Source organism: Armatimonadota bacterium (genome assembly GCA_039679645.1).
Taxonomy (GTDB): domain Bacteria; phylum Armatimonadota; class UBA5829; order UBA5829; family UBA5829; genus UBA5829.
In genome coordinates, this window is sequence record JBDKUO010000067.1 from 56,976 (window position 1) to 114,646 (window position 57,671).

General features: G+C 49.5%; 56 protein-coding genes and 1 pseudogene (2 of these 57 cut by a window edge). 47 read left to right on the plus strand and 10 right to left on the minus strand.

The features are described 5' to 3' along the window. The 17 genes in view from ABFD83_14425 to ABFD83_14505 are tightly spaced (at most 23 nt apart) and all read left to right on the plus strand, a layout consistent with a single transcriptional unit that may run on beyond the window. Window positions 1-4: the final stretch of a DNA adenine methylase gene (locus tag ABFD83_14425; GenBank protein MEN6358265.1), read on the plus strand. Its footprint begins 3,830 nt before the window's first position; 4 of the gene's 3,834 nt are visible here — the last part of the coding sequence; its start codon lies off the left edge, out of view; it ends in the stop codon at window positions 2-4. 19 nt (window positions 5-23) lie between these two features. Then, window positions 24-386, plus strand: coding sequence for a hypothetical protein (locus ABFD83_14430; GenBank protein MEN6358266.1), 363 nt, complete (start codon window positions 24-26; stop codon window positions 384-386). 14 nt (window positions 387-400) lie between these two features. Further along, on the plus strand, window positions 401-1,261 hold the full coding sequence (locus ABFD83_14435; GenBank protein ID MEN6358267.1) for an HK97-fold major capsid protein: 861 nt from the start codon (window positions 401-403) through the stop codon (window positions 1,259-1,261). 23 nt (window positions 1,262-1,284) lie between these two features. Next, on the plus strand, window positions 1,285-1,626 hold the full coding sequence (locus ABFD83_14440; GenBank protein MEN6358268.1) for a hypothetical protein: 342 nt from the start codon (window positions 1,285-1,287) through the stop codon (window positions 1,624-1,626). Continuing rightward, complete coding sequence (locus ABFD83_14445) at window positions 1,623-2,069, plus strand: hypothetical protein (protein ID MEN6358269.1); 447 nt, start codon at window positions 1,623-1,625, stop codon at window positions 2,067-2,069. Before ABFD83_14440 ends, ABFD83_14445 begins: the two co-directional genes overlap by 4 nt. Next, on the plus strand, window positions 2,069-2,422 hold the full coding sequence (locus ABFD83_14450) for a hypothetical protein (protein MEN6358270.1): 354 nt from the start codon (window positions 2,069-2,071) through the stop codon (window positions 2,420-2,422). The genes ABFD83_14445 and ABFD83_14450 overlap by 1 nt, the downstream gene beginning before the upstream one ends. Next, entirely contained in the window at window positions 2,412-2,900 is a 489-nt protein-coding gene (locus tag ABFD83_14455; GenBank protein ID MEN6358271.1) for a hypothetical protein, read from the plus strand. The genes ABFD83_14450 and ABFD83_14455 overlap by 11 nt, the downstream gene beginning before the upstream one ends. Window positions 2,901-2,915: 15 nt before the next feature. After that, window positions 2,916-3,350: a hypothetical protein gene (locus tag ABFD83_14460; protein ID MEN6358272.1), complete on the plus strand. Its 435-nt coding sequence runs from the start codon at window positions 2,916-2,918 to the stop codon at window positions 3,348-3,350. Continuing rightward, window positions 3,350-3,883, plus strand: coding sequence for a hypothetical protein (locus tag ABFD83_14465; protein MEN6358273.1), 534 nt, complete (start codon window positions 3,350-3,352; stop codon window positions 3,881-3,883). The genes ABFD83_14460 and ABFD83_14465 overlap by 1 nt, the downstream gene beginning before the upstream one ends. Further along, entirely contained in the window at window positions 3,880-4,152 is a 273-nt protein-coding gene (locus ABFD83_14470; protein ID MEN6358274.1) for a hypothetical protein, read from the plus strand. Before ABFD83_14465 ends, ABFD83_14470 begins: the two co-directional genes overlap by 4 nt. Further along, entirely contained in the window at window positions 4,149-5,984 is a 1,836-nt protein-coding gene (locus ABFD83_14475; GenBank protein ID MEN6358275.1) for a phage tail sheath C-terminal domain-containing protein, read from the plus strand. The genes ABFD83_14470 and ABFD83_14475 overlap by 4 nt, the downstream gene beginning before the upstream one ends. Continuing rightward, complete coding sequence (locus ABFD83_14480; protein ID MEN6358276.1) at window positions 5,984-6,442, plus strand: phage tail protein; 459 nt, start codon at window positions 5,984-5,986, stop codon at window positions 6,440-6,442. The genes ABFD83_14475 and ABFD83_14480 overlap by 1 nt, the downstream gene beginning before the upstream one ends. Before the next feature lie 4 nt (window positions 6,443-6,446). Then, the gene (locus tag ABFD83_14485; GenBank protein ID MEN6358277.1) at window positions 6,447-7,124 is read left to right on the plus strand and encodes a hypothetical protein; all 678 of its coding nucleotides are present in this window, start codon (window positions 6,447-6,449) and stop codon (window positions 7,122-7,124) included. Then, window positions 7,121-7,264, plus strand: a complete 144-nt coding sequence (locus ABFD83_14490) for a hypothetical protein (GenBank protein MEN6358278.1) — start codon at window positions 7,121-7,123, stop codon at window positions 7,262-7,264. Before ABFD83_14485 ends, ABFD83_14490 begins: the two co-directional genes overlap by 4 nt. Then, window positions 7,261-10,191, plus strand: coding sequence for a phage tail tape measure protein (locus ABFD83_14495; GenBank protein MEN6358279.1), 2,931 nt, complete (start codon window positions 7,261-7,263; stop codon window positions 10,189-10,191). Before ABFD83_14490 ends, ABFD83_14495 begins: the two co-directional genes overlap by 4 nt. A gap of 21 nt (window positions 10,192-10,212) precedes the next feature. Further along, window positions 10,213-10,668, plus strand: a complete 456-nt coding sequence (locus ABFD83_14500) for a hypothetical protein (GenBank protein MEN6358280.1) — start codon at window positions 10,213-10,215, stop codon at window positions 10,666-10,668. Next, entirely contained in the window at window positions 10,665-10,958 is a 294-nt protein-coding gene (locus ABFD83_14505) for a hypothetical protein (GenBank protein MEN6358281.1), read from the plus strand. Before ABFD83_14500 ends, ABFD83_14505 begins: the two co-directional genes overlap by 4 nt. On the opposite strand, the gene ABFD83_14510 is transcribed toward ABFD83_14505, so the two are convergent. After that, window positions 10,955-11,224, minus strand: coding sequence for a type II toxin-antitoxin system RelE/ParE family toxin (locus tag ABFD83_14510; GenBank protein MEN6358282.1), 270 nt, complete (start codon window positions 11,222-11,224; stop codon window positions 10,955-10,957). The genes ABFD83_14505 and ABFD83_14510 overlap by 4 nt on opposite strands. Beyond that, window positions 11,208-11,399, minus strand: coding sequence for a hypothetical protein (locus tag ABFD83_14515; protein ID MEN6358283.1), 192 nt, complete (start codon window positions 11,397-11,399; stop codon window positions 11,208-11,210). The genes ABFD83_14510 and ABFD83_14515 overlap by 17 nt, the downstream gene beginning before the upstream one ends. A 59-nt stretch (window positions 11,400-11,458) precedes the next feature. Here ABFD83_14515 and ABFD83_14520 point away from each other — a divergent pair, with 59 nt between their 5' ends. The 22 genes and pseudogenes from ABFD83_14520 to ABFD83_14625 all read left to right on the plus strand — a co-directional run bounded on the left by ABFD83_14520 (window position 11,459) and on the right by ABFD83_14625 (window position 29,720). Further along, the gene (locus tag ABFD83_14520; GenBank protein MEN6358284.1) at window positions 11,459-12,784 is read left to right on the plus strand and encodes a hypothetical protein; all 1,326 of its coding nucleotides are present in this window, start codon (window positions 11,459-11,461) and stop codon (window positions 12,782-12,784) included. A 20-nt stretch (window positions 12,785-12,804) separates the two neighbouring features. Beyond that, window positions 12,805-13,107 (plus strand): hypothetical protein, encoded by a 303-nt coding sequence (locus ABFD83_14525; protein MEN6358285.1) that lies wholly within the window; start codon window positions 12,805-12,807, stop codon window positions 13,105-13,107. Between the two features lie 3 nt (window positions 13,108-13,110). Continuing rightward, window positions 13,111-13,788, plus strand: a complete 678-nt coding sequence (locus ABFD83_14530; protein ID MEN6358286.1) for a phage baseplate assembly protein V — start codon at window positions 13,111-13,113, stop codon at window positions 13,786-13,788. A gap of 9 nt (window positions 13,789-13,797) precedes the next feature. Next, entirely contained in the window at window positions 13,798-14,172 is a 375-nt protein-coding gene (locus ABFD83_14535; GenBank protein MEN6358287.1) for a hypothetical protein, read from the plus strand. A 2-nt stretch (window positions 14,173-14,174) separates the two neighbouring features. Beyond that, window positions 14,175-14,435 (plus strand): PAAR domain-containing protein, encoded by a 261-nt coding sequence (locus tag ABFD83_14540; GenBank protein MEN6358288.1) that lies wholly within the window; start codon window positions 14,175-14,177, stop codon window positions 14,433-14,435. 17 nt (window positions 14,436-14,452) lie between these two features. Then, entirely contained in the window at window positions 14,453-15,043 is a 591-nt protein-coding gene (locus ABFD83_14545; GenBank protein MEN6358289.1) for a hypothetical protein, read from the plus strand. Between the two features lie 15 nt (window positions 15,044-15,058). Next, the gene (locus tag ABFD83_14550; protein ID MEN6358290.1) at window positions 15,059-16,045 is read left to right on the plus strand and encodes a hypothetical protein; all 987 of its coding nucleotides are present in this window, start codon (window positions 15,059-15,061) and stop codon (window positions 16,043-16,045) included. Between the two features lie 122 nt (window positions 16,046-16,167). Next, window positions 16,168-16,956 (plus strand): GPW/gp25 family protein, encoded by a 789-nt coding sequence (locus tag ABFD83_14555; protein MEN6358291.1) that lies wholly within the window; start codon window positions 16,168-16,170, stop codon window positions 16,954-16,956. Window positions 16,957-16,959: 3 nt separating this feature from the next. Further along, window positions 16,960-18,378: a baseplate J/gp47 family protein gene (locus tag ABFD83_14560; GenBank protein MEN6358292.1), complete on the plus strand. Its 1,419-nt coding sequence runs from the start codon at window positions 16,960-16,962 to the stop codon at window positions 18,376-18,378. Further along, window positions 18,378-18,917 carry a phage tail protein gene (locus ABFD83_14565; GenBank protein ID MEN6358293.1) on the plus strand — a complete coding sequence of 180 codons (540 nt, stop codon included), beginning with the start codon at window positions 18,378-18,380 and terminating at the stop codon, window positions 18,915-18,917. The genes ABFD83_14560 and ABFD83_14565 overlap by 1 nt, the downstream gene beginning before the upstream one ends. Next, entirely contained in the window at window positions 18,914-20,629 is a 1,716-nt protein-coding gene (locus ABFD83_14570; protein MEN6358294.1) for a DUF4815 domain-containing protein, read from the plus strand. Before ABFD83_14565 ends, ABFD83_14570 begins: the two co-directional genes overlap by 4 nt. Before the next feature lie 143 nt (window positions 20,630-20,772). Further along, window positions 20,773-21,111, plus strand: a complete 339-nt coding sequence (locus tag ABFD83_14575; GenBank protein ID MEN6358295.1) for an amidoligase family protein — start codon at window positions 20,773-20,775, stop codon at window positions 21,109-21,111. Beyond that, window positions 21,096-21,449, plus strand: coding sequence for an amidoligase family protein (locus tag ABFD83_14580; protein MEN6358296.1), 354 nt, complete (start codon window positions 21,096-21,098; stop codon window positions 21,447-21,449). Before ABFD83_14575 ends, ABFD83_14580 begins: the two co-directional genes overlap by 16 nt. 49 nt (window positions 21,450-21,498) lie before the next feature. After that, window positions 21,499-22,755, plus strand: a complete 1,257-nt coding sequence (locus ABFD83_14585; GenBank protein ID MEN6358297.1) for a tyrosine-type recombinase/integrase — start codon at window positions 21,499-21,501, stop codon at window positions 22,753-22,755. After that, window positions 22,752-23,717 (plus strand): tyrosine-type recombinase/integrase, encoded by a 966-nt coding sequence (locus ABFD83_14590; protein MEN6358298.1) that lies wholly within the window; start codon window positions 22,752-22,754, stop codon window positions 23,715-23,717. The genes ABFD83_14585 and ABFD83_14590 overlap by 4 nt, the downstream gene beginning before the upstream one ends. Then, window positions 23,714-24,724 carry a tyrosine-type recombinase/integrase gene (locus tag ABFD83_14595; protein MEN6358299.1) on the plus strand — a complete coding sequence of 337 codons (1,011 nt, stop codon included), beginning with the start codon at window positions 23,714-23,716 and terminating at the stop codon, window positions 24,722-24,724. Before ABFD83_14590 ends, ABFD83_14595 begins: the two co-directional genes overlap by 4 nt. Before the next feature lie 109 nt (window positions 24,725-24,833). Next, window positions 24,834-25,190 (plus strand): annotated as a pseudogene (locus ABFD83_14600) (hypothetical protein). Between the two features lie 154 nt (window positions 25,191-25,344). Next, entirely contained in the window at window positions 25,345-26,589 is a 1,245-nt protein-coding gene (locus ABFD83_14605; protein MEN6358300.1) for a tyrosine-type recombinase/integrase, read from the plus strand. Beyond that, window positions 26,586-27,551 (plus strand): tyrosine-type recombinase/integrase, encoded by a 966-nt coding sequence (locus tag ABFD83_14610; protein ID MEN6358301.1) that lies wholly within the window; start codon window positions 26,586-26,588, stop codon window positions 27,549-27,551. The genes ABFD83_14605 and ABFD83_14610 overlap by 4 nt, the downstream gene beginning before the upstream one ends. Further along, a complete protein-coding gene (locus tag ABFD83_14615; GenBank protein MEN6358302.1) occupies window positions 27,548-28,555 on the plus strand; it encodes a tyrosine-type recombinase/integrase in 1,008 nt (335 codons plus the stop codon). Before ABFD83_14610 ends, ABFD83_14615 begins: the two co-directional genes overlap by 4 nt. A 155-nt stretch (window positions 28,556-28,710) precedes the next feature. Beyond that, window positions 28,711-28,926, plus strand: a complete 216-nt coding sequence (locus ABFD83_14620; GenBank protein ID MEN6358303.1) for a DUF5049 domain-containing protein — start codon at window positions 28,711-28,713, stop codon at window positions 28,924-28,926. Beyond that, window positions 28,926-29,720 carry a glucosamine 6-phosphate synthetase gene (locus tag ABFD83_14625; GenBank protein MEN6358304.1) on the plus strand — a complete coding sequence of 265 codons (795 nt, stop codon included), beginning with the start codon at window positions 28,926-28,928 and terminating at the stop codon, window positions 29,718-29,720. Before ABFD83_14620 ends, ABFD83_14625 begins: the two co-directional genes overlap by 1 nt. Window positions 29,721-29,818: 98 nt before the next feature. Here the strand turns inward: ABFD83_14625 and ABFD83_14630 are convergent, their stop codons facing one another. Continuing rightward, window positions 29,819-30,817, minus strand: a complete 999-nt coding sequence (locus tag ABFD83_14630) for a site-specific integrase (protein MEN6358305.1) — start codon at window positions 30,815-30,817, stop codon at window positions 29,819-29,821. A 212-nt stretch (window positions 30,818-31,029) separates the two neighbouring features. Here ABFD83_14630 and ABFD83_14635 point away from each other — a divergent pair, with 212 nt between their 5' ends. The 6 genes from ABFD83_14635 to ABFD83_14660 all read left to right on the plus strand — a co-directional run bounded on the left by ABFD83_14635 (window position 31,030) and on the right by ABFD83_14660 (window position 48,810). Beyond that, complete coding sequence (locus tag ABFD83_14635) at window positions 31,030-31,275, plus strand: Ada metal-binding domain-containing protein (protein ID MEN6358306.1); 246 nt, start codon at window positions 31,030-31,032, stop codon at window positions 31,273-31,275. A 496-nt stretch (window positions 31,276-31,771) separates the two neighbouring features. Continuing rightward, window positions 31,772-32,446 carry a hypothetical protein gene (locus ABFD83_14640; GenBank protein MEN6358307.1) on the plus strand — a complete coding sequence of 225 codons (675 nt, stop codon included), beginning with the start codon at window positions 31,772-31,774 and terminating at the stop codon, window positions 32,444-32,446. A gap of 196 nt (window positions 32,447-32,642) precedes the next feature. Next, window positions 32,643-33,317: a hypothetical protein gene (locus tag ABFD83_14645; GenBank protein MEN6358308.1), complete on the plus strand. Its 675-nt coding sequence runs from the start codon at window positions 32,643-32,645 to the stop codon at window positions 33,315-33,317. Window positions 33,318-33,799: 482 nt separating this feature from the next. Then, window positions 33,800-40,084 (plus strand): right-handed parallel beta-helix repeat-containing protein, encoded by a 6,285-nt coding sequence (locus ABFD83_14650; GenBank protein ID MEN6358309.1) that lies wholly within the window; start codon window positions 33,800-33,802, stop codon window positions 40,082-40,084. Between the two features lie 136 nt (window positions 40,085-40,220). Then, window positions 40,221-40,853, plus strand: a complete 633-nt coding sequence (locus ABFD83_14655; protein MEN6358310.1) for a PEP-CTERM sorting domain-containing protein — start codon at window positions 40,221-40,223, stop codon at window positions 40,851-40,853. A gap of 472 nt (window positions 40,854-41,325) precedes the next feature. Next, entirely contained in the window at window positions 41,326-48,810 is a 7,485-nt protein-coding gene (locus ABFD83_14660; protein ID MEN6358311.1) for an Ig-like domain-containing protein, read from the plus strand. 122 nt (window positions 48,811-48,932) lie between these two features. Here the strand turns inward: ABFD83_14660 and ABFD83_14665 are convergent, their stop codons facing one another. Further along, window positions 48,933-49,874: a hypothetical protein gene (locus ABFD83_14665; GenBank protein MEN6358312.1), complete on the minus strand. Its 942-nt coding sequence runs from the start codon at window positions 49,872-49,874 to the stop codon at window positions 48,933-48,935. A gap of 385 nt (window positions 49,875-50,259) precedes the next feature. Beyond that, entirely contained in the window at window positions 50,260-51,477 is a 1,218-nt protein-coding gene (locus ABFD83_14670) for an integrase core domain-containing protein (GenBank protein ID MEN6358313.1), read from the minus strand. 80 nt (window positions 51,478-51,557) lie between these two features. On the opposite strand from ABFD83_14670, the gene ABFD83_14675 reads away from it, so the two are divergent. Continuing rightward, window positions 51,558-51,944, plus strand: a complete 387-nt coding sequence (locus ABFD83_14675) for a type II toxin-antitoxin system RelE/ParE family toxin (GenBank protein ID MEN6358314.1) — start codon at window positions 51,558-51,560, stop codon at window positions 51,942-51,944. Then, entirely contained in the window at window positions 51,934-52,263 is a 330-nt protein-coding gene (locus ABFD83_14680) for a helix-turn-helix transcriptional regulator (protein MEN6358315.1), read from the plus strand. The genes ABFD83_14675 and ABFD83_14680 overlap by 11 nt, the downstream gene beginning before the upstream one ends. Before the next feature lie 370 nt (window positions 52,264-52,633). Here the strand turns inward: ABFD83_14680 and ABFD83_14685 are convergent, their stop codons facing one another. The 5 genes from ABFD83_14685 to ABFD83_14705 form a co-directional block, all read right to left on the minus strand. Beyond that, window positions 52,634-53,701 (minus strand): site-specific integrase, encoded by a 1,068-nt coding sequence (locus ABFD83_14685; GenBank protein ID MEN6358316.1) that lies wholly within the window; start codon window positions 53,699-53,701, stop codon window positions 52,634-52,636. Window positions 53,702-53,962: 261 nt separating this feature from the next. After that, window positions 53,963-55,030 (minus strand): integrase core domain-containing protein, encoded by a 1,068-nt coding sequence (locus ABFD83_14690; protein MEN6358317.1) that lies wholly within the window; start codon window positions 55,028-55,030, stop codon window positions 53,963-53,965. Between the two features lie 534 nt (window positions 55,031-55,564). Further along, window positions 55,565-55,780 carry a hypothetical protein gene (locus ABFD83_14695; protein ID MEN6358318.1) on the minus strand — a complete coding sequence of 72 codons (216 nt, stop codon included), beginning with the start codon at window positions 55,778-55,780 and terminating at the stop codon, window positions 55,565-55,567. Window positions 55,781-55,987: 207 nt separating this feature from the next. Beyond that, the gene (locus ABFD83_14700; protein MEN6358319.1) at window positions 55,988-56,620 is read right to left on the minus strand and encodes a flavodoxin family protein; all 633 of its coding nucleotides are present in this window, start codon (window positions 56,618-56,620) and stop codon (window positions 55,988-55,990) included. 47 nt (window positions 56,621-56,667) lie between these two features. Continuing rightward, window positions 56,668-57,671: the 3' portion of an aldo/keto reductase gene (locus ABFD83_14705; GenBank protein MEN6358320.1), read on the minus strand. It continues 106 nt past the right edge of the window; 1,004 of the gene's 1,110 nt are visible here — the last part of the coding sequence; the start codon falls outside the window, past its right edge; it ends in the stop codon at window positions 56,668-56,670.

Here is a 57,671-nt window from a genome sequence, read left to right on the forward strand (position 1 = left end):
ATAAACACTGGAGGTGTTGTAAAGTGTCGTTTCTTAATCCAAATCATCGTGGTCTCGCGTATGGCGATGGCTATTTGCAGGGCGTGGGTTCGTGCGGCCAGTTCGTGAAACTGGTCGGGAACGACTTGTTCGCCGTCAATACAGACCCGCAGGCCAAAAGCTTTGGCACGCTGGCGAAGGATTATAAAGCGGGCGATATGCCCGGCATTTTCTGCATGGGTGGCGTGTACGAAACCGACGTCTACGAAGGCACCATCAATGCAAATGACGATCTTAAGGTTTCGGCGAACGGCAAGCTCACCTCGGGTGTCGCAGAGGGCGATGAGGTCGTGGCCAGGGCGATATCAATGTCGGCGGGGACACTGAAGTTCCGCCTGCTTATCTAGGAAGAGGAGAAGACGTGGAAACGAAAATAGATGTGCATAGCCAGCAATATATGGAGGCCATGGCTCGCCTCATGAGCGAGGCATTGGAGTCTCCTGATGGGATGCGTGCTCTTGCAGCGGCAATTGCCGATCCAATCGAGCAGGAAATAAAGCGTAAGGAGATTACGTCGCTCCTCCTCACTCAGCACACTTTGCCTAAGGGCGAACGGCCAATCTATCAGAAAAAGCCCAAGGTTAAGGCTTATTGGATAAGCACAGAAGGTGAGGCGCGAGAGCAGGAGCTTGGGCTTGAGGAAGTCGAGTTCCCTACAAATCGACTTCATTCTACGCCTATGGTTGACATTGGCGTGCTCAAGAATGGCAACATCGGCACGCTTATGGACATCCAGACATCTGCAGCCGACCAGATTCGAAAAGAGCTGGACAGGCGCACGCTCACCGTGCTTTCGGCTGCGGTTCCTGCCGCAAACACCATTGAGGTCACGGGCGGCAAGCTCACCGATGATGCCTTGAACGAAGCCATTTCGATAATCGAGGACCTTGAGCTCTCGGTTAAATACATCGTCATGCGAGGACGGCTGTTCAACGATATGCGCGACTGGGACCTCGACCCGGAGACCCGTGCAGAACTGCGGACCAAGGGTGTCATTAAGAACTACGGCACCGGTGGCATTATGCTTACCGCGTCGGCTGAGATGGACGAGATTCTGCTTGTGCCGGATGAGGAGATCGGAAAGATGCCTGTGCGTGAGTCACTTAAGACTGAGGCAATCGAGCAGAAGACGCGCTTTAAGACCGGGTGGCTCGTATGGTCTGAAATCGGTCAGGGAGTAACTCGGCCCGACATTCTCGCCAAAATCAAGATTCTTGCGTAAGTATGGTTGCTTGGGAGGTAGCCGTGATTAAAGTTAAAAATGTGAGACCAGGGACACTTATACTCGCTGACGCAAAGCTCAAGCTCGCGCCAGGCGAGACTGCTGAAGTGGAGAACCTTACTGCTCAGATGCAGAGGTGCATCGATGATGGTCTGCTTGCACGGATAGACCCTGAGCCGGAGGCCAAATCTAAGCCCAAGCCAAGTTCGCGTAGTTCAGCGGCAAAGACCGAGGCTAAGGAGCGTGCGCCCAGGACCAGTGGCAACGACGGCAGCGGTATTGCTGATTCAAATGCCGGGACCAATGGCGATAAGGCGACAACTGCGAGTGGAAGTTCATCAGAACTTCCGGGAGCCAATGAATGACAATAGCGGATCTCGCCGTCCTGCTGCGCACGGATCTGGCCGACCCGAATGCTGAGAGGTTCAGCGATGAAGTGCTTACTCGATGTGTTCTGAGAAGCATTTATCCTGTTGGTTGGGACCTTGAAGTGAAGATGGTTGTGGTGGAAGGAGTAATCGACCCCACGCCGGACGACATCACTCAGGAGATGATTCTCCTTCAGGCCAGGATCGAAGCGTGCCGATTTATGCGGGCGGCCACGGCTAACGCGTTCTCGTTCTCCTCCGGCGATAAAAAGGTCGACAAGACAAGCCGGCCCGAGCATTGGGCGAAGCTTGAGGAGGACTTGAACGCGGCATACCGTGAGCGGCTAAACGATATCCGACCGGGTGCAGGCGATGATGATATTCTCACTCCCGACCTCACGCCGGTCATCTATGGGCACAGGCATAGACATTGTCACTGATGTCGGACTCTGAAAAGATATCTGCCGCAGCGGATGTTCGTGAGCTTATTGAGTCGTGTGGCCAGGAAGCAATTCTCCTGCGTAAGCAGGCTGGCGAGCAGCTTTATGGCTCTGACGACGAATCCTTTTCGGAGTTGTGCGCTTTCAAGCTGGAGTTCGTGCGCACACCCCCTGAGGATATCGCAAACAGAATAGACGCTGTATCCAGTGTTCTTCCGGACCTGGATGTGAGATCAGGGGATCGTGTTCAGATAGGCAGCGGCAATTTCCGGGTGCAGACAGTTGTTGAGCAGTTACTGTTTGGTGTCGTTACGCACAAGACCTTGAAACTGGTGAGACTGCATGGGAGTTAAGCGATTCGGTGATTGGGAGAAAGCAAAGGCTAGACTCGCCGGTAATCCGGGAATGCGTCTCACTCTGGCCATCCGGCAGGCTACTATCAAAAATGCCTTGCTTCTTGTTCGGGAGATTAAGCGAGGGATACGCGACCAGGCACCGGGCGGCAAGCAGTTCACTCCGCTTGCACAGGTTACTATCGAGCGCAAGGGGTCTTCGAAGGCTTTGATAGATACTGGATTTCTAATTAATAGCATCACTCAGAAGATTATGGCCGACCAGGCGTTTATCGGCCTGCTGCGGACCAGTGCTTACAAGAACGGAGAAAGTCTGGCCAATGTTGCAGCGGTGATGGAATATGGAGCGACGATCCAGCAGCCCAATGGTGCGGTAATAGTGATTCCTCCAAGGCCGTTTCTGCACCCGACGATGGAGAAGTATCGGGATGATGTGATCGAGAACTACCGGCAGGTGCTGGCTTCAGTTTTCAACTGAAAGGAAGATTAAGCAATGAAATACATACTCTCAATAATCCTGATCATTACATTGACCGGGATCGGGCAAGCAGATTCGCTGCAGGTACGGACTACATCGGCACCGGTGGTCGTAAAGCGCGGCGAGGTTATCGCGATGAGCGTGAACCTGAAGAACATCCTCACCCCGCGCGAACCTGTCACCATTAATGCCCAAATCGAGTGGGAAGACGAATATGGAGCCGCACAGACATCTTCGGATAGCGCGACCATAAACATAGTGCAGCCTGTGAATGTCACGAGATACAAGGTGGCTATCCCCGCTCTTTTTGATTTTGTGGCTGGCAGTGCGGTAGTAGACGGCCAGTCGATCACTCCTACATACAGTAGTGGTTCTTTGGTTTTGGAAGTAGGTCGAACACTGCTCGAAGGTGAATCGATGATACTCGGATACGCAGTAAAGGCTCAATAGTGGATATTCTGCGCGAAGTGGTGGAAGCGCTCATTCGGCTCGCAAAGTCAGAGGTCGACCCCAGCGTGGTGCTGATCTCCGCTGATGATATGTTCGAGGTGACAAAGACACCCAGCGTGGTATTGCAGGGTCCGACACTTACAGAAGACAGCGACCGTCGAACACAAACGTCGTTGGTCAATCGCAATGAAACGGACCTGACCTTTGAGCAGTGCAGGTATCCGAGGTTATATCATCTCGACTTTGACATTATCGTTACGACGGCCAGGGAAAGCGAGCTGTTGGATCTGACTGAGAAGATTGCCAGGTTCTATCAGCTTCATCCATTACTTTCAGTTGGGGATCACTGGACTGTGAACCTGACAGAGCTTACTGCGCTTGGCGGTCTCAAGCGAGTAAACCTGTCGAACCTGCGGCAGGCATCGGGTAGGTGCCGGATCGAGGACTTCCCTGTGTATGACAGCCGCGTCCAGTCCGGCAAGCTCGTGGCCGAAGTCACGATAGAGACTATTCCAATGGAGGACGAACAGTGATTGAAATACGTAACCTGACATTCCAGCCTCTTGCGCTTCATCTGGCTGGTGACGCCGGTGGCATTCATTTGAGATCGCGGGAGATAAAGGCTATCGCAGCCGAACAGTTTTCGGACGAGATACGCATGGCTGCGGAGCGTGGGTTCGTGTCGATTTCTGATGTCCCTGTAAGAACACAACCCGATCCACGCGTGGAAACGGCGAATAACGAACACATAGCTGAACCAATGGTCGACCAGGCCAAGCCCAGAAAGCGGAGGGAACGATGACATCATACCTTTCACCCGGGGTTTACACTCGGGAAACGGATTTCAGCTTCTACGTGAAGCAAATCTCGACATCCTCGTGTGGGATGGTCGGTATCGCTCAGAAAGGTCCCATCAACCAGCCTATACTGGTCACAAGTTGGGAGCAGTTCGTGCGCAGCTTTGGTTCATACATTCAGGATGGATACCTCGCCTATGCTGCGCGGCTCTTCTTCGATAACGGTGGGCAGGTTCTTTACGTGAACCGTGTGGCTCATTACGAGAGCGGCAGTCTGGCTGCGAAGAAGTCGTTGGTCACGCTCAAGAATAGACGATCCGTCGCCGGAACACTTTCTACCGGCGCACTCGGAATTGACAGAATTGTCTGGACTGCGAAAACGGCTGGCGCAGCGGGGAACAACATAACCATTGCGCTGGTCGCAACCGGCAATGATACACCGCTTTCGGTCGAGGTAACCGGCCAGGCAATCACAGTTCATCTTGCCACGGATAGTTCCGGGGATGTTACAAGCACAGCCGCAGACGTAATCACGGCTGTCACCGAACATATCGGCGCTTCGGCTCTGGCTGGAGCGGTGTCGACAGATAGTGGGATTGTTACCCCGGCCGCCGTCTCCAATCTCACTGGCGGACAGGATTCACAGGATACTCTGACAATCAGTGCGATAAACGAGGGTGCCTGGGGCGATGATATAAGCATCGAGGTTCTGGATGGAACGGTCGACCCAGCCGCAGAGTTCGACATCATAGTTCGATACAAGGGCGAGGCTGTCGAAATGTTCAGAAACCTTGGCGTGGATGAGTCAAAGTCCAATCACATTGAACTTATCGTGAATGAACGCTCCGATTACATCACTGTGGAGGACCTTGCACCGGCATCCAATGGCGCGATGGATCGTCCTGCGGTAGGCTCGTCAGTTCTTACTGGTGGTGATGACGGTCTCACTGGTATCAGCGATACCGACTACATCGGTGAATCGTCCAGGCATACCGGGGTCTATGCTTTTGATGAAATAGATGCTCTCAATATTCTGGCAATCCCCGGTGTCACAACCGCACCTGTGATAGCAGGTGGAATCTCCTACGCCGAGTCTAGAAAAGACCTGCTGTTTATAGCAGAAACTCCAATACATCTCGAACCTGCCGAAGCAGTGGAGTTTCGCAAGGGCGAGGGAACTTACACTCACGCGGCGTTCGACTCTTCGTACGCCGCGCTTTATTATCCCTGGCTGGAAATAACTGACCCACTCACAAGTAAGAGTAAGGTCATACCTCCGACCGGCGCTGTCGCAGGATGCATCGCCCGCTCTGACCAAAAGAGCGACGTATGGAATGCACCGGCTGGAATAGACCGTGGCCGGATATATGGAGTGGTTTCTCTCTCGTATAACACCAGCCGTGCCGAACGCGACGTGCTGTATCCAGAGGGAATCAATGTCATAGCATCCTTCCCAGATACCGGAATCGACATCTGGGGACAAAAGACTCTGCAGTCTCAATCGTCGGCAACAGATCGTATCAACGTTCGCCGCCTGATGATGTATATCGAAGAGGCTATCTCGCAGTCTGCACGATTCGTAGTCTTTGAACCCAACAACTCCTTCACGTGGCGGGCGCTGGTCAGGTTCATTACTCCATTCCTGCAGAATATCAAGAGCAGGGGTGGATTCTACGATTTTCGTGTTCAGTGCGATGGTGAGACCAACACTGCCGCGATGATTGACCAGAACCAACTGGTCTGCCGGATATTTGTGAAGCCAACCAGGACTGCCGAGTTCGTGGAACTCAGTTTCGTTCTTACCGCCACCGGCGCGAACTTCACGGAGGTGCTCTAGTGGATGTGACTATGCCTCAAAGCCTTTACCAGAACTGGCAGTTTGCAATTGAGATAAACGGCTTTGATGTCGCTCTTTTTCGAAAAGGCCAGGAACCCAAGACTGAGTTCGAGGAAGTTGCATTTTCACCCGCTGGCTCGATGTTCGACCAGAAAGTCGCGGGCCGAGTGAAGTTCGACGATATTACCCTCGAAAAGGGCGTGCTTGCAAACGGCTCAGACGAAGCTGCGCGCGACTGGGTGAAGCTTCAGACCAATGTGAACCTCAATACCGGTGCGCTGCCGGATCAGTATATGAGGGATATCGACATCGTTCGCTACGACCGGTCCGGAAACGAGACCCGCCGCTGGACTCTGCATGGTGCGTGGATTAAGACTCTCGAATATGACGAACTCGAGGGCGGCAGTTCTGACAACACTATCGAGAAGATCAGCATAACCTATCAATATTGGAGTTAGCGATATGTATACATTTACTATACCAAGCAGGTCAGATATTGATATTCGAGAGATGACCGGCGTCGAAGAAGAACTACTGACGAACCAAAAGCTCATTCGATCCGGTGACGCCGTAAACCAGGTACTTGCTAATTGTATATTACGCATCGGTGAAAGTGACGACGTTTCGACCAAACAGGTGCTGGATATGCTCTCGGGCGACAGGCTGTTCGTGTTGGTGAAGCTCCGGCAGATATCACTCGGCGACGAAGTCGAGCTGGAACTCACTTGTCCCAATCCTGCGTGCCGCGCAAAGAATCGGGCTGTGGTCAATCTGGACGATTTGACCGTCAATCCTTATCCGGACGAGAGAGAGTTTGTGTTCACACTCCCGTCGTCTGGAGCAAAGGTGCGTTTCTGCTATCTCGATGGCCATAAAGAAAAGCGCCTGTCTCAAATGCAGGAGCCATCTATTACTGCTGCTATGCTTATCCGTATTTTGGATGTCGACGGCAACCCGCCATCCAAAAAGGTTCTGGCCGAGATGTCTATGCGCGACCGCAGTGCGCTCAGGGCTGAAATGCTTCGTGTAGACGCTGGTATAGACACATCCATTGAGTGCGACTGTGATTCGTGTGGCGCTCGAATCCGGAGTCGCCTGGAGGCTGAACCCTCTTTTTTATTCCCAGGAGTTCGGTTGTGAGAGATGCGTTCTTCCTTGCTTACGGCGGTCTGCACTGGGAATACGCGCAGGTCGCGGGGCTGCCATTGCGTATCCGGCATGAATTTGTCGAGGCTCTGGAAAAGCAGTTGGATTTTGAAAGGCAGGAACTGCGCAAATGATGGGTGATCTGGGCCTGGGGATAATTGTCACCTTGAAGGATGCATTCAGCCGTAATGCTGCACGGGTGCAGTCATCGATGCAGTCTCTGGATGCATCCGTCGAAGCTGCAAGTGAGAATATGACACGCAATATGGGCTTCATCGAAAAGGGAACTATGATGATCGGGGCGGGTCTTGCGCTGCTCGCACTTCCCGCTGGTCTTGTTGCATCGACCGCAGCAACTCAAAAGGCTCTGGGTGAACTTGCATCCGTTGGCGTCAGAGATTTCAGAGCGATGGAAGATGCAGCCGAATCGTTTACTAACAAGTGGTCAGGGACTCAGAAAGCCGAGTTCATATCGGCGGCATATGATGTGAAGTCAGCGCTGTCGAACTTGAGTGATGAAGCAGTAGGCATATTTGCGTCAATGGCTGCGCTGACTGCCAAAGCGACCAAAGCCACAACCCAGGAGATGGTCGGGACATTCACCACGGCATACGGCATCTTTAAGCCTATGATGGCCGACATGTCCGATATGGACTGGGCGAAAATGTTTTCCGGTGCTCTTTCCCAGACTGTAGCATCATTCAAGACCACCGGCCCCCAGATGGCGGAGGCAATAAAGAACATCGGTGCGATTGCGGCAGCATCCAATGTGCCTTTGCAGGAACAGCTTGCAATACTCGGACAGCTTCAGACTACTATGCCTGGTTCTGAGGCAGGAACACTATACAAAGCGTTTATGATGAAAGTCGCCGAGGCAGGGGACGAACTGGGCCTCAGCTTTGTAGATGCAAGTGGCACACTCAAGGGGATTGTGCCGATACTTCAGGAACTCAAGACCAGGTTCCCAGACCTGTCGCAGGCTGCAGCACAGGTAAAGCTCAAGAAAGCATTCGGGTCCGATGAGGCTGTGCGGTTCCTGCTGCAGATGTCGGCAGGTATGGGCCAACTCGAAAGCAATATCCACACTGTCGAGGAGGCGATGGAATCCGGCACCGTGGTGACCGAGAAAATGGCGCAGGCAATGAATATAGATATCGGTTCGCAGTACGGACTCATACGCCAGCAGTTCACGAATCTTCTGGAGATTCTCGGACGCACATTTCTGCCGGTAGTGCTGCCGATTATGCATGGAGTTTCAATGTTTATTTTGTATCTTCAGAACCTGGCGAGGTCCGCTCCAGGCGTGACACGCGTAATGCTGACACTATGCGCCGTGCTGGGTCTGCTGCTGGTGGCAGTTGGAAGTGTTGTATCCGTGATAGGGACAGTTGGATTACTGCTTCCGGCTGTCCAGGCTGGAATTGCCGCGATAGGGCCGGTTTTCGCCGGAGTCTGTGCGGCGATATCCGCGTCGTTCTGGCCGGTGGTTGCCGTAATAGCAGCCGTTGTACTTGCAATCGTGTTGTTGAAGCGTGCATGGGAGACCAACTTCGCCGGTATCAGGACTGTGGTTCTCGGTACGTGGAGCAAAGTAAGTCTTGTATTTCAAGGCGTTCTGGCTCTAATCGGCTCACTTCGGAATGGTGCAGGTCAGATGTCTGCGGATCTTGCCCAAAAGCTTCAAGCCGAAGGATTGATGGGGTTCGTGACCACTGTTTTCCAGGTCTATTTCCGCGTGCGGCAGTTTCTTACTGGACTGTGGCAGGCGTTCTCATCGGCGTTTAGCAAGGTTCGCGCGATTCTTGAGCCTGCGGTACGCGTCCTGATCGGTGCCTTTTCCGAACTTGGAAAGGCTCTGTTTTCTGTCTTTGGCGCTTTTGGAAAAGCCGGAACTGCTGTGAATGCATCGTCGTTCCAGAATGTTGGAGTCGTACTCGGCAGGATTCTCGGAGTGATAGTGCAGATTACAGCCTATGTTTTGAAGTTCGTTATTTCCCCGCTTGTGTTCATCATCAGGACTGTGGCCCTGGTTGTGCGGGCTGTCGTGTGGCTTGGTCGAACCATTGTTAGTGCATTTATTGCCGCTGCGCCGGTGGTCTACAAGTTCTATCTGCCGCTTCGGATGCTGGTGCAGGGACTCCTGATGGTCGGCCGGGTTGCATGGTCGGTATGGCAAATACTTACTGGTCAAATATCAGTGGTCGATGGCCTGAAATCCATCGGCAGCGCAATTTATCAGTTTCTCACGACTCCATTTCTATGGGTTCGGGACGTGGCATCATCTTTGTGGACGGCGATTCAAAGCGGGGCGGCAACGACAATGGGTGCACTCAGGACATTCTTTGGTGGCATTGTCGGCTCAGCATCCACAGCATGGATATCTATTCGTGGCGCGGCCGTGAGCGCTTTTGCCAATATAGTCAGTGGTCTGCGCAGCTTGGTTACGAACGCATTCCAAAGCGGACGGTCCATTATGACCGCTGTAGCTTCAGGAATCCGCAGTGCGATCACCGCGCCGTATGAAGCTGCGAAATCGGCACTTGCGAAAATAAGAAGACTGCTGCCGCACTCGGATGCTTTGGAAGGGCCTCTTTCCACACTTACGAGAAGTGGATCGGCGATGTTGGAAGCATTCAGCTCAGGGATCTCAAAGGCATCCAGTTTGCCATCGCAGGCTTTGCAGCAGGCATTTGAGTTTGCAAGGTCGGCTGCACTGCCAACGGCAATTGCTGGAACTATGGCTCTCACACCGTCTATTGCTGGTGCTGTGCCCGAATCGCACATGCCAGTGGCTGTTACTCACAGAGAAAGTGGAGCGATGAACACCAGGCAGGCGACGTTACTTTCCGGCGTGCGTGGAACATCCGGCTTTGGTCGGAATGCGGATTACGACGCTCAGAACCTGCAGCCATTACTTCAGGCTATCCTGGCAAAGTTGGATGCTTTGGGTGACAGGCCAATAGATGTCTCGGTGACTACGAATCTTGACGGCCGAAAGATAGCTCAGGCTGTTTACAACGACATTCGCGATAGAAAGGTCAGGAATTATGAGCAAGCCTGAACTTAAGCCGTGAGTTCCGAGTTGAGGAAGATAACGGGCTATCTGGTTGATGTGGTAACCCGGGAGTCTCTGGAGTTTCAGTATAACCCGGACGATATCACTGACGAGAAGAGCACGGATTTCGCAACGATAAAGATTCCTGGGATGAGCCACCCGAGGTACCAGTTTGTTTCCGGCGAGGCAAGGAAGATTGCATTCACTGTTGTGTTTTTCAAAGGTTCGGTGAAACAGAAAGTCGCCTGGCTGCAGTCACTTTTGTATCCGCAGCACGACAAGACGATACTCAAAAGCGCGCCGCATAAGGTGCTGTTCTTTCTGGGTGACTTGTATCCCGGTGTGCTTTGCATTGTGCGAAGCGTCCGCGCCAGATACTCATATATGTTCGACGAGAATAGCCTGCTGCCGCAGCATGCCGAGGTAGAGATGCAGTTGGAAGAGGTTGTGGTCAAATCGGTGAGTTATAGCGAGGTTCGATGATGATTGGTGTGGATTCCCGATATGCCGGTTGCGTGCTCTATGTCGACGGCAGCGATGAGTATATCGGCAGCAGGGAGCGTATAGACGCAGCGGCCCAGCCGGATGATATCTTTCACACCGTAGTCGAGGGCGACCGTGTCGACCTCATTGCTCACAGATATTACGGACGGGCGGAGTTGTGGTGGGTCATCTGCGATTACAACGACATTTTCTTTCCGTTGGCGATTGATGCAGGGACTGTGCTGAGATTACCTTCTGTTGAGCAGGTGGAGATGAGAGTACTGAGCTAATCATAGACTTCTCGTCTGTGTCGAACACGGGTTATTATGATCTGGCGTGAGGCATCATCGACATTATACACAACGCGGTAAACGCCGACACGGACGCGGTAAAGGCTCCCTCCTCCTTTGAGTTTGAGAGAACCTCTCGGACGAGGATCATAGCACAAGGAATCGATAGTCTTAATTACACGCTGCTTGACATCTGAAGGAAGGGAGCGGATTTCTTTGGCCACGGCCTCACGAACTACTATCAGGTATTCAGGCTTGTTGGGCATTCTCGTTTTCCAACTCGGCCTTCAGCGTTTCCCAGGGAATTGTGGGTTCATCCTTGCGAGATTCGGAGACTATGACGTCCTGGAAGTCTTCCCAAAGCTTGCCCCAGTTTCCGAGGTCTATCATAACGGCTTTTTTCTTGCCGCTGTCATCGATAAGGTAGCTTATGCCGCGCATAGGCGAGCCTCCTTTGATTCGGTAATTACACTACCATTATAGCCTATTTCGCAGAGCAAATGAACAACGACATTTACCAACCAACATTCCTTGTAGAAATCGAGGGCCACAGGCTCTCGAAAGACATAACGCACGAGATAACCTCTTTTGTCTTTGAGGACAACGAAGAAGAGATGGATATGATGGAGATCGCAGTAACGGACAGAAACCTGCAGTTTGTGGATGATCCACTGTTTCAGGAGGGCAACGAGATTGTTGCCCGCTTTGGTTATGCCGGTGATCTATCCGGCCTAAGAATCGCCGTCATAAAGGAAATAGAATACGACTTTCCGGATGGTGGTGACCCTACAATCCAGCTTAAGGCATATGATAAGGGTCATAAACTGGCCGGCAAACAGATTCAGCGGGTCTGGCAAAAGGCTGCTCCAGGTATTCTTTTTTCGGAGATCGCCGAGCAGATTGCCGGTGAACACGGCTTGACTCCCGTAGTGACAAAGACTATCGGCAGACATTTGCGAGTAGCACAGGGGAGTTTGTCCGACGCGCAGTTCCTGAAACAACTGGCAGCAAAGAGTCGCGATAGGGATGGGAAAGGAGCGGCAGGCTATGTTTTCTATGTTCAGGATAATGAACTTCACTTTCATCCCAGACACCTCGAAAAGAGGCCCGCCCTGATATTGGAGTATTTCGCTGACCGTGAAGGAGTGCTGCGTTCGTTCAAACCGTCGACTCAATCGCAGGGTGTAAAAGGAGCAGGCACGGAGACTAAAGTGGTGGGAGTCGACCCTCGGAAGAAAGGCCGAATCGAGCATGTTGCCAATAATACAAGCACTTCTGACAGGACATCACTCGGCGGGAAAACATACCTTGTGGACGGAAATTCCGGTGACAGCAAATATCGCAAGCAGGAATCAGGCAAAATTGTTCCAAGCTGCGACCGATCCGAGAGTTTCCACGAGGAACCGCACCAGGAACCGGCGCAGGATATGGCCGAGAGCCGGTTCAAGGAGGCTGAACTCAGACAAGTCGAAGCTACCGCCGTGACAATCGGCATCCCCACTTTGGTCGCAAAGCAGAACATAGAAGTTCGCGGTGTCGGTCGAAAATTCTCCGGTGTATATTACTGCACATCTGTGCGCCACATTTTTAGCGGCGGCTATTCCTGTGAACTAAAACTCAAACGAAACGCTCTCGGCAAGGGTGCCGGTGCAAAATCGGTTGACTCTGGCGGCAAGAAGAATGAACTTGCAGCACCCAGGCAGCCCAAACGAGCCGTGGCAAAAGGAGGCAAACAGACCAGACAGCCGACTGCCCCGCAGCCGGTGAAGCCGAGGCCAAAAATGGTGAAAGTGAACGCAAATACTGGCCAGATCATTAAGAGCTGACGATTGGAGAAGCGGAAAAGATGAACGATGTTTACAGACTCATAGTTGAAAACAAAGATGTGCTCATTACATTTGTTGTCGCGCTCGTGGCGGTGATAAAGCTCACGGCCTGGGGCAAAGCTCGGGCTGCCGCACTCGACACGGTGGTTGGAATTATAGAGAAACTCGGCGCAGGCAGCGTAAAACTTGGCGTTGCTACATCTATGGTCAAATTGTCCGAAGGCGCTCAGGATGCAATCACTGATTCCGTGGCCAAGGCCGACCCTAAGAAGACGCAGCCGAATATCATCATTCGGTTTCTGCGAGAACTCTTCAGGTTATAGGCAATGCTCCCATTCGAGGACGAGGAACACAAAGATCGCTACGCCGGAAAGTGGTACGGCAAGTACAGGGCATTTGTCAGAGACCATCATGATCCAGAACGATTGGGCAGGTGCAGACTGGAAATTCCGGCAGTGCTTGGTGTGGGTGAGGAGAACTGGTCTGACTGGGCGTCGCCATGCTTTCCCTATGGCGGAACCGACAACTGTGGCATGTTCCTCGTCCCTGAAGAAGGTGCATCGGTATGGGCTGAGTTCGAAGGCGGCGACGCGCAATTTCCAATATGGTCCGGTGTATGGCTTGCCGGGAGCAATCCCGGCGAGCAGCCTGATGAGTCAAAACGTCTATGCGATTCGGATATGTGCGCGGATTGCGGGGATATGACGGATCATGCGTCGAATCGGACAGATAATCTGGAGCATGCCAAGTTCCACGGCCACCCGCCGTTCTACTGCCCAAAGATGAAAGTGCTTGCCAAGACGCCGCTGGGTCACACGATACTGCTGGATGATAAAGACGATACAGCCTGTGTGCGAATTATAGATTCGTCTGGCCAGTCCATAACCTTGGAATCTGGCCGAAGAGTACAAATCGCCGACAAGGCTGGTAGCACCATTACGATGGATGCCGTGTCTGGTGATATCACAATCATATCTGCAGGTAATGTCCTGATTAACCCGTGAGGTAATGACATGAACGAGAATGAATGCAAAGGTCCGTCGGGCTGCGGTTGGGTGGAGAGCGAGCGATTACTCGCCCAGACATTCGACAAATGGCGTGCCGAGTTTCGGGAGATCCTTGAAAACCATCGGCGTGACATTCAGGATCGCTTGGAGGCCATCGAGCGGCGAATCGAGACCAAGTCGGATAGAGAGTCGGTAGACATCCTGGTTCGCGGTCTCAACGATGATCTCACCCGTCACGCTGAAGAAATACGCTCCCTCAAGTCTGAGGTCAAAACCAAAGTCAGCAGCGATACTCTGTGGAAGACTGCCGGGGTCGTAATTGCGCTGGGTGGAGTCATCAGCGGGATAGTGAGTGCTATTATAAGCCACTTCGGGAGGTAGATATGACAAGTTCAATTGCGCGGTTGGGCGACGGATCTGACCACAATGGAGTCATCATCACCGCAGCAAGCCGCACGTTCATAAATGGGAAACCGGCTGCGCGCAAAGGTGACTTGCACTCTTGCCCGATGCACGGGATAACACCCATTATTTCCGGCAGCGACCGGCTCCTCATAGAAGGTCAGCCAGCCGCACGCGTGGGCGACTCGGCTGCATGCGGGGCAGTAATAACCTCCGGCAGTCCGGATACCAGTGCCGGTTAGCATGAAAGGATAATAGATTGTCCATACATTTATATATAGACGCGCAGCTTTCGCAACAGATTTCAGAGGGCGATCTGACAAATCCCGATTCCGATACGTTCGATGGCTCGAACGGAGATAATAAAGATCGCCAGCTTTTTGTGGCAAACGAGCAGACAACTCTTGCCGAAGTATTGGATGCTGTTCAGTCAGCGATGGTTCTGGCAGTTCCACGCTTTAGTGACGGTGAAGTGATTATGATTGACTCGGAAGAAATGCGAGTCGTCTCTGGCGGAGGAACTACAACATTAATGGTCCAGCGTGCGCTCTACGGAACCCAGCCAGCGGCTCATGCGCAGGATGCGATAGTCTACAGCGCATGCAATTATTCCAGCCTGTTATTGGAACCGGTCGATACCTCTGGAACAGACGAGTCCTCCTGGTGCAAACTGGCATTGACACAGGCCGGACTGGATGCAGCCGTGCCGGGTGGGGGTATTTTTCTGAGCGACAAAAGCTTCAACGAAACCATATCATTTTGGCGTCGGATCAGCGTCCCTGCAGGCATAAGCGCTCAGAAAAAGACGGACATCAAACTCAGGCTGACCGGGACAATGAGCCTGGCGTAATCGAGGAGAAAAACTTTGGCAAATCACAGTTCATATCAGACGGCGAGCAATACCGCCGACCTGCTTGCAAAACTCAAGGATTTTTTAACGAATACTTGCGGGTGGACCCTGCACGACGACGGCATGGGTCAGGCGCAGCCCTACTTCGTCGCATACTCAGCCGGAGAGTCAGGACAGGAAGATATATATCTGCAGTTTATCGATGACTCCAGCACAAACATGATCTCCATCCGAGGAGCGCTTTACTGGGACGCAGCCAGTCATACAGCAGTGAAACCCGTTTATTCCGCATCGAACACCGGAATCGTCACGTCAGACTCTGCATCTTTCAACTGTTGGTTGTTTGGAAGTCTCGACAGAGTGTTTATCGTGACACGGATCGGCGCAATTTACAACCCTCATTACAGCGGGCTTATCAAGCGATTCTGGTCGGAGCAGATTGCCGTAACACAGGAAGCAGCAGGAGTCGGAAGCGACATCACTGTTTCGGTAAATGACGCGTCGATTCTCACGCCCGGCAAGTATTATATTATAAAAGACAACACCAACATCACGCGGGTTCAGATCACTGCAACGGACCTGGTTTCCAATCCAAACACAGTTACGATAGCCAATCTTTCGGCCGGTTACTCGGCAGGTGCAAAGATCGGGGAGGATCCGCAGCCCGTGATTATCGGCTACAGCAATCTGCCAGGCTGCCTTCTGCTGAACCGATATGATGGGTATGCCGGGCAATCGACCCACGTAGCATACGCCCGCGACTTTCAAAATTATCAGCTAAACAACTCTGACCCCGACAATAGATACGGCATGGTTGCAATGTTCCCGGTCTTCGTGACTTGTGAGGCGTCTAATTACAACGAACTGCGCGGTGAACTCATCGAGGTGTACTGCATTGGGCCGGGCGCTGGAGCGTCCGAGGATGTCATAGACCTTGGAACATCTACTTATAAGATGTTCAACAACTCAGGCGGCAGCAGTTGGCTTGCAGTAAAAGAGTAGCGATATGGCAGCAAAACCCGGTAAACCTGTCAAAGTCTCTATCCCACGCGGCGCGTATGGTGTTCGTCAAAAGCTCTTTATACACAATGGCAAAGCCATAAAGCTGAAAGGAATCATTTGGCGTGGCAACGCATAATGGCAAAAAGGCGGCTGTCCAAACTGCTGCAGGGGCTGTTACCCCCAGATTTCGATTTGCGGGGCTGCACAAGCCTGGAGTGCTCTACACATTTGAGGAAGCCGCAGGCGACGAGTTCGGCGTTCTTGGGGACATCTCGATTTTCGTTGCAGGCGGACACAGTACAGACTCGGATGTGCGCGTTGACGTGACTAACGCTGTGGTGATTGATGCTGACCTTGAGTTCACGATCACAAACGCTTTTGCCGCTCTTTGCGATCTGGAACTCATAGTAACAGAGCCGCTCACGATTACTGCCGATGTATCAATTCTGGTCATGTGGCCTGCAACTTCAAACGGCGGCGGTTCTACAGGCGAGACCAATAATCCGGCATTGGAGTTTCTTGGCAAGGGTCTGAAGTATCCGTTCACTTTTCAGAAGCGGTCCGGCGGTGCACAGATATCGACCGCGACATCATCAGATCACGCTCACATTCATGAGAGCATCCGACAGATACTTGGTACAAAAAAAGGCGAGCGGTTTATGAGACCTGACTTTGGAACTCGCCTTCACGAACTGGTTTTCGAGCCAAATGACCAGCTCCTGTATGGTCTCATTCGACATGATGTTATCGAGGCTCTGTATGCATGGGAGCCGAGGATTATTGTCACCGATGTTACTGTAGCAGCCGATGGCAGTGATGAGCACTTGGTGATTGTAAATATCAGTTACAGGCTTATATCTTCGCAGGTCGAGGGAAATATGGTCATCCCCTTCTGGCGCGAATTGGAGTAAAGTATGACAACCCGACGCGGCAGACTGCCGTATGTAGATAAAGATTATGATTCTATCCGTGAGGAGCTTATATCTCGGATTCCTCAACTCACTGAACGCTGGACTGACTTCAACTCGAGTGACCTGGGTGTAGTGCTCCTCGAGTTGTTCTCAGGGATCGCGGATATGCTCACATACTATATCGACTCCCAGGCGGCCGAATGCTATCTTCCGACAGCACGGCAGCGGCAGAACATCATAAATCTGTGCTCACTGATAAGCTACAAGCTCCATGGACCAATTGCTGCAAGCACTCAAGTTCAGTTCACACTGGATCAGGCGTTGACATGCGGCATCCTGATTCCATCCGGCACGGCGCTCCTGGCGCCGGACGAGGCCCTCGAGGTGCCCTTCATCACCGTTCAGGATGTGAGCATCCCCGCTGGTCAGACTCAGTGTGATGTGGATGCAATCCAGGGTCAACTCGTGATAGAAGAGTTTGTAAGCACCGGTATCGCCTGCTCAAGTATAAAACTGGCCCGCACGGATGTGGCACACGGCTCTATTCAAGTGTCGGTATCCGGCGTTGAGTGGACACAGGTCGAACACTTCGTCGAAAGCAGTTCTGACGATACGCACTACGTTCTTGCTACAGACGGATTGGACAATGTGTCTATCATATTCGGCGACGGCAAGAATGGAGCTTTCCCTGGTAATGGAAAACAGATACAGGTAACGTATCTGGCGACGTTTGGTTCCGACGGCAATCTCGCGCCTCACCGGATTACGAAGATGCTGTCTACCATATATATGCAAAGCGGCGAGAGCGTGCGTTTTACAATTGACAACCCCATCGCGGCAACGGGTGGGGCGGACAGGGAATCGCAGGAGCATGCAAAGCTCGTGGCCCCGGCTACCGTGAAGTCCACCTGGAAAGCTGTGACAAGGGATGACTACATTGCTCTGTGTCTTGCGTTCCCAGGCGTGGCTAAGGCTAAGATTCAGGACATAAATGATGATCCCGGCCTGCTGATCTACAGCGTCAGGATTTGTATCGCGCCGGAGGGCGGCGGGCTGCCGTCGCCTCTCTTGAAGTCTCAGATCCTCGACTATCTTGATTCGAGGCGGCTTCTGACGATAGATGCTGGTATAGTCGATCCGGTCTACATTGCGGTCGATGTCAGTGCCGATCTCTACATATACCCAGGTGAGGTTATTGAAACAGTCCGTGAGCGGGCACAACAGGCACTGGAAAATTACTTCGACTTCGATAACCAGGACTTCGGACAAAAGCTTTATCTGTCCGACCTGATAGTGCTTCTGGACGGAGTGCAAGGTGTGAGCCATGTGGTCCTTCGTGAGCCATTCGCGGATGTTCTTCCAGGAATACGCGAGATACCGGTTCTAGGCAGCGTGGCGCTCACCATAGCGGAGGTGCAGTGATGAAGCCATTTGCCGAGAGATTGTTGGAAATGCTGCCTGACATATATGCGGAATGCGATACCTCCGGGGATTTAAAGGCGCTGCTTGCAGTAATAGGGCCAACACTTGATGAACTGAAATCCCGCATAGACGGCATTACCAGTCTTGCGTCACCTGTCGATTGTCTGCCGGATTTCCTGGCGTATCTTGCTGCCTTAATCGGTGCAACGTTTGACACGACGACGAGCCCGACGCCTCAGCGCAGGAGTATTCAGGAAGCCATAGAGAGATACAGGCGCACCGGCACTACAGCCGCGCTTGTCCGAGACCTTGCCAGGCTAGGCTGGGCAGGCGAAATAGTCGAGACTTACCATTCGGTTCTACGCCTGAATTACAACGCGAAACTCAATCACCAGAAACTGCCGGGCATAAAATACAACCACGGGATTTATGGAATTACTCAGCCACTGGAGGATAGTGAGTTCCTGGAGATAGCCGCCAGGCACCAGCCGGCAGGAACAATTTGTTGGATCGAAGAGGAGGAGATTGAAATATCATGACCGACAGTACATTCGACGCGGCTAGAAACTACAAGAAAATCTGCTACAGGGTGGACAGGGACCTCTTGAATACCGAACTCAACGAAGCCCAAGACATAGCGGCTCACGAAAGAATGGCCCTCCTCGATAAGATTCTAGCGCCGGGGACGATCCTTTCGGGCTTGGTGGGAACTGTAGCTGGCAGCGATGTGACAATTGCCGATGGTATCGTCTATATCGACGGCTGCGCTGTGAATGTTCCTGGCGCAGCGCTGTCGTTTCCAGCGTCCGGCGACTACATTATATATGTGGATGTGTTCCGCAGAGAGGTCACGGCATCAGAAGATGCGTCCCTCGTGAATCCGCTCACCGGAGAGCCGACAGCAGAACGAGAGAAATGGATCGCCGCGCTGCAGACACGCGATACGTCAGGTGATCCGCTCCCAGAGGGAGCGCTGTCCAGAACAGTTGTGCCGGTGTACACCTTTGATGTCGACACAGGAGAACTTCGACCATATGTCTGCATCTCCAGTCAAGGCAGCGACATCCTTTCGATACTGGCGGATCACATCGGTCATGCCGGACTGGAACGCCACCCGGCTGTAAGTTCAGAATCCGCTGGTTTCATGACACCGACCCAGCTTGCCGATCTTGAATCCAAGGCTGAGAATACCGACCTGACAGCCCTATCGAGCGCTCTGAACACACACAAATCATCATCCGATCACGACGGCAGGTATTTTACCGAGACCGAGTCCAATGCGAACTTCGCTCCGAAATCCCATGTCGGTTCGGGCGGCACAGCTCACTCGAATGCAACTACTTCAACTGCGGGATTTATGGCACCTGCTGATAAGACTCAAATTGGCGACCACGAGACACGTATCGATACAATAGAGGCTGCACTGCCCGGAAAAGCTGATAATGCGGACGTGACCGCTGTCTCCAATGCCTTGAGCGCACACAAATCGTCATCAGATCATGATGGCCGATATTACACAGAAACCGAATCCAATGCCAACTTTGCTCCACACTCACACATCGGTTCCGGCGGCACGGCTCACTCAGATGCAACCACATCCGACGCTGGTTTTATGGCACCGGCGGACAAGACCCAGCTTGCAGATCATGAGACCAGGATAGACGCAGTTGAGGCTGCGCTCCCTGAGAAGGCCACAGAAGTTGAACTGCAGGTGCTTGCGACTGCATTTACCTGGCACAGGACATCTAATGACCACGATGGGACATATTACCCTAAAACAGAGTCCAATGCCAGATATTCGCCCCTGCGCTACTTCCAGGACCAGATGAAATGGTACTGCGGATACAGCTATGATGGCGTCAGTTTGTTGGAATATGGAGTAATGTCCGCGAATAACGGCATGATCTGGCAGGGCAAGTGCGACGCCAACTCCGAGCATAAATTAATGACTCACCTGAAAGCTACGTCATACACGATAACAGCGCTTTTCGAGTTCTATCACATAACCGGCACCCTGACAATGGAAACCGGCAGCAGGGTAACCCTCGGTGACCCCGGCACGTATCCGCCGAAGGTTCCGGGAGGCAAAATATATCTGGTGCAAATCTATCCCGACAGCTACACAAATGCGATTATCCATGTGTCCGGATCGGGGGATGTAGGGTTCAGTCTGAATATTTTCCCGGGCGATAACCGCCAGCTTTGCCGTGCATTCGATCCCGGCCATGAAGACGACCAGTCGTATACATAGAATAACAAACACACTCTGACTGGATAATCCGCGTGTCAATACCAGTTTCTCGCTGAACACTCTCAATTGACTTGACATCCCTGCGTGTTCGAGGTAATTCATCATTGGTGATGAACACTACCAGATCAATACGGAGGTATCAAGTGATAGATTTTCGTGAACTGAAATTCGGAGTGGAGATAGAGACTACCGGCAAGTCGCGCGGAGCCGTGGCTAAGGGGATCCAGTCCGTGGTCGGCGGCACCATTGAGCATACAGGTCAGCCCGCTGCCTACGATCCTCACACGGTAACAGATCCAAATAGCAGACAATGGAAAGTGGTTGCCGACGCGTCACTATCCGATGCACCTGCCAACCTTAGAGCTGAGATAGTAACGCCTATTCTTACATATCGGGACATACCTGTGCTGCAGGATGTTGTCAGAGCCGTGCGCAGAACAGGCGCGCAGGCCACACAGACCTGCGGGTGCCATATACTGTAGATGGTTCGCATTTCGATGGCCGTACCCTCGCCAACCTCATGAAGATCTTCTATAAGCAGCAGGAGCTTATCATCCAGGCACTCGGTGTTAGAGCGGACAGGCTGGCTAAATATACCAAGCGGATCGATCCTGACCTGATAAGGAGAATAGACTGCAAGCGCCCCAAGACGCTCGATGAGATGAATAAGCTGTGGTATGGCGCATTCAATTCCTCACCACAGCACTATGATAGCCAACGCTATTATGTTGCGGCTCGAATTATGTTGCGCCGGGCCGCGATTCGTGCGGCCCGACTGCGGATTGCGCTACATAATATATCACCCTGCCGTATTTGGTAATGGAGCTTCGGATTGGTTCCGGGGCTTACATTAACCAAGAGGTGTTTCTATGTTGGAATATTACTTTAGCGATCCCACTCGGCTGCGCCAGCTTCGTCGTGGGCCGCTCGTCCAGTATCTGGACGGCATGGCTGCCGAATTGCGACGGCACGGCTATCAGAAGACCACCGGAGTCAACATCCTGGGATTGGCCGGACAGTTCAGTCGGTTCCTTTCCACCTGCGGGATCTCCGATGCCAGCGAAATCAGCGAGGAACTGGGACAGAAGTTCGTTGATGAGGAACTTGTGCCCATGGGAGTTTTTCGCGGAGCAGCCAATGCAATCGTCCACGTTCTCAGGTATCTCAGACAGTCCGGCATCATAGCAGAGGTCGAGAAACCGCATGTAGATGACCCTTGCGCGGATATCATCAAGCGCTACATCACCTATCTACGCGATATTCGTGGTCTGAGCTTTGCTACCTGCGATGGCTACACACGATCCGTACGACGCTTCCTCGCTTTTCATATCGAGCGCCATAAGAAGTTGGAATTCTCGGCTCTCGATGGCCCCGAGGTACTCGACTATATAACCACTTGGGCAAACTACGCCTCCAGCCGGTCCTGGGTACACAACCTTGCAACCAACACACGCTCGTTCCTGGGATTCTTACGCTGGGAAAACCTCATTGACCGCGATCTTGAGCGTGTTGTGCCGTCACTACGCCGGTGGCGACTGGCCACGGTTCCCAGCCATCTACCTTGGGAACAGGTTCGCGAGATAATTGACGGCGTGAATGCCGCTTCGCCCGAAGGCATGCGCGACCGGGCTATTCTGCTCTTGCTTGCCACGCTTGGGCTGCGAAACTACGACGTGCGCACGATGGAATTCTCACACATCGACTGGCGTGAAAGCGTGATTCGCCTGCCGAAAACCAAGAACTTGCGCGCTCGCGTTCTACCGATGTCGCAGGAGCTGGGCGAAGCCATTGCCGACTACATTCTCAATGGCCGCCCACACACCGATTTGCCCTTCGTATTTATCCGCCACAAGGCGCCTGTCAGTGCGTTCACCACATCCCCCGCCATAACGGGTATTGTGCAAAGACATGTAAAGCGTCTTGGTATTCCGACATGGGCCGGTCATCGCGGTTCTCACCTGCTGCGCCACAGCTTGGCGAGCAAGATGGTCAACTCAGGCTCTTCCATAAAGGGAGTCGCCGACATGCTCGGCCACGCCTGTATAGACACCACGGCCATATACACGAAAGTCGATACCGTTCACTTGATGGAGGTTGCATTGCCGCTACCCGGAGGAGTGAAATGAGCAACTATTGCTTTCGAAGCATCTTTGCCGAATACCTGATAAGATACATCAACCTGCGGCGCAGCTTCGGTTTGAAGTTCGCCAGTCAGTCAGGCATCCTACATAAGTTCGACGGCTACGTTTATGACCTTAGCCACACTGGGCTGCTTACACAAGAGTTAGCGATTGGGTTTGCCACTGCCAACCCGAATGTTACTGCTCAGGAATGCGCTCGTCGCTATGCTACCATACGTAACTTCTCGGACTTCCTTGCCACGTTCGAGCCGCAGACACCACTTCTGGATCCCAAGGCTCTGTATGCGCGGCGGGTGCGTCCGCCTGCACATATCTATTCGGAAGAAGAACTCGTTCGCCTGCTCGAACTTGCCAAGCGGATCGCGCCAAAGAATCCTATGAGAGGGTTTGCCTTACATGCAATGGTCGGTCTGGCCGCAGGAACCGGTCTGAGGATTAGCGAAGTGGTTGCTCTTGACCGTGCGGATGTGGACATGAAATCGGGTGTCATAATGGTGCGGCGCACGAAGTTTTTCAAGGACCGCCTGGTGCCGGTGCATTCAACTGTTCTGGCAGTTCTTAATCAGTATGCTCGCCTGCGCGACGCGGCACATCCCCAGTCGCAGAGCCCGGCGTTCTTTCTTCACCAATGGGGACGACGCTTCTCGAAGCATACTCTGCAGATGACCTACTGGGATCTTACTCGACGTGCAGGGTTGCGGGGTGACAGCGGAGACGGCCCCACATTCCATGATCTTCGCCACACCTTCGCTGTCAGGAGATTGGCCGCATGGTATCGAGAAGGCAAGGATGTGAATGCCATGCTGCCCATGCTGGCGACATACATGGGCCACGCTCATTACACCGATACCGCCTACTATATTACGGCGATCCCCGAACTGATGGAACTTGCTGCCCAGCGCGCACGAACAAGCCAAACAAGTTCGGACAAGGAGGCAACTCGATGAGCGCAAAGCCTCAAACTCTAGCAACCCTCATCGAAAGCTACTTCAAACAGCGACTGATAGCTCAACGGCACTCAAGCCGAGAGACGATTGCCTCTTACCGGGAGAGTTTACGGCTTCTTGCCGTATTTGCATCCGAGTGTTTACATACGGCTCCAGAGAAGCTGACCATTGAGAATCTCGACCGAGAGGTAGTCCTTGCTTTCCTAGATTACCTTGAACAGACACGCTGCAACTGTATTCGCACCCGCAACAGTCGTCTAGCCGCAATCCGCTCGTTCCTTAAGTATGTGGCGTATTTGGACCCAACTGCAATGGGCGTGGTTCAGCGAGTATTGGCAATACCGAGTAAGAGAACGGTCAAGCCGATACTTGGATATCTTACCCGAGAAGAACTCGATGTTCTTCTCAGCGTTCCGGACCGCAACAGCAGACAAGGACGCCGTGACTATGCGCTGTTGCTCTTTATGGCTCGCACCGGCGCGCGAGTATCGGAAGCTGTTGGGGTCAACGCGAGTGACCTGCGTTTGAATCATCCATGTCAGGTGCTTCTGCGTGGAAAAGGCGGAAAGGAGCGTGTTACGCCGATGAAATCTGACATTTCGGATATCTTGAACACACTTTGCGGGGAAATGAATATTGCGCCAAACACAAATGCCGCTGTCTTCGTCAGCATGGCCGGCAAACGGCTCACGCGTCACGGAGTCACACATTTGATGCGGCGCACCGTACCCATAGCGGTTGCGAACATGCCGATACTGGCAAGGAAGACGATCACGCCTCACACCCTTCGTCATACTACAGCAATGCACCTGCTGCAGGATGGAATCGATCTGAATATGATTCGTTCATGGCTGGGACATGTCAGCCTCGACACGACTCATCAGTACGTTGAGGCTGACGTGGAGATGAAACGTTGTATATTAGAGCAGTGCGGGGTAGTTGAAGCCGGGCAGATGCGCTACCAACCAACGGACAAATTGTTGGCACTACTGGAGAGCCTGTGCTGATTATTATGTGACGCAAATCGAGTGCCGGGCCGCACGAATCGCGGCCCGGCGCAACATAATTCGAGCCGCAACATAATAGCGTTTATGTAGCGCGCTACATAAACGCTACTGTGTTTTGAACCTTTCCTCTATGTTCTATAGAGGCAGCATAGAGATGAGGGCTGCGAATTCCACACTGCACGCTGGAGTAATCCGAGGTTATGTGACATTCGTGCTTGCACTCGCCGCGAAGGCTCTAAACAATCGCTGCGCATCCGGACGACCCAGAGAATACAATCCCCAGAGTGCTAAGTATGACTTTCGGGTCTTTGCATGCATCAATCTCGGGCTTATAGGCGATGAGTTCAAAAATGTGAGAAAGCACCTGTTATGTGGCGCGCCACATAGCAAGTGTTATGCGTCGCGTGCGATTATGTGGCGTCGGGTGCTTTTTCAGGCTCCCCGACGCCGGTTTTGCGATACATAACAATCCCTACCAGATGATTCACGCTTGGTTCGGCAAATAAGTCAAGTGCAATCTGAAAGGGATGGGGCTGTATATGAAAGCTTATGCAGAGCCGTATTCCTTGTGGAGGCTCGGATTCGCCCGGGTCTTACATTGTTTCTCTAGGAGACAAAACATGCTGGAGTATTACTTCAAATCACCAATCAGAATTCGTCAGTTGCGTTGCGGCCCCATCGCACCTTATCTGGACGGACTTGCTGCGCGCCTGCATCAGCGGGGTTACTGCTATGGTCAGGCTCACACCATTTTGGGACTTGCTGGCGACTTCAGTCGCTACCTGTCACTAATAGGCATCGGCGACGTTCACAAGATCACAGAGGACCTTGCCCATCGCTTTTCCGGTGATTTTGCCTCGCACGGTGACTACGAGAAGACCGGTAATATGTTGACCCATCTATTGAACCACCTGCGTGACGAGGGTATTGTGCCGGTTCTGGAACAAGAGAGTTCTGCGGATGATCCATTTACAGACATCATCTCACGATATGAGGATTACTTGGCAAATGTGCGCGGAGTCGTCGTTAAGACCAGGATATACAGTCGGTCCGCCAGGCGTTTTCTGGATTTCCATCTCAGGCGCCATGGCTGCTTGGATCTTAGAAAAGTGGACGGTCCACAGATATTGGATTACATTGCCTACTGGGCAAATGTCTCTCAAAGTCGGACCTGGGGACAAATGCTGACCACATGTACCCGGTCATTCCTGCGGTTTTTGCGCTGGGAAAGCATTGTCGAACAAGACCTAGACCGAGTCGTACCATCCATATTTCGCTACCGACTAGACACGATTCCCAAACACCTGCCCTGGCAACAGGTGCGAGCGTTAATCGACGGTATGGAGACGCTTTCGCCGCGGGGAAGGCGTGATAAGGCAATCCTGCTGCTACTTGCGACACTCGGACTCCGCTGTATGGACGTTCGAGATCTCCAACTGGACAATATCATATGGCGCAAGTCCGAGATACACCTGCCGAAGACTAAAAGCATGCGCGCTCGTGTTCTGCCGCTTACTCAGGAAGTCGGTGATGCCCTGACCGACTATGTCATCCATGGGCGTCCCGCACACAATTCGCGGTATGTATTTCTTACTCACAATGCCCCCATAGTGCCCATATCTTGTGAGGCAGTCACGGCCATTGTGTCAAGGAACATCAAACGCGCAGGCATACCAGCCCCTCATTATGGCGCCCACATGCTTAGACACAGTCTTGCGGCCAAGATGGTGAATGAGTCAAGACCAATCAAGGAGATAGCAGACATGCTTGGGCACGTCAGCATCGACACTACGGCCATTTATGCCAAGGTTGACACTACTCATCTGGCGACCGTGGCTCTGCCTTTTCCAGGAGGTGCAAGATGAGCTACAAATGTCGCAGTTTCCTTGCAGCTTATCTAGAATCCTACATCAACCTGCGGCGCAAGCTCGGATGCCAGTTCAGGCAGCAGGCAAATACTCTGCACGAGTTCGACCGATACCTGTGTAAGCACGAATCAGTCGCTAAGCTGACGCAGGATTTGGCTGTGGATTTCGCCACGTACCGCCCTGAGCTAAGTTCGAAGCATTGTGCTAATCGCTACAACTTTGTACGCAACTTCTCCAGGTATCTGGCTGCATTTGAGCCTGAGACTCCACCTTTGAGTCCGAAAGTCCTTTGTCCTCAAAACACTCAGCCTCCGGCCCACATCTATACCGAGTCTGAACTCGCGCTGCTTCTTCAGTCGACCATGAAATTGACTCCCCAGCACCCAATGCGAGGGCTGACGTTCAGAACAATTATTGGCCTCGCGGCCAGCACGGGGCTGCGAAACGTGGAGGTAGTCAATCTTGACAAGGCAGACGTGGATTTGGGGTCTGGAGTTCTCCTGGTGCGCGGGACCAAATTCCACAAAGAACGAATTGTGCCGGTCCATCCTACCACGCTTGTTGAACTGACGAGCTATGCTCGTCTGCGTGATGTTTCGTTTCCCGAGCCGCAAACCCCTGCCTTTTTCCTTAATATGAGAGGCTGTCGTATTCAGACCCACACAATACAGTGCACATTCTGGAGGCTTACCCAGATCGCCGGACTGCGAGATGAAAGCGGCAAAGGTCCGAGATTTCACGACTTGCGCCACACATTCGCGGTTAAAAGGATGGCGAGATGGTATCGCGAGGGAGTTGACGTCCAAGGATTGCTACCTCTGCTTGCCACCTACATGGGACATGTCCACTACAGCAATACCGCATATTATATCACCGCCGTCCCCGAACTGATGGAGCTTGCTACTCAGAGATATCAGACCGCACAGAATACAAGCGGCGATGTGGAGGCAAGCAAATGAGCAAAGTTTCTCCGACACTAGGCGACATGCTCGAAAGCTACTTTCGCCGTCGACTGATAACACAGCAACGAGCCAGCATCGAGACTATTCGCGGGTATCGTGACGCTCTTCGACTGCTAGTAATTTTTGTCGCCGAGCAGCTACAGACGGCTCCCGAGCGCTTGAGTATTCAAGACCTGGACCGCGACGTGATTCTGGCATTCCTCGACCACTTGGAGGATTTTCGGCATAATTGCGTACGCACGCGCAATAACAGGCTGGCCGCAATCCGAGCGTTCATGCAGTATGTGGCCTACATGGACCCGGGAGCGCTGGGTGTGGTACAGCGGGTACTAGCCATTCCCAATAAGAAGTACGTCAAACCAATTCTTGGCTATCTCACCCGCGAAGAACTGGACGTTCTGCTCAATGTGCCGGATCAGGCAACAAGACAGGGGCGGCGGGATCATGCCTTGCTTCTGTTTTTCGCGCGGACTGGCGCACGTGTTTCAGAGGCTGTCAGGGTGAATGCGGTGGATATCTGCTTGAACTCACCTTGCCAGGTTCTGCTGCACGGAAAGGGTATGCGGGACAGGTCGACTCCAGTTGCTACAGACTTGGTGGCCGCGCTTCGCTCATTGTACGAGGAACGCCGTATTACCACAAGCGACAATGTGCCGGTATTCGTCAGTGCGACCGGACAGAGGCTGACCAGATACGGGGTCACGCATATGATCCGACGGATGGTCGCCACAGCGGCTGAGCGGAATTCAAGCATTGCCGGACGCAAGATAACGCCACATACTTTGAGGCACACGACGGCCATGCATATGCTCCAGTCAGGTGTAGATTTGAACATGATCCGATGCTGGCTTGGACACGTCAGCCTCGATACCACCCACCATTACATAGAAGCCGATGTTGAAATGAAACGTCGAGCACTGGAACAAAGCGGCGTGGTTGCACCACGGCAGGCGCGCTACCAGCAGACGGACAGGATACTGACAATACTGGAAAACCTGTGAGGATTATGTAGCGCAAAACCGGCGTCGGGGAGCCTGAAAAAGCACCCGACGCCACATAATCGCACGCGACGCATAACATCTGCTTGCTAACCTCCAGGGCGACTCGGCATTCAAGTATGGCCGCAAATCCAAAAAAGCTAAGGAGGCGGCAGTCAATGCATAACATCAGGGTCCTAGTTCCGAAAGCAGTTATGGACGGCATGCTGGCTATTCGTAGCTCAGGCAGAACTAATATGTTCGACTTATCTGAAGTAGTGCGCATCGCGGTTGAACTCGATTATATAGAAACTGCGATGCGGATAGAGAACAATCGCGCCAAATTCTGCCTTGGGATATTTCACGGATTCAAAGTAATGGAAGGAGAGCGCTGATGTGTGGACAGACTGGGGTCATCTATGGACCAAAAAAGAGACAGTCGGAGGAGCAGACATATCTGAAGTGGCTTTTTATACATTTGCTGCTATTGAGTGAGAGGCGAGGACCTTTCGCGACCGGTCTTGCCTGGCTGAAAAAAGATGGCAGTCACTGCATTTTCAAACGTCCGATGCGCGCAGTTGAGTTTGTGAAGATGAAACAGTTTGTTGATGCGATAGCCTATGTTGACAACTCAACGACCTGGCTTGCCGGACATACCCGCTGGCCTACACGCGGTTCGATAGAGAGAATTGAAAATGCACATCCCATTCGCTCGGGATATGTCTTGGGCACTCATAACGGCACTATTGCAAATGCAGACGAATTGTTCAAAGAGTTTGACCTGCCAAGGTTTGCTGAGGTAGACAGCGAGATAATCTTCAGAATGACCGATGCTGATATGAAGAACGGTCGTATCGATACCGATGTGCTCAAGAGCCGACTCGCCCTTTGCAGTGGGCAGATAAGCGCGGTAATGGCATCTAAGCTCGATCCCCAAATTGTAGTCGTGGTAAAGGGCAATATGCCCCTGGAATTGAGATATCATCCGGAGCACAGGGTAGTAGTATATGCCTCAGATTCCACGTATCTCAATACCGCGCTTTCTCGTGAGAAGGGCTGGCGACGGATAGCAGCGAAACCTATGAGCATAATGACTTTTCACATTGACAACCTGCCGAATTTTGAAAGCGTGCCGTTTCGGTTAGCCGGAGTGTCTGTTGCTAACTTCGAGCGTTTTACAGGTCGGTAGGCTCGAAAATATGAATATTGTCTGTGAGTCCCCAGGAGAAATCCGTATGAATCTGTCTGCCTTCTGGGGACAAGAATTTATCACAGAGAGTGATACTTCTACAGTCCGAGAGCATCCGCGCTGTTTTCTTCGAACAGACGGCCCAGACGGATATATCTCTTCAATGAACTGATGGATTTATGCCCGGTCTGTTGAGCAATAATGTGCTCAGCCACACCGGCTCTGCTTGCCTGAGTGCAGTGACCGGACCTCAGTGAGTGCCCGCTGTATTTCTCAGGGTCCAGCCCTGCTGCATTTGCAGCTCTTTTGACAACCGTCCCTATCGCTCTTCTTGAAAGCCTGTCGGACACTAGATTGTTATATCTATCGAGTCCTCGGAAGATTGCACCCTCTGTAATCTGAGATATCTCCAACCAGCGCTCGAGTGCAGCTACCGGGCAGGTATCGAAATTCTTGCCACGGGGGATACCCACTAATCGACCCTCTCCCTGCTGGTCGGTTTTACTTCGCCTCAGAAGAATAACAATACCTTCATCCCGATAGTTGATGTCAGCGACATTCAATCCAACGATTTCTGAGCGCCTGAATGCTCCGGCGAAACCTATGAGGATTATTGCTTTGTCACGTATACCGAGAAATGTATCCGGCAGTGCCTCTACCATCCGCTTGATATCTTCCGACAGCAGAGCATCCACCGGCTTTGGCGGGCTGCCTATCTTCCTCGTCATTCCGTGCAGCAATTCTTTTATTGCCGGGTGACTTGTCGGGGTTGGATATCCGGCCTCACGATGAGCTGCGGCTATTGCGGCACAGTGTCTGCGGATAGTTGTAATGCGGAAGTTCTTCATCGCTAGTGATGTGAAGTAACAGCCGACAACATCCGGTGATGAAGGCATATAAGGAAGAGCGTGACTTATACACCACCGCTCAAAGCCCTTCCAGTCACGCGCATATATCTCTTTCGTGGAATCGGCAATGGTGGTTGTGAGGAAGTTTTGAGCGTTTTCGAGGAGTTCAAGAAGCTCGGAATCAGCCCCCTCCGCAGCTTCCTGGAACACAATATTTCTGGTAGTCAGTGTAGCATGAGAATCTGTCATTTGCAAGCATTTTCTTCGCATTTCGGCAATTTTTCGGCCCGATAGTGCGATGAAAGGAGTTGCCGTGACCCTGAAGCATAAACGCAAACCGGTGATAAGTCAAGGCGTTGGCAGCGAAAAGCGAAGAAATGATCTTCTGGCTTCCACGAATATTGTGTTATCGGTTTTTTACCCGTCTGATGGTCGATCTATGTGGTTGATGGAGGCTGTTCGTGAAGTTATATCGTCTGGTTGCAGTGATTCTGCTGGGTGGGCTTATCCTCGGCGCCGTAGGATATTGCTTGTGCAGCAGTATTGTTCCAATTCAGACACCGGCTTACATCGGAAATGTGCGGACCGGTATCTTTCATCGCAGGACATGCAGCTATCTGCCACATGAAAAGAACAGGTCGTATTTCGAGTCCAGAGAGGAGGCGATCGATGCAGGATACAGACCGTGCCGGAAATGCAGGCCGTAGTCTGCAGTTACTGTGGCCGGAACTGCTTGCCTTTGGGGGCTGTGTTTCCGGTTGCGGTCTTCCTGCAAAGAGAATGTTCTGTATGATTGAGTATAAGCTCGTCGGTTCCCAGAAGACGGTATTTCTGGATTTCAGTGTAGCATGGCAATCAAGCATTTGCAAATATATTTTCGCCTTATTGTTGATTTAAGCACACTTTCGGCTTTATCTAGTATTCAGTGCCTTAGCTCATATGCTTGTTCCTTCATTAACTTAATAATCTCAGAACATTGAGTCTAATAGCTTCATCCCTGGTTCCAAGAATACCGTCTTATCGCATCTGGCACATTGTTAGAATGGTTGATTGACACCGGTATTGATAGATTTATTGATTTGCACAGAACAAAGAAATAAGACAAGAGATCATATTCATAACTTTATGCATTGAAGTGTTGACTTACTCTAGCTTGCCTGCTATATTATCCAAGGTGAAATTTGACTGTATGGAGGCAGTAAGATGAAAATATTGATTATTGCACTTGTGCTGATAGTTATGGCAAGCGGTTTTGTTGTTGCAGACAGCGTCACATATGATGTATATGAGGGGTGGAACCTTATAGCTGCGCCATTAGTTCCTTACAATTCCACTCCATCAAGTGCTTTCAGTGGTATTACGGTAATGAATCGTATTACTCGCTTTGATGCTGTTTCTGGCGGCGACGTTGCACTGACAATATATACTGAAGATGAATTCGGCAACATTCTGCTCGGTGATGGTTATTGGCTTTCCCAAAGCCAGGATGGATCAGTTACTATTGATGGCATTGCCGATGGTGTTCCCACTAATGGTGTGATAACAGATATGTGCATATCATTACCAGGTGTTACGGATGGTGAAGGTGGATGGCATCTTATCAGCAATCCATATAACCATGAAGTTCCGGTTGGAGAAGACGGTGTAAACATCAAGTTTACTGACGGCATAACACTTAAAACATGGAAAGAGGCTGCTGAGAGTGAATGGGTGTCAAATAATATGATCGGCTTCGATGGTTGTCTGGGTAGTGATCTTGATACAAGTTACACGGTATATGCCTCTATGAACAGCTTGCTTCCATTCCATGGTTATTGGTTGGCTACCTCTAGGAGCAACCTTTGCATGATCATCAGTGGAACTGCTGTTGCTGAATAATGCTGAACTGCAGTTCTAAGAGGATAGCTCTATAGTCCGAGCACTTATTGTTTATATGATTCAGAAGCAGTCTAGTCACTTACAGGTTTCAGACCCTAGTTCTGGTTGTAACGATGTCAGTCATGGATGAGTATTGTGTATGAGTAAATTGCATTTCAATTTAATACACAAATTATAATCTTGAATGGGTGAGTGAATGAAATTAATAAGTGTGGTGCTTGCATTAGTTATTGTAGTATCCTGTTCAGCGCTTGCAGACGGCGTTACTTATGATGTCTATGATGAGTGGAATTGTATCAGCGCACCGCTTGTTCCGCTAAATTCCGATCCGTTGAATGTGTTCGATGGCATTCCAATTATTAATAATCTAACAAGATTTGATGCCCAAACTCAGGGTAATGTTGGATATGATGACCTTGATCCTACTGGATTTGGTAATGTCTTGCTCGGCGATGGTTTGTGGCTGCTTTCGAATGACGAATATACAGTCAGTTACGAAGGAGTTGCAGATGGTATCCCTTCTGGTAGTGTAATGACTGACATATGTATATCGCTGCCTGGCGATTCGCTAGATGGTGAGGATGTTGGGGGTTATCAGCTAATCGGAACACCGTTCAATCATGATGTTCCTATGACTGTAAGCTCTCCTGGCGATAACATAAAAATAACAGATGGAACGCGGTTACTCACATTGAAAGAAGCTGCTGATTCAGGATGGTGCGAAGCCTTTATGACTGGATATGATGCTACCATAGGGTCCCAGTTCTCATGCGGATACGATCTTTGTGATCGTGAAGAGATGGAGCCAGGATATGGTTATTGGTTCCTCACATATAAAGACAATCTCATAATGATTATTCCGGGCAGCTAGTAATCCAACTGCTTATTAGTTCCATACTCAGGTATCATATGTGGTTAGTATGCTTCCTTTGTTGATGAAATAAAAGGAACAAAGGTATCTAGCAGGGGGTCATACAAAGAAAACAACGTCCATCTGGCCGGACAAGTTGGTGTGATTTTGTATGCAATTGATGAGCCTGATAAATTATACGGACATAGGTAATATAGCTCGCTTGGCACAATCCTTGCAGATAAGTTAGGTAAGGATAGCTGTGAGTATATGAATGCCAAAGTAATATGCACTTGATTCAGAAATCATCAAAATCGTAAACACAGAAGGAGACGAGGGCGATAATGTATCGAAGATGGGCGTTTATACTGCTATTCGTAATTTTTACACTGGCAATACTGTTTACGGCTTCCACTGCCCGGGCAAGTCAGCCTTTTGACTGGTATACGGGCAGCGGGACAATATATAATGCGAAAACACTTCCAGACGGCAGCCATGTAGACTTGATTCTGGAAGACATCATTAAGATAAAGGATAACTACATTGTAATTGCCGAACCGTTCAGGCCGAAAGACAGACTAATTGTACTCACCACTCCTGATACAGAACTCCGGCTGGGTCAAGTTATTGACTGTTCAGGAACACTTACCACTCTATCATCCGGCGAGCGTGCTCTTCAAAACGTTACAGTTCGAGGTTATGCTTCTGAAAACGGTGAACTGCTGTATCACCCCAATATTATCAAGGCATTCCCTGGTGCTGCTCAGCAGACATGGCCATGGAAGACCGATCTGACAGTATATTATGTTGAGTCGGGCACAGCTTCATCGGCATCCACATCGGATTCATCTGAGGTACCTAACTCTGATCCGGCTGAGGGGCCGACTTTTTATTCTAAGATATCCGACACGGATACCAGTACATCTACATCTGTCCAGACTCAAGGTGTGCACACACAGTCATATTACAGCAATATTCCTGGTCTGAAGACAAGTGCATCGATCGGTGATCCTGTGGAACTGCAGTGCAAGCAGATTCTGGCTGTCGGCACCGAAACAATAAACAGCGTCACTTATAACTACGTTGATATTGCAGAGGACTCGTCCATTACGGACTCGATAAGGTGCTACTATAGTGACGGCAGCCCTACAACAAGCGACAGAATCAACAAAGTCACCGGGCAAGTTCAATATACGACTGAAATGGTGATCTGTGTAGATGATGGTCCAGACTACAATCCTCAGATACTTGTTGGCCGATTGAGTATAGTTAACTCGAACACAATACCTTACGTTTTGAGCCAGGCTGATGGTGCATCTGCAAGTTTGACTGGCAAGGTCGTCACTGCGAACCAGACGGATTTCCCAGGGTCGATCTATATCCAGGAGCCATCCAGTTCCGGCAGCTTTGGTGGAATCCGCGTAAGCTATTCCGGCAGCACAATTGCTCGCGGCAGCCTTGTGAGTGTCACCGGAACGGTTGCGCTTGATTCTGATGGTGAACGCAAGATTTCGAGTGCATCTGTAACTGTAACCGACACAGGTACGGTGCCGGGTGCATTGGGGATGCCGAACAAGATACTTGGCGGCGGCGAGTTTAACGTCAATACTCCCGGTGTGGATTATCCGACCGACAGCGGCACAGGACTCTATAACAAGGGTTTGCTTGTAAAGAGCTGGGGCAGAATAACTGCTGTAGATGCAACAAACAAGTTTTTCTACATCAACGATGGTACCGGCTTTGAAGATGGGTCAGGTAACACCGGCGTGAAGGTCAGTTGGGACTGGGCAACAAGCGGCAAGGCGGACATTATCGCACCATCTGTTGGTTGGTATGTATCTGTTGCGGGAATATCGAGCAGTGAAACGGATGCCAGTAGCAATGTGATTCGAGTCCTGCGTCTGAGAAGCTATGATGATATACTCGCATTCGATCCCGAGGATACTGCTGATCCTACCGTGGCGATTACATCCCCAACCGGAACCAACTGGCATGTGGCTTCCGGTGCAACAAGCATTACTGTCTCAGGCACAGCTACCGACTCTGTTGCAGGAATAGCGATTGTTGAGTTCAAAGTAGGTTCCGGTAATTGGAATGCTGCAACTTATAACTCCACTACGCATACTTGGTCTTATGACTGGCAAAGCCCTGCATCGGCCATGATTACTGTTCGTGCCACTGACTATGCTGGGAATACGGCTGAAGTTTCTGAAGCTGTGACCATAATAAGTGTTAATGTTATCTATGTTAGCACTAGTGGAAGCAATGGGGCAGGTACGAGTTGGGCTACTGCGAAGACAACGATCACCGCTGGGATGTCCGCCGCCTCCAGTGGTAAAGAAATATGGGTCGCTGAAGATACATATACTGGCTGCATTACACTTACCTCGGGCGTTGCACTCTACGGTGGCTTTAGTGGCAGTGAGACTGCTCGCGAACAGCGGGATTGGGATGTAAATCAGACTATTATCGATGCGAACGCAGCAGGACATGCTGTTAGTATTACGGGAACATCGAATTCTCTAACTCGAATTGATGGGTTTACTGTAAAAAATGGCTCTAGTAATTATGGTGGTGGCATTTATTGCACTGTTGCTGCAACTATTGCCAATAATAATATTCACTCTAATACTGGTAATAGTAGTGGTGGTGGTATATATTGCACAGGAGCTGCTGCCATATCAGATAACCTAATATATTCCAATATTACAAACAATTATGTTGGAGGAGGCATTTACTGCTCTGCGACAGCAAATATATCACATAATGTCATTACTGACAATACTGCAAAAACTGTTGGTGGCGGTATTTATTGCACAGCAGTAGCAAGCTTACTTAATAATATTATTAAGAATAATAATGCAACAACTTTGGGTGGAGGCATTTATGTTAGTGGACAAGCCCCTATATTGGTAAGTAACGTAATTATGGGAAATAATGCAACCAAGGGGGCTGGTATTTACTATGCAACAAGTCAGAGTGGTCAGATAACAAACAATACAATTGCTTATAATGCAAATACATCAAGTACTACCAATAATTACGGCGGTGGTATTTACCTCGATTCAAGTGCAACTTCTGCTATGATAAACAACATCGTTGTATTTAATATAGGTGGTGGTATATATGGACCAAGCACTCTTACATACACGAAAAACCTCTGTTATTCGAACTCAGTGAGCAACTATAGCTGGAATACAATTACAACATATCACCCGGACAATGACCTCGCTCCTGTTGATCCTGGAATTCCGTACATCGAGTATGGCGACTGGCATATAGCTGACGATTCCCTATGCAAGGATAATGGCGCATCTGCATCAAACCTTCCATCTGTGGATATAGATGGTGACTGTCGCATATACGATGATCCTAATGTTGCATATGATATTATAGATATTGGCGCTGATGAATGGAGTGGAACTAATCCTGCAAATCCTGAGATAATTATTTATGTTCAGCCTAATGGAAACGACAATAACGATGGTTCAAGTTGGGTTAATGCTGTTGCTAGTGTGCAAAGAGGAATAGATTTAGCAGCCTTTGCGGGCGGGGGTGAAGTATGGGTAGCCGAAGGAACATATGATGCCATAAGCCTTAAATCTTTCGTGAAAGTCTATGGCGGGTTTGCGGTTGGCGCTGAAGATAAATCAAATCGCATATATGAAACGGTTCTTGATGGGAATTCTGCTACTTCTGTCGTAACAATTGTTTCTGCTCCAGCATCTAAGATTGATGGATTCACAATCCAGAATGGCCTTTGCGCTAATGGTGGTGGTGGGGTGCTTTGTAAATCATCTGCAACGATATCAAACAATAAGATATGCTTTAACAAAACATATGGAAGCGGTGGAGGTATTTACTGCACCACATCTGATTATGTCAATATAACAAATAATGATATATATTCAAATTCTAGCAGTGGATCTGGTGGTGGTATTTGTTGCGTTATTTCTGCAATGATATCGAAAAATAACATATACTTAAATAATGCTAACAGTGGTGCAGGCATCTCATACTCTGGTTTAGGTATAATTTCGGATAATGATATATACAGCAATTTTAACAATAGTAGTAGTGGCAAAGGTGGAGGTATAGCCTGTTCTGGTAACGCTACAATATATGGTAATAAGATATGCTCAAATTATGGTAGCTATGGCGCGGGAATATATTGCAGTGCTTCTGCATCGATAACAAACAACTTTATTAATGCAAATAGTGGTTTTGGTGTTTATGCCTCAAGTGCATCTTCTATTTTGGTGGACGCGGTTGGCAATGTAATTAAAGCTAATCGTGGTGCCGGTATATACTATGTGCAGAATGCGGCCGGACAGGTAGCAAACAATACTATCATTTACAATGTCAACACAGATACTAGCAGCGGCGGCGGTGTTTATATTGGCTCTACTTCAACTCCGACCTTTACAAACAATATTATTGCGTTTAATACTGGCTATGGCATAGACGCGTCAAGTGAGCCCACCTGTATGAATAATATCCTCTATGATAATACAGCAAATTATAGTTGGAATATATTCTCGATTTACCACCCTGATAATGACCTTCCTCCTGGTGACCCAGGGATTCCATATGCTGAATATGGTGATTGGCATATAGCTGTGGATTCATCTTGTAGAGACACTGGCGCATCGTTGTCTGCTCTTCCGGATAATGATATGGATGGTGATATCAGACAAAATGATAATGTTGATATAGGAGCAGATGAGTGCAATGGTAATGCTCCAGATAATCCGCTAGAGAATCCGACCGTCATTTATGTAAAGACCAATGGTGATGATAGCTTCAGCGGAAGAAGTTGGAGCGATGCTGTTGCTAATGTACAAAGAGGAATAGAACTTGCTAGTCTTACTAGTGGAGCAGAAGTATGGGTAGCTGAGGGAACCTATGGAACTTATGGAACCTATACCATTGCTAATGGTACAATATATACATACACCTATGTGGCAAATCTTAAGTCGTTTGTGAAAGTATATGGTGGCTTTGAGGTAGGATGCAATTATAGAAGCGATCGTAACTGGAAGACACATCCGACAGTCCTTCTTGGTGGTGGTGAAGGCAGTGTAGTAAGAATCAATAGTGTTGCATCTTGTCTTATTGATGGTTTTTTAATAACAAATGGATGTAGCGGTAATGGCGGGGGGATATATTGTAATGATGCTTCAGCCACAATTCTCCACAACATCATTTATGCAAACAGCGCTTATGATAATGGAGGGGGAATCTACTGCAATGCTTTCACGGGAAGTATTATTGGTAATAGTATAGTTGATAATACCAGTGTAGACGGTGCTGGCATATATTGTACAGAGTCGAATGTTGATGTAATTAACTGCACAGTTGCCTATAATACGCTTACTGCACTTGGTATATGTGGCGGCATCCGCCTTGACGAATCTATTGTGAATATGATTAACTCCATAATTGCAGAAAATTCAGGAACAGGTGTGTATGATTATAGCAGCAATACCAAATATCGATGCAATGATATTTGGGGCCACACAACGAATTATTACAGCAATTTAGGATATACTGATCCGACAGGCACGAACGGAAACATATCTTTGGATCCACTATTAGATTCAACTGATCATATACATATTAGTTCTGACACTAATGGCAATGACTGTAAAGATAAAGGATTCAATGATGTGGTGGCCGATGATGACTTCGATATTGATTTGGACTATAGAATTCAAGACGGAACAGTGGATATTGGTGCTGATGAAATTGCTGGTTGTGTTTGGGATGTAATTGAATTTAGCCCAGCATATGTTCTTTCTGAGTTACAGTCTCAAGTTACAACCAAAGTGCACATATACAATCCGCTAACCGGACAACCTATCGCTAATCAGCATGTTGATTTTGAAATAACCACAGGCACTGGAAGTATATTGTCCATACTTGGTAATGGCAACAGCCAAATAGATAACCCTGATACGTCAGGGTATGGTGAAACAAATACAAATGGTGACATACAAATAACTGTGGTCAGGAGTGAAGGTGTGTCCCTTACACTTACTGCTTCTACTTCAACTTGCTCGGGTAGTGCACAGATATCGGCAAATGCGATTATTCATTCTGATTCTCGTGTGGGACTCTTGTATTGCTTCAACGAAAGCCATATAGGCTTTGTTGATGCATATCTGCAGAGAGAAGCTATAGTCCATCCTTCAGATATTAACTATAGCCAAATTGATGCCATGAAACGGCATTGGTCAGATCCTTATGACGTAATCCTTCTTGTGATGCCGGAGTCAAGATTTGTGACCAAGAGGAATATAGAAGAACTAAAGAGATTTGTCCACTCAGGACGAAATAAGCGTGTTGTGCTTGTAGGAGAGTGGAACCCAGCGTACAGCAGTGACAATGAAAGTCTCAATAAGGTTGCATATTGTTTGGGAATGAATTCCCGCTTCAACATATATAATCACTATGACTATTATAATGATCGTGATACGAAATGTAATGTGAACTCCAATCACTATCTCACAGACGGGGTGAATTATCTGTGGGATCAGCTAACATCTTGCTTTGTAAGTGATGGAGAACATGATTGGAGCTTATGGGCAAGGCCTATAGCTTATGTATATGATTCAGCGGCGTCGGATAAGCCGTGGATAATTGAGGAAGATACAGCTACAGCAGGGAGTATTGTTGCATTTCATGATACCAATATATTTCTTGCTGCTTATAATGATACCTATGATACTATTCCTGAAGCTAATTTCCGATTCATTTATAATCTGTGCACGAAGTTTCCAGAATGATAATTATCAGGAGAGTTTTAACAAAGTCATGGCTAGCTTTTATGGCTTGATTCTTGCAGTGTATTTTATATATTGGCCTCAAGAGCTCATCAGATGATGGTACAGATATTAACTAAAAGGAGGAGAGGTATGGATAATGAGTAAACATTTCCTGTTAGCACAAATTGCATTGTTGATTATATGTTGTTCAGAAGCATATGCTTATGTTATGACCTTCGACGACATAGCTACCGGGTCGGATTTGGATTATTATGCAGAGCAGTATAACGCATATTTCACAGAAGGATTTCAAGTAACAGACCATAGTGCGTGTACTTGGGGTTCACCTAATTCAGGCAATAACGTATTAACTTGGGTTGGCACTTCGTCTCAAGATGCTTGGTTGACATTTGGCAATATGTCTTATGGTGGTCCTATAACAGTCGGCCAACACAGTATACGTTCACTATGTGCTTTTTTCAGTACAGATGGCGTACAGGTGCTCGCAAAAGCCTATAGAATGGATACTGTAACACCTGTGTGCATAAGACAAATTGGAGCAACAGACGTGTCGTGGGACAACGAATATGTCGATTTAGTTGCCGATGATGGTGGTGTAATCGACTATATAAAATTTGAGGGGGCTTATACACCCGCAGCCAGAATGGGCTTTTGTGTTGATGATATTAACGTAGACCCTGTTCCAGAACCCTCCTCCATTCTAGCGTTAGTTAGTGGTGTGATTGGGTATGGAGGACTTGTTCTGAAGCGAAAACGACATGGCAGTTGATAAAGCAGGCTGTTGTAGATTGCAAAACCTGTTGTCTACCGCAAAAACCTCATCGGCGTAGATTAGGAAGCAGTGGAGACCGAATTGAGCATGTTCGTGGAACTGTAAGAGCTTAGCGCGCCGGGATCCAATGACCTGGAATGCTGATTGGAGAGGCGTGATGTGGCAAATTAAGCAGTTAAGCGTCAGTGTAGGCATAACAAGATGCTTGCCTGATTAAATAACGGCAAGTAATATGAGAACAAGAACGAGGATAGATTGAACAATTAAAGGCGGCGCGGCCGGCCTGTGGCAGGATCTGCGTTGGCTGTATCTGAATTACGTTGTCTCCGGTCGACTACAGATGTCCATCCGCACCGTTCGCAATACACAATAGCTATCTTGTATGTTTATTGATCTAGCTGTTTTTAAATGATGAGTTTGAGACCGATCCTAGTGCACTAGCATTACTCATTGGAGGAGAACACGCATAATGTGCCCACAAACAAACAGAGGATTCGCCGTAGTATTGCTTTTCATGCTCTTCTTGCTTACTACAAATGTTTATGCGGCAGAGCCAAGTTGGATGACAAGGCTGGGAACAATCGGCCACGCATTTTCGCAAAAAGATGGAACGCACGTCTACCTGGACGCGGTTACTGTAGACAAAATTCGGGCCAAACAGACTCCACCATATCTCGTAATACATGAATGCTTCTCGGCACAAGATCGCCTAACAATCCTGGCGGTGCCCAGCTTGGATTTGAGCCTCGGACAAACAATCGATGTAGAAGGCACATTGATCACATTGAATGATGGCCAACGTGCAATAGCCGATGCGAAAGTCTATGGGTATCTGAGCAAGGATGGTAAGTTACTGCTGCACGGTCCACTTATCAAAGGATTGCTCGCTCCAACTCCCTGGCAGTGGAAAAGCGAACTCAGTGCAACTACGGATTCCAAAAGCCTACCCGACTACAGTAGTATTCTCCCCAAAGAAAATGGCGAACCTAATGCCACTCCCCTATCTGGACCAGTCTACTATTCGTCTTTCGACGATCTCCTTTCAGAATCTGCGGCTACAGATGGAGCTTTGGCAAGCTTCCAGTGTAAACCGATAATCGATACCGGCAGCGACCAATACGGCAATTATTTCGTTCTCGGAGAAGACTTTTCGTCGGACACTTTGAAAGTCTACTGCCAGGCTAAGGCGACTGTAGGCTACCGCGCAAACAAGATAAGCGGTCAAATGCGGTTCGACGGCAATGCCTGGGTCATGTGTGTTGACTGCGGACCAGGCTACGACCACCAGACCTACGTCGGACGTACCAGCATAATCCAAGGCAGTCAAGTCACCGCCAATGCGGTGCGTGTTATGTACACGGGTGACCCGGAAGAATCTATACCTTATGCAAAAACGTTTGCCGACCAGACAGAGGTGACAATCACTGGGAAAATCGTGACTGCAAGCAAGACCGACTTTCCTGGTGCGATCTACGTAGAGGAGCCGGACCGCAGCAGTGGTATCCGGGTGCTATACTCGGGCACTACATATATTCCGGCTCGTGGAGATATAGTCGATGTGACAGGCGATCTTGCTACCGGAGATGATGGCGAGCGCGAAATAGATGCTGGAACAACCGGGGTTACATTTGTTCAAAGCGGCACTGTACCCAATGCCCTCGGACTTATGAACCGGTCTCTAGGTGGCGGTGATTTCAACGTATACACTCCAGGGATTACTTACCCGACTGGCAGTGGCAACGGTCTTCATAACAAGGGGCTGCTTGTGAAGACTTGGGGCAAGGTCACTACTGTGGACACAGATTACTTCTACCTCGATGATGGAACTGGCTTCCAAGACGGTTCCGGCAACACTGGAGTCAAAGTGAGTTGGGATTGGCCGATAGGCAGTAAACCAACTCTCGTGCCTCCCTCGGTCGATTGGTATGTTTCCGTAGATGGAATTTCCAGCAGTGAGACGGTAACTATCGACCAGCAAGAAGAACTGGTCAGGGTGTTGCGGCCAAGGCAGCAGGATGACCTGCGAGTGTTTAACCCTCAAGACACTGCATATCCCGACATCGAGATCACTAACCCCTCGGGGAGCGAAGTTCACAAGACGGTCAGTGCAACAAGTATGAATGTCACGGGCACAGCGACCGACGCTGAAACCTGTGTAGTATCTGTTGAGGTGAAGATAGACTCGGGCGAATGGCAGTCCGCAACTTACAATTCAGTCTCGCATGAATGGTCTTATGAGTGGCAGAATCCGCAATCTGGCAGGATTTGGGCACGTGCAACTGATTTTGCCGGACATACATCGGTTGTATCACGGGATGTAGTTTTGACCTCACTGGTGTTTGTGAATGGCAACTTGGCTTCTTCCGGTGATGGTTCAGGCTGGGCCTCGGGCAAGAAGACCATTACGGAAGCATTGAGTATGGCTGCCTCCGGCTGCGAAGTGTGGGTTATAGCTATTCCAAACGGATATTACAACGAGAGGATAACCGTACCTAACGGCGTGTCATTGTATGGCGGCTTTGCTGGTACAGAGACCACGCGCTCTCAGAGGAACTGGAATGCCAATGTTACTATAATCGATGGCAACCAGGCCGGTACGGTGGTTACACTTCCCGCCTCTGCTACTTCTTCGACCAGAGTTGACGGGTTCACGATTCGTAACGGAAAGGCAACCTACACCGGCGGCGGAATATACTGCACAAGTGGTTCGCCTGTAATCGCAAACAATACCATCAAGATGAATATGGCCTACTCTGAAGGCAGCACCTATGGAGGCGGCGGCATATACATAAGTGCCGGAACCCCGGCAATCTACAACAACAAGATTTGCGGGAACTCCGGCTGCATCGGCGGCGGAATTTACTGCGGCACAAGCTTCGCACAAATCTACAACAACACAATCGTGAACAATTCGGGCAGCGAGGGCGGCGGCATAAGCCTCGGATCGTCCGGTTCGGCAGCCATCTCCAACAACATCGTGGCTTTCAACGCTTCGGGAATTTATAAATCTGCCTCCGGCGGTTCGACCACGCTTCGCAATAACTGCTTGTACGGAAATGGAGTTTATGACTATTACGGCTTGTCGGCAGGCACCGGCGATATTTCTGCCGACCCGAAGTTAGCTAACGTGCAATACGCCGATCTCCACATTCAGCCGGGTTCCGTATGTATCGATGCAGGATATGACAGCGCAGTACAGTGCTCGCATGATATGGATAATCAGAGCCGCATCCAGGGCAGTAGTGTGGATATTGGAGCCGACGAATCGAATGGGACCTTGTGGGCGGTTACGACACCGAAAGTCGTGCGCGTGGACCGAGTAAGCGGCAGCGATTATGGCACCGGCAGAGATGGTTCGACTTGGGCCAAAGCGGTGCAGAGCGTGCAGAGAGGCATAGAGCTTGCCGCGAGCGGCGGCGAAGTTTGGGTAAAAGCAACCGCTACGGAATACAACGGGTCTTACGGTAGGATAACAAACCTCCGCCCGTATGTTTACGTCTATGGCGGATTTGCTGGAAGCGAATCAGTCAGGTCTGACAGAAGTTGGATTGCCAACGAGACAATTCTGAACGGCTCGCAAAGCGGCTCACCTATTGTCACTTCGGTAGGACCTGGCTATGGCGTTAGCACGGTAGATGGTTTCAAAATCTACAACGGCAGCGCAAGCAATGGTGCTGGCATTTATTGCGACAAATACAGTTCGCCTATCCTCACTAATAACAATATCACCGAGAACACCTCCACCAACTACGGCGGAGGAATCTACTGTAACTATAGTTCTCCACAAATCGTAAATAACAAGATTGTGGGCAATACCGCTAATACAGGCGGTGGAATATACAGCCTGTATGGTTCGACGGTAATCACCGGAAATACGATTGACGACAACTCAGTGTCTGCTGATGCCGGAGGTATTTATGCCAAAGGGCGAGCCGTATTAATTGCCAAGAACACGATCAAGAACCATCAATACACCGGAGCCTACAATGCACAAGGCGGAGGTTTGTGGCTCGAATCGGTAAGGGCTGCCACGGTAAAGGCGAACAGATTTGACAACAATACTGATTGGTACTCGGGTGCAGCAATCTCGCTGCTCAACTGCACGGCCGCCAGTGTAGTAAACAATCTGTTTGTCGAAAACTTCGCAAAGAATGGCGGCGGCGGAGCCATTGAGAGTGTCAGTTCACATCCCAAGATCATCAATAACACATTTGCACTGAACCACACTTATGGTCAAGGTGGAGCAGTCGGCCTTTGGGAAAATGACTACTCGCAGCCAGCACAGGTTATAAACAACATTTTCTACAACAACAAGGCTGACTTGAGTGCGACCGGGCATAGTGCCTATAGTGCCTACTCCTCTTATTATGTTAATCTCAGATATTGCGACGCATACTCCGATGAAGGTACAGGGAGTTCCTACCATTATGGCAGCAATATCTATGCAGACAGCACCTGCAAGTATATCGATCCGGACTTTTGCGAAGTGACTGGGGACAATCCGTACTGGCTCAAACCGACATCGACAGTCAGAGGTATTGGTCAGAACCCGAGCCAGAACTCTCTTGTTCCAACAGTAGATAAATATGACTTACCGCGTCCCGGCGAAGATGGACTCACCGATCCAGGACCATATGAAGATGGCCCATTCGTGAGAATTGCCAATCCTCAAGATGGGACAATGTATGGTGGCGATCTGGAAGGAATCGCGATTACTGCGGAAACTTCGGGAGACGCATCGAGCGTTTCTTATACGGCGACGAAGGTCGGTGATCCTAACACCACTTACGATTTCGGGCCGGTGAGTGCAGTTCCATATCGTGTTATCTGGTCCGATCCTCCGAATGGTTGTTACGAGCTTGTGGCCACAGCTACGTTTGCGGGGGGAGTAGAGGTCACGAGCGAACCGGTCCTTATAAGCATTGCTGGCTACTGCTATCCTGAGGATACAGAGTTCGAGGTAATCAGCCCCTATCAGACCAGTTCAACAATGTTAATGTTGGCGTCGTCCAGTTCACCCAAGTGGCTGAAAGGAGCTATGCACGTCCACTGGTACGACGATAACGGCACGTGGCCACCGTGGAAATCTATTGGCACTAACTCGAAGAAGCCCGCCGAAGTAGCTGATATGTACGAAGGCATGGGCTATGACTTTATTGCCGTTACTGAACACAACCATCTTACGCCGCCCAGGGGTAATTGCCTCGGGTCTGACTTTGTCTGGCTTGAAAACTGCGAAGAACTAACGCCGGAGAATGCTTCCTATAAAACTTGGATGAACCATGTCCTTGCAGTTGGAGTAAACGGAAAATCGTGCTCGGGAAGCAAGAATTACGACATCTCCAGAGATACGGTGACTGCTGGCCATAGGTATCTCAAGTGGAAAACTCCTAACAGTTTCCTGGTTTCCGACTACGAGTTTATTCCTAACTCCAAGGACTACGATCACGTTGCAGGGCAAGAAGAATTGTTGTTCCATAACGTAAGCAGAACTGGGATGTTTGGCACAATAGCAGATATGGGCGGTCTGAGCTTCATTCCACATCCGACTGCAAGCTCACCTCTTGCCCTTGGGGAGTATACTGAAGACGAGCTAGTCGATATAGCGAGTACGAGCGCGCAGAACAATAGATTCCTAGCCATTGCTTGTTACACAAATGCAACCCCACCCGATGGTGGTCACTGGAGCAATGACGACGGATGGGGGCATGAGCATGTAATCGAAAATATCAATTGCAGACTCGTGAAGAAGTATCCAAAACGCGCTCTGCCTTTCACTTATTCCGAAGAGGACTATACTCCTGGCCTCACCGAGGCAGGGAAAAGCTGGATATATCTAAAGGTTGATGATCCTGGCAAATACTGGGACACTGCTTCCAATCATTATCGGAGCGAGAGAATAAAGGCTGCTTTAAAAAAGGGCGTCTGGTGGTCGTGTCACACGCATCACAGTGCCACAGCATGCTCACAGCTGGACGTTCAAGTAACCGGTACAACGGTCACGTGCACATCTTCAACTGCAGTTCAATGGTTCATTCGCGGACCGGTTTCGCGCGGAAGTCGGTGGTGCGATATCATTGCACAATCAGAGAGTGCAACAACATCCTACGCGACAACTCTAGAACGCTGCCATATGCCGGATTGGATAGTCGTAGTGGCGGTCGAGCCCCAGGGATTTATTGCAGAGAGTCAGCCGATAAGATTGCTGCCAAATACCAGTTCATCACTAATGTCTCTTGCTACCACGTCGTCCGGACTCGTGGTAAAGTTCCTCGACCCGGAGGACTATCCAGAAGAAATGCCATCAACGGGACTCGTTGGTGGGATATACGATGTTTCCGGCGACTTCGAGCAGGGATCGACGTTAACCCTGTCGTTCGCGGGTGTCGATGTAACTGAGCTTGGTGTCAACAATCTTCGGATATTCTACTATGATCCGAGCACCTCCACGTGGTCAGCGTTGTCCAGCACATTGGATACGGCAAATCAAGAGATCAGCGCTGAAATCAGCAACCTGGGCATTTATGCTATCAGTGCAATAGAAGTCACGGACACGGAAGCCCCTACACTTTCATGGCTTCTGCCACTTTCCAATGCGCTTGTAAGTGGAGCGGCCGACCTCGAAGTGAATGCTGCGGACAACGTCGGCTTATCGGGAGTAACATTCTATATTAGCAATGGTACTAGGGAACGCACAATTTCCGCCGACAGTACAGCTGCCGATGGCCGCTGGGGTGCCTCCGTTGACTTTTCAAACTACGTCTCAGGTAGCTATACCCTTAGAGCCGAGGCAAGAGACAGAGCAGGAAATACCGTATCTGCATCTCTTCCGATTAGTATACAGAGCAGCGCCGTTGCGCCGCAGGTCACAATCAGCCAGACTTCTTATGATACCGAAACCAGTTCTGTGATCGTAACCGGCACTGCGTCTGACGCAGACGGCGCGGTAGCCTACGTACTTGTGGAGCTTGATGGCCAACTTGTTGGAACGGCGAGCCTGGATGGCAATTCGTGGACTTACGCACTTGGCTCATTCGGCCCTGGAACGCATACTGTAAGGGCAGTGGCCATCGATGAATACGGTAACGAAGGAATGCAGGAGGTCAATGCAGCGCTGTCGCTGTCTGCGGTAGATATGTCTGCTGACCCGGATGGCACGTGCTTGCCTAACCAATCGGTCACAGTAACAGCTGAGGCTATCGGTGGGGGCACAGTTGAATACAGGATACTTGTGTATGATGGAGTGCAATGGACTGTTCTTCAAGAGTATGACACTTCAAATTGCTGCACGTGGACACCAGACACCCCATGCACCTATACCTTGCGAGTATATGCACGTGAACAAGGGACTACGTATCCAGAGTTCAGCAAGGACTCGGAATTCATCGTGACAAGTGCTCTGTCAGGAGTGACTCTATCTATAGAACCGTCGCCAAGAGCTACGGGCGCGCCAATTCGCCTTTACGCTACGGCGACAGGCGGTACGAACACAGAATATAAATTCGAGGCGAACAACGAAGTGATACAAGACTGGGCAACTGCTGATACCTGTCAATGGATACCCGCCGAAACCGGCAACTATACTGTAACGGCCTACGCTCGAGAGCATGATACGACAACGCCTGTATATGACGATTCGGTCAGCAACTACGTTATTACCAGTCCCGTATCTGCTGTGAGCCTCGGCGCAAACCCAGGTTCGCCGCAGCAGATCAATACTCCAATAACGTTGACCGCTACTCCAACGGATGGCGGTACAGTGGAATATTTCTTCGAAATATCCGATGATGGCGGAGAAACATGGTCTATGCTGCGCAACTTCGACACGGATGCCACATTCCAATGGATACCGACTTCTGCCGGAAACTATAAGCTCGGGGTAGCAGCTAGAGAGGCAGGCACTGAGGAGGATGATAATCCCGAAGCAGTAATTGATTACGTAGTAAATCCGTAGTAAACAGATCTGTGCTTAGTAAGGGTTCTTTGCGTAGGATATTGGAGGCTCGGTTTCCGAAACGGAGATTGAGCCTCCGATTATGTCAATGCAATTGCTTAAAAGCTTGATTGTGGTGCAAATCAGTGTTCCAGGCGGCATAATGTACGAACCACATCGTCGGGCAACTTTGTTACGTAGACTTTGTTACTCGTCCATCCACCAATAGCACTTGGATGTGCGGAAGTCCCACTCAGACACCTGGCCAAATCGCCGGAAATGCAAGAAATGCCCTCAACATCAGGTAGATTAATCGGCTTGACCTGCATCGTGGCCAAATCCAGTGTTCGTGCTGCCTGCTTCGGCTTGTCATAGGTGAAGAGCAATTGGCTGCTCGACAGGTAAAGGAATCTGATTGACGACGGGTCTGTCACGTGGTGTCCGAGATCCAAACGTCTGTCTTTCTTGGTTTCCAGATTATAAAGGTGGATGCGCGAGTCTAAGTCCTCATATAACAGCAATTTTCCATCTTTACTGGCTCCGTCGTAATAAGTCACGTTGCCCCTGAGCTTGTCCAAGCGTCCGTTCTTAAAATGTAGAAGATCAATTTCTTTGACCCCCTTACCGACATCAAAGACGATAATCACGTCGTTCTGAGGTAACCAGGAGATGTCTGTTATGCGTTTCAGAAATTCCAAAGACTTTTCTGGCCGTCCAGTGGAACTTTCCCTTACAGCGTTCTTTATGACAGATACCCGTTTGGTTTTCTGGGTATCGAGTTTCAGGACATACATGCCGTACGTATTGTTTCGAACCATTGGGAACACTACGGATCGTCCGTCCGGAGAAACGTCGAATTCGACCAATCTATCGGGCATCTTGTAAGACCGCCTATCCCCCCTTCTTACGTCATAACGATACAGTTTGTGCTGACTCTTGCTGTAGAACAGGGCCTGGCTGTCCTTCGACCACACAATGTATTCGATTCCCCGGTCAACAAATCGACGATTGCCGTTACAGCCGCGAGCAAAAAAGATTGCACCACACAGCAGAATTACCAAAATCGCAATGAATTGTTTCTTCAAAGTTGTGCTCCTCCACATTAGGAACCAAACACGAGCTAATCACGAATGAACCACCCCGCAGCAAGCTGATGGGGTATCACCGTCGGAACTTTTCAGACATTACGCAGCAAGCTGCGAGGTAAGCCCTTAAAAGAGAATCTATGATTGAAATGCTAAACAGAACGTTCCCGTCCGATGTGGCGGTTTTCTGTGTCTGAGTGACGAGTCCAGTCTGCTTCAGACACTCCAGTATACCATAGGCTGATAGATTATTATTGCACAAGTCCGAGTAGTGAACAGCTGTCGCTTGCAAAAGTCCGTGCCGACGATTCTGAACCATTATGGCCAAATTTTTATGAGGTTTCACGAAGACTCACCGTGTGTCAAGTTGTCGACCCTAGAAACTTTATCCGGGCTGATTTTCTGGCTTTGGGGCGTCGGCTGATAGGGATTTCGGAATCACACGACCAGTCGCTGGGGAGATTGACCGTCGTATGGAGCAGTGAGTAATTGGGGAATGGGCAATTTTGCTGTAGTTGACACGTGACGAGATGCTTACCTGACAATTCGTCGAGTATGAATACAATTCAATCAGCGGGATATCGGGCGAAAGCTGTGGTTTTTTAACTGATGGATTGACAATCGGCGGCCGATGACCCAGACTGCTGCGAGTTCGCACTGAATGATAATATTCATCGATGTATTCGCGAAGCAACTGGTGCAGATGGCGTTCGTTGAGCGGAACGATGTGATCGAAAAGCTCTCTGCGTAAAATTCCGATTACTCGTTCGCAATATGGATTTTGCCACGGACAGTGATAAGCAGTCTTGACTTCTTCAATTCCGCAATTTCTGAGAAATGTGGGCATGCCGCAGCCATAAATACGGTCATTATCGCGGATAATAAACTTGGGCTGGATGCCATCCATGGTTGCAGCACGGAGTTGGTTTATCACCCAAAGCATGGTCGGATGTTCGGTGATCCCGAAATGCACGATCTCCCGGCGTTCGTGGCTTACGATAATGAAAACGTATATAAGCCGAAACGTAAGGGTTGGGACAACGAAGAAGTCCATCGCCCAGGTCACGTCCATGTGGTTGGCGATGAATGTTTTCCAGGTTTGAGAAGACTTGCCGCTATCACGAGTTGGTTTTGGCAGATATTTTCGGATTGTATTTGGCGACGGTGGAATGAATCCGAGTTCGGTCAACTGATCGTATATTCTCTCTGGGCTCCAGAGAGGGTTTTCTATGTTGATCTTCTTGATTAGCTTACGCATTTCGGCTGAAACAGTTGGCCGCCCATTCTTGCGCCGCGATTTGTATCGCCAGAACATTTGGAATCCTGCGCGGTGCCAGCCGATTACCGTCTGTGGTTGCACTACGCAAAGAGCATCTTTCCATTTGGCGAATGTCTTCATAAGAAAAACCCAGGTCAGACGGAAGCCCGGAGTGCATCGTGGCTTTGGAATGATGCCCTTTTCTTGTCTGAGTTGATAAAGCGCAAGCTGGCTGCGAAGTGCTACAATCTCTGCGGCAAGATATTGCCTTGAGCGAAAGAATGATAAAAGCCACCAGGTAAGCATCTTCGTGCAATCTGTAATGATGGCGAGGTTTCTGAACATATGATTATTGTACAACGGCGAACCGGTAATATTCTATATTGCCACTTGTTTAATTATGCTAGTCATGGCATAATATGAACATGGATGCATCGGATCGGCCGCTGTTCTGGATAGGCTCATCCTTGGATGATCTTCGGAGCTTTCCCGAAGATGTCAGACGAGTTATAGGTTTCGCACTGCGGCGAGCTCAAGATGGCGGAAAGCACGTAGATGCAAAACCATTGAAAGGTTTTGGAGGCGCTGGTGTTCTTGAGATCGTAGAGGATGATGATGGCAATACTTATCGCGCGGTTTACACAGTGAAGTTTGCCGGAGTTGTTTATGTGCTCCATGCTTTTCAGAAGAAATCCAAGAAGGGCATCACTACACCAAAGCACGAGATCGATCTTGTAAGAAGCCGACTCAAGCGCGCGGAAGAGCATTATCTTGACTGGTGTAAAGAAAGAGGATCTGATCATGAGCAATAAGATCAAAGTTACCCCATCAAGTGGCAACGTGTTCGCAGACCTTGGGGTTGTGGATGCTGAAGAGACACTTGCTAAAGCAGAGGTCGCTTGCCGCATATGTGATATTATCGCTGAACGAAAATTAAGTCAGACGACGGCGGCATCGATACTGGGAGTAGACCAACCCAAGGTCTCTGCTCTTATGCGCGGCAGACTTGAGGGATTCTCGTCTGAGCGGCTCTTCAGATTTCTCAATGCCCTCGACAGGGATGTAGAGATAATAATCAAACCAAAGAGTCAGGAAGCAGAGCACGGACACATTCGCGTGGTTGCGGCATAATTTGCATGCCGGTGCTATTGATGGGGACCTATGGCAAAGGTCAAGTCGTATGACGGTTCCGTGTTCGTTTCTTTTCGTAGAACTGACTCTTGCTCAAATCGACCAAGGTGTGAGTTGCGAAACTTATCTATGATTTCTGAGCCTGCACACATCCGAGAGGTGTATTGAGTTCAAATCCGGGGTTTTCCACAGGCAATCCTGAGACCGAGGGTGATCAAGGAAGCAGTGACGCAGATGCGATGCTGGTTAACCAACTATTCATAGAGTGGTTCGTGATTTTAACTCTTGCCCGACCAATTATTGAGCGTAGATTGCATAGGAAAATATGGGATAACGCCCGAAGTGCGCCCGAAGTGCGCCCGAAAACATTTTAAAGTGCCTTTGCTTCTCCATCGCCGCTATCTATAGATGGCCATTCGACTATTCTGATTTGAGGTTTTGCGGGAGGATTCAATAGTTGTTCTGCAACATTCCTAGCTTGATTTTGGGCGCTCGATCTGGAATGATAATAAATTTCGCGCAAAATCTTAACATTATGCCCGAGCATTCCCGCGACAATAGCTTCAGCTACACCATTATTAAGTTCTTCTGTGCCAAGCGTATGACGCAAACCATGTAGCGTTAAACCTGTCAGTTTCGCATGCTTTGCTATATGATAAAATGCATGGCTCAGAGAATCTGGTGAAAATGGCTTGCCATTCGGATGTGTGCATATCCAACCATCATTTTGAAACCCGTTCGGAGATTCTGCCGCCTGCTCTTCTTGCCATTTGCGATGTTCTTTAAGAATCGCGACCAATGATGGCGGCGCGGGAGCGATGCGAGATTTACGAGTCTTGGTAGTGCCCTCGACAAGCTGTCCGCTTATCAACTGTAAATTGCGACGAACAATAAACCGGCTTTGGTCTTCATCCTCGATGAAATCCTCCCAACGCAAACCTGCAATCTCAGCTCTGCGCATTCCTGTAGAAATAGCAATAAGCACTGGTATACGATATTTTGTATTGCTCACAGCCTCAATTATTTGTGCAATGCCCGCTCTATCTGTGATCATGCGCTCAGATTTTTCGACAATGGGAGGATCTACAAACAGCGCTGGGTTGAATGCTAATTTTCTCCACTTGACCGCCTGATTAAATGAGGCTCGGATCATGCAATATATGTCAAAAACAGTCTTTGACGATAATTTAGTGCCATTGACTCCACCTTTCTCGATCAAATCCGAAATCCACAAATCAATATGGACTGGCTGAATTTGGTCTAGTGCCATGTTGCTGGTGAGAGGTGCCAGATTGTTTTCGATATACTGTTTATAACGAATAGCGGTTTTGGGTTTTATCTTCTTATTTTCAAGGCGGAAATCAACCCATTGATGCCAATAATCAATTACGAATATTTTTTCAGAAAGTAGAGAAACGCCCTTTTCGGCACTAGACATGAGGCGCGCTCGTTCCTCAGCTGCTTTTCTGGGCGTGTACCCTGCAAAAACCTCATCCGAGCAGTTTTACTGCGGGTAAACCAGCATTTCGATGGCCTTTTTGTCAGTGGTCGAGTAGTCAGCACTACGTTTTTGCTGCTGGCACCTAATCCATGTTGGCAAAACGAACGGTATATCGACATGATTGGTAAGGGAGTGGCGTGATGAGGCAATCGCCGGATCAGGCAGGCGATTAAGAGCTGATAATAGAATACCGGAAGATCAGGCAGCTTTCGCCCGATAACTGTGATATAGTCCGCCGAGAATAGGCTCGGACTCCAACAGGTCATCCGGCGAAAGCTGCGACTTTTTGACCGATACGTCATAGAGTGGCGGTCTATGATCCAGACTACTGTGAGTTCGCACCGAATGGTAGTATTTACCGATGTATTCTTTCAGCAACCGATGAAGATGATGTTCATTGAGCGGGATAATGTGATCGAGAAGTTCGCGGCGTAGAATTCCAATTACTCGCTCACAATATGGATTCTGCCATGGGCTGTGGTAGGCAGAGCGGACTTCCTCGATGCCGGAATTGCGTAAGAATGCTGGCACACCGGATCCGTAGATTCGGTCGTTGTCACGAATGATGTATCTGGGCTGTGTTCCGAATCCGGTTGCCTCGCGGAGTTGCTGAATTACCCAGAACATCGTTGGATGTTGTGTTACTCCAAAATGGACAATCTTCCGTCGCTCATGGCTTACGATGATGAAGACGTAAAGCAGTCGGAAAGTTAACGTTGGAACAATGACGAAATCCATCGACCAAGTGGAATCCATGTGGTTCTTAAGGAACGTTTTCCAAGCCTGAGTCGACTTGTTCTTGTCTCTGACAGGTTTCGGTAAATATTTCCGAATAGTGTTCGGTGATGGCGGGTTAAATCCGAGTTCAATCAACTGATCATAAATTCGCTCTGGGCTCCATAATGGATTATCTGCATTGATTTTCTTGATCAGCTTTCGCATTTCGGCCGAAATAACTGGACGCCCGTTCTTGCGTTGTGATTTATATCTCCAGAATAGCTTGAATACTTGCTTGTGCCAGCGGATTACTGTCTCAGGTTTCACTACAACCAGAACCAAATTCCATTTTGTATAGACCTTGGATAGAACCACCCAAATTTCACGAAATGCCGGTGTTGCTTTGGGCTTTGAACGTTTGCCGGAAAGAACTTGAGAATCGAATAAAGCAAGCTGACTGCGAAGAGCTATGTTTTCAACAATGAGTGCTTGGCGTGATGTAAACTGACCACGCAGCAGATGAATCAAGAAGATAAACCATTCCAACATAGCAACATGCTATCATAGAATCAGTGCTCACTACAGATTGTAAGGATGGTATTTCGAGCTTGTATCGACTTTTTGCAACTTACAGCGGGAATCAAGCTGCTGCTTGATCGTGGCGATGTGATTGAACAAGATGGCAGGATTGCGGAAGCATAGGTGTGTACACTGTGTGGCTGGCAACAGCTCAAGATCAAAGAGTGGGTCGAATCTGATTGGCCTTCAGAGTGCTTGGTCTGAGATGTTGGCGCGCAGATTTCATCGCAGTGCTTAGCTGTTTGTCCTGATGAGAACTCAAAAGATTGCTGAGCAGCTTTATAACGAGTCTGTTAGATGGAAAAGCTCAGATGATTGATCCGATTACGCCATTAATTAGCCAGAAGTAATTCGATAGGACTCAAGTCGGAGAATGTGGCCATCTGCTTTTGGGAAAAATTGTTTGATAGGCATTGCATCTGATTCAATGATCTGCTGAGTGTTCTCAATAATAGTTGTGTCTACCTAACTGTTTATTTATAAAGCCGATCCTAAAAGAGAGGATCAACAATGACGGAGAATTGCTTTGTGATAGTTGATATTGGTTTCCACCAGGGTGCTGTTGGGAATATGCTGCTGAAGGGCTTTTGCCATTTCCCGCGGTAGTATATTGGCGCCATGCGGCTCACCGGTGTGCAGCTTGATGGCTGTTTTGCCTCTCACACCTTGATTGATTTTTGCATAGATTTTCAGCAAACCATTAGCACTGATATCCTTCATAAAAAACACTTGGGATTTGCTGTGTTCTGCTGCGAGAGCGCTACCAATATCAAGACTACTTACAGCAGCGCCCAGCGTGAGGGCACTAACCTTTAGAAAATCACGACGAGAAATTTCCTAACCCACTGCCTTCTCTCCTTTCGATTTGAATACGGTGGCAAATACTCTTTGCGAATAACCCGAAGCTTTTAGTAAATGAGAAAATGCTTACCGGATAAAATTAGTAAATACACTTTCTTCTCGCTCAGGTAATTTGACTCCGGCTTTAAGACCAGCCTCTTTGCATTTCAAAAACCAGGCCATGTTTCTTCCTAATACGCGCATTATCTGCAATCCCTCAAGATCTTCTTTGACATCATCCGGTGTATGGCCATGCACCATGTTCCAGTATCTTGATGAAATGACAGGCATCTCTGAGATGGTGAAATACTTATTGAGCTGATCGAATGTGGCGGTCGTTCCGGCTCTTCTGGCTGATACAACTGCAGCTGCCGGTTTAAGGTAAAAGGATTGTTTGCCAGAGCGAAAATCGGCATAGAAAACACGGTCCATAAAAGATGTGATGGCCCCTCCCGCAGATGCATAATGCACGGGAGAACCGAATACAAACCCGTCGGCATCTTGCGCAATATCGAGAAAATCATTGACTCGATCCGAAAATACACAGCGCCCGGTTTTCGCACAGTTTCCACAAGCAATACACCCGGACAACGGCTTTGTTCCTAGCTGGAATATTTCGGTTTCAATTCCTTCTGCATTCAGCGTTTTTGCAACTTCTTCCAATGCTGTATACGTGCACCCCTTATCATGAGGGCTGCCATTCACTAACAATACTTTCATGTTTATCTCCCATTCCTACATACTATTATTTGCGATCGAGTTATCAGCTACGTATCAAATACTTTTGCCACTTCTTTCAACTGCTCCACAATGGCTATGTGCTGAGGACAGTGCTCCTCACACTGCTTACAGCCAATGCAGTCAGAAGCCTTTCCTGATGCACTTGTTAAGAACGCATAATGGAGTCTCTGGCCAGGCAGCAGCCCGTATCGCTTCTGGTCATTGTAAAGCAAGAAACATTCCGGTATAGCGATCTTTTGGGGGCATCCATCCACACAATACCTACATGCTGTACAGGGGATTGCTATAATGCTGTTAATTGACTCGGCTGCCATTTTAACGATCTCATTCTCTTCGTCGTTCAAAGGCGTCATATCTTGCATATAGCTTGTGTTGTCTACGACTTGTTCAAAATTGCTCATACCGCTAAGCACCACAAAAACGTTTTCCAGGGAAGCTGCAAAGCGGACTGCCCACGATGGCGAGCTCATATCCGGATGATAAGCTTTAAACAGCATATCCGCCTTCTCTGGTACATTGGCAAGTGCGCCGCCTTTTACAGGCTCCATGACAATGACAGGTTTCTTATGCTTTGTCGTCACCTCATAGCACTTGCGGGATTCGATGCTTTCATTGTCCCAATCTATGTAGTTGATCTGAAGCTGCACAAACTCCATCTCAGGATGCTCGATTAGTATTTTGTCCAGCAGGTCTGCCTTGTCATGAAAAGAAAAGCCAATATGTTTTACCTTGCCCTCAGCCTTCAACTTCTTCACGAAATCAAATCCGCCATGCTTTAGTGTGGCCGCATAGATCTTTTCATTAAGGGTGTGCAGCAGATAGTAATCAAAGTATTCAACGCCGCACCTCTCTAGCTGCTCGTCAAAGAACTTCTGATAGTCTGCATTGCTTGTTACCAAAAAGGTCGGCATCTTATCCGCTAATGTGAATGCTTCCCTTGGATATCTCTCCACAAGAGCCCTTCTTGCGGCGACCTCGCTCATTCCCTGGTGGTATGGGTATGCCGTGTCGAAATAGGTAAAGCCTTTCC

What these genes read in the sequence shown, in the direction of transcription:
- ABFD83_14445 (MEN6358269.1), top strand. Translation starts at nt 1,623, where the DNA reads ATGACAATAGCGGATCTCGCCGTCCTGCTGCGCACGGATCTGGCCGAC.
- ABFD83_14450 (MEN6358270.1), top strand. Translation starts at nt 2,069, where the DNA reads ATGTCGGACTCTGAAAAGATATCTGCCGCAGCGGATGTTCGTGAGCTT.
- ABFD83_14455 (MEN6358271.1), top strand. Translation starts at nt 2,412, where the DNA reads ATGGGAGTTAAGCGATTCGGTGATTGGGAGAAAGCAAAGGCTAGACTC.
- ABFD83_14460 (MEN6358272.1), top strand. Translation starts at nt 2,916, where the DNA reads ATGAAATACATACTCTCAATAATCCTGATCATTACATTGACCGGGATC.
- ABFD83_14475 (MEN6358275.1), top strand. Translation starts at nt 4,149, where the DNA reads ATGACATCATACCTTTCACCCGGGGTTTACACTCGGGAAACGGATTTC.
- ABFD83_14485 (MEN6358277.1), top strand. Translation starts at nt 6,447, where the DNA reads ATGTATACATTTACTATACCAAGCAGGTCAGATATTGATATTCGAGAG.
- ABFD83_14495 (MEN6358279.1), top strand. Translation starts at nt 7,261, where the DNA reads ATGATGGGTGATCTGGGCCTGGGGATAATTGTCACCTTGAAGGATGCA.
- ABFD83_14505 (MEN6358281.1), top strand. Translation starts at nt 10,665, where the DNA reads ATGATGATTGGTGTGGATTCCCGATATGCCGGTTGCGTGCTCTATGTC.
- ABFD83_14510 (MEN6358282.1), bottom strand. Translation starts at nt 11,224, where the DNA reads ATGCCCAACAAGCCTGAATACCTGATAGTAGTTCGTGAGGCCGTGGCC.
- ABFD83_14515 (MEN6358283.1), bottom strand. Translation starts at nt 11,399, where the DNA reads ATGCGCGGCATAAGCTACCTTATCGATGACAGCGGCAAGAAAAAAGCC.
- ABFD83_14520 (MEN6358284.1), top strand. Translation starts at nt 11,459, where the DNA reads ATGAACAACGACATTTACCAACCAACATTCCTTGTAGAAATCGAGGGC.
- ABFD83_14525 (MEN6358285.1), top strand. Translation starts at nt 12,805, where the DNA reads ATGAACGATGTTTACAGACTCATAGTTGAAAACAAAGATGTGCTCATT.
- ABFD83_14530 (MEN6358286.1), top strand. Translation starts at nt 13,111, where the DNA reads ATGCTCCCATTCGAGGACGAGGAACACAAAGATCGCTACGCCGGAAAG.
- ABFD83_14535 (MEN6358287.1), top strand. Translation starts at nt 13,798, where the DNA reads ATGAACGAGAATGAATGCAAAGGTCCGTCGGGCTGCGGTTGGGTGGAG.
- ABFD83_14540 (MEN6358288.1), top strand. Translation starts at nt 14,175, where the DNA reads ATGACAAGTTCAATTGCGCGGTTGGGCGACGGATCTGACCACAATGGA.
- ABFD83_14560 (MEN6358292.1), top strand. Translation starts at nt 16,960, where the DNA reads ATGACAACCCGACGCGGCAGACTGCCGTATGTAGATAAAGATTATGAT.
- ABFD83_14565 (MEN6358293.1), top strand. Translation starts at nt 18,378, where the DNA reads ATGAAGCCATTTGCCGAGAGATTGTTGGAAATGCTGCCTGACATATAT.
- ABFD83_14570 (MEN6358294.1), top strand. Translation starts at nt 18,914, where the DNA reads ATGACCGACAGTACATTCGACGCGGCTAGAAACTACAAGAAAATCTGC.
- ABFD83_14585 (MEN6358297.1), top strand. Translation starts at nt 21,499, where the DNA reads ATGTTGGAATATTACTTTAGCGATCCCACTCGGCTGCGCCAGCTTCGT.
- ABFD83_14590 (MEN6358298.1), top strand. Translation starts at nt 22,752, where the DNA reads ATGAGCAACTATTGCTTTCGAAGCATCTTTGCCGAATACCTGATAAGA.
- ABFD83_14595 (MEN6358299.1), top strand. Translation starts at nt 23,714, where the DNA reads ATGAGCGCAAAGCCTCAAACTCTAGCAACCCTCATCGAAAGCTACTTC.
- ABFD83_14605 (MEN6358300.1), top strand. Translation starts at nt 25,345, where the DNA reads ATGCTGGAGTATTACTTCAAATCACCAATCAGAATTCGTCAGTTGCGT.
- ABFD83_14610 (MEN6358301.1), top strand. Translation starts at nt 26,586, where the DNA reads ATGAGCTACAAATGTCGCAGTTTCCTTGCAGCTTATCTAGAATCCTAC.
- ABFD83_14615 (MEN6358302.1), top strand. Translation starts at nt 27,548, where the DNA reads ATGAGCAAAGTTTCTCCGACACTAGGCGACATGCTCGAAAGCTACTTT.
- ABFD83_14620 (MEN6358303.1), top strand. Translation starts at nt 28,711, where the DNA reads ATGCATAACATCAGGGTCCTAGTTCCGAAAGCAGTTATGGACGGCATG.
- ABFD83_14625 (MEN6358304.1), top strand. Translation starts at nt 28,926, where the DNA reads ATGTGTGGACAGACTGGGGTCATCTATGGACCAAAAAAGAGACAGTCG.
- ABFD83_14630 (MEN6358305.1), bottom strand. Translation starts at nt 30,817, where the DNA reads ATGACAGATTCTCATGCTACACTGACTACCAGAAATATTGTGTTCCAG.
- ABFD83_14640 (MEN6358307.1), top strand. Translation starts at nt 31,772, where the DNA reads ATGAAAATATTGATTATTGCACTTGTGCTGATAGTTATGGCAAGCGGT.
- ABFD83_14645 (MEN6358308.1), top strand. Translation starts at nt 32,643, where the DNA reads ATGAAATTAATAAGTGTGGTGCTTGCATTAGTTATTGTAGTATCCTGT.
- ABFD83_14655 (MEN6358310.1), top strand. Translation starts at nt 40,221, where the DNA reads ATGAGTAAACATTTCCTGTTAGCACAAATTGCATTGTTGATTATATGT.
- ABFD83_14660 (MEN6358311.1), top strand. Translation starts at nt 41,326, where the DNA reads ATGTGCCCACAAACAAACAGAGGATTCGCCGTAGTATTGCTTTTCATG.
- ABFD83_14670 (MEN6358313.1), bottom strand. Translation starts at nt 51,477, where the DNA reads ATGTTCAGAAACCTCGCCATCATTACAGATTGCACGAAGATGCTTACC.
- ABFD83_14675 (MEN6358314.1), top strand. Translation starts at nt 51,558, where the DNA reads ATGGATGCATCGGATCGGCCGCTGTTCTGGATAGGCTCATCCTTGGAT.
- ABFD83_14680 (MEN6358315.1), top strand. Translation starts at nt 51,934, where the DNA reads ATGAGCAATAAGATCAAAGTTACCCCATCAAGTGGCAACGTGTTCGCA.
- ABFD83_14685 (MEN6358316.1), bottom strand. Translation starts at nt 53,701, where the DNA reads ATGTCTAGTGCCGAAAAGGGCGTTTCTCTACTTTCTGAAAAAATATTC.
- ABFD83_14690 (MEN6358317.1), bottom strand. Translation starts at nt 55,030, where the DNA reads ATGTTGGAATGGTTTATCTTCTTGATTCATCTGCTGCGTGGTCAGTTT.
- ABFD83_14695 (MEN6358318.1), bottom strand. Translation starts at nt 55,780, where the DNA reads ATGAAGGATATCAGTGCTAATGGTTTGCTGAAAATCTATGCAAAAATC.
- ABFD83_14700 (MEN6358319.1), bottom strand. Translation starts at nt 56,620, where the DNA reads ATGAAAGTATTGTTAGTGAATGGCAGCCCTCATGATAAGGGGTGCACG.